The sequence below is a fragment of the Kitasatospora sp. NPDC051984 genome, from assembly GCF_044593455.1.
In the GTDB taxonomy this organism is placed as follows: Bacteria; Actinomycetota; Actinomycetes; order Streptomycetales; family Streptomycetaceae; genus Kitasatospora.
Map to the genome: position 1 here is coordinate 358683 of NZ_JBIUCB010000006.1, position 54958 is coordinate 413640.

A 54958-nucleotide genomic window follows, 5' to 3' on the forward strand; every position below is an offset into this window, starting at 1 on the left:
GAGGTGCTGGCCCCGTTGCTGGGCCGCACCGTCCAGGGGTACCTGACGGGCTGAGGGGAGGTCAGGCCTCGCCGCCGCCGAAGCGCTCGGTCCAGGTGGCCAGGTCCTCGTCGGTGATCTTGGCGAACAGGACCGGCGGGACGGTGAAGCCGGTGCCGGCCGGGACCAGCGAGAGCGAGCGGGCCTCGTCGGCGCTGATCCAGGTGCGGGTGTCGCCGTCCAGCGCGAAGGACTCGCGGATCGCCTTGGCCGCCGTCGGGATGAACGGCTCGGAGACCACCGAGTAGAGGTGGATCAGGTTGATCGCGGTGCGCAGGGTGCGGGCCGCGGCCTCCGGGTCGGTCTTGATCTGCGTCCAGGGGGCCGTCACGTCGAGGTAGGCGTTGCCGGCCGACCAGAGCGCGCGCAGCGCCTGCGCGGCCTTGCGGAAGTTGAGCGCGTCGAGCTGGGTCTCGTACTCGGCGAGCAGGTCGGCGATCTGCGCGCCGAGGGCCGTCTCGGTCTCGCTGTTCTCCGCACCGGCCGGGACCTCGTCGCCGAAGCGCTTGCGGCTGAAGGACAGCACGCGGTTGACGAAGTTGCCGAGGGTGTCGGCGAGGTCCTTGTTGACGGTGGCGGCGAACAGGTCCCAGGTGAAGCTGGAGTCGTCGGACTCCGGGGCGTTCGCCATCAGGTAGTAGCGCCAGTAGTCGGCGGGGAGCAGTTCGAGCGCGACGTCGGTGAAGATGCCGAGCTTCTGGCTGGTGGAGAACTTGCCGCCGTAGTAGGTCAGCCAGTTGAAGGCCTTGACGTAGTCGACCTTCTTCCACGGCTGGCGCGAGCCGAGGATGGTGGCGGGGAACATCACCGTGTGGAACGGGACGTTGTCCTTGGCCATGAACTCGGTGTAGCGGACGGTGTCGTCGGCCTCGTACCACCAGGAGCGCCAGTCGCCGCCGGTCGCGTCGGCCCACTCCTTGGTGGCGCCGATGTACTCGATCGGGGCGTCGAACCAGACGTAGAAGACCTTGCCCTCGGCGGCCAGCTCCGGCCAGACGTCGGCGGGGACGGGGACGCCCCATTCGAGGTCACGGGTGATGGCGCGGTCCTGCAGGCCCTCGGTGAGCCACTTGCGGGCGATCGAGGAGGCGAGCACCGGCCAGCTGTCGCCGTGCTCGGCGATCCAGGCCTCGACCTCGTCGGTCAGCTTGGACTGGAGCAGGAACAGGTGCTTGGTCTCCCGGACCTCCAGCTCGGCGCTGCCGCTGATCGCCGAACGGGGGTTCAGCAGGTCGGTCGGGTCGAGGACGCGGGTGCAGTTCTCGCACTGGTCGCCGCGGGCCTTGTCGTAGCCGCAGTGCGGGCAGGTGCCGACGATGTAGCGGTCGGGCAGGAAGCGGCCGTCGGCGATCGAGTAGACCTGGCGGATCGCCCGCTCCTCGATGAAGCCGTTGGCGTGCAGCTCGCGGGCGATCTCCTGGGTGATCTCCCGGTTCTGCGGCGAGGACGAGCGGCCGAACCAGTCGAAGGACAGCTGGAAGCCGTCGTAGATGGCCTTCTGCTGGTCGTGCGCCCGGGCGCAGAACTCGGCGACCGGCAGCCCGGCCTCCTGGGCGGCCAGTTCGGCCGGGGTGCCGTGCTCGTCGGTGGCGCAGATGTACAGCACCTCGTGGCCGCGCTGGCGCAGGTAGCGGGAGTACACGTCCGCCGGGAGCATCGACCCGACCATGTTGCCCAGGTGCTTGATCCCGTTGATGTAGGGAAGCGCGCTGGTGATCAACTGCCGAGTCATCCTGAGGAACTCCGATGCTCTCCGGCGGGCACGTGGCGGTGCCCGCGAGCGGGTGTCGAGGGCCGGTTCCGCGACGCGTTCTCAGCAGCCGCCCGGCCGCCGCAATCGTACCGAACCGGCCCGCTGCTGCCGTACCGCTTATCGGCGGGCTGTCAAGCCCCGCGGCGGGATCGTCTGACGGGGTGTCAGTGGCGGTCAGATGGCGTACGGCCAGGCGGTGACCATGTAGGCGCCGTACCAGCAGCCGAACAGCGCGGCGCCGCCCAGGACGGCCACCTGGGTGGAGCGGCGGGCCCGGGCGAGGGCGCTCGCGACGGGCAGCAGGAAGATCAGCGCGGGGGCCAGCAGGCGCGGCTTGCAGTGGTAGTAGTTGCTCTGCGCCAGCGTCAGCACCACCACCGTCGCGCCGTAGACCAGCAGCGGCGGCCAGGTGGTGCGGCGGACGGTCAGGGCGGTGGCCAGCAGGTGGGCGATCACCAGGACGGCTATCGAGACCGGGACCCAGCCCTCGCCGGTCTGCAGGGTGCGGACCAGGAACTCCCACAGCGAGGAACCCCAGTCCCACTGGGTGTTCCAGCCGGCCCGCTGGACGGTGAACCACGCGTCGGCGCTGCCCAGCCGGTCGGCGACCCACCACAGGTACAGCGGGGTACTGGTGCAGGCCAGCGCGGTGGCGGCCAGCGGGCGGCCGAGCACCCGGCGCTCGCGGTACATCTCCAGCAGGACGGCGACGCCGAGCGCGGCGATCACGGCGATACCGGCCGGGCGGGTCAGCCCGGCGAGGAAGGCGAACGCGCCGGCGGTGAGCCAGGCCCGGCGGTGCGCGGCGAGCAGCGTGGCGGCGGCGGTGGCCAGCAGCAGCGACTCGCTGTACGACATGAAGAACACCAGGGACATCGGCTGCGCCGCCGCCAGCAGCACCAGCACGACGGTGGCGGTGCGCCGGGTGTACAGCCGGCTGATCAGCTGGTGGATCAGCACCAGGGCGGCGAGCAGCGCCAGCTGGGCGGCGACGATGCCGGAGACGGCCCAGCTCAGGCCGGTCACCGCGTGCACGATGCGGACCAGCATCGGGAACAGCGGGAAGAACGCCAGGTTGTTGCCGGTCAGCTCGCCCTTGGGGGTGTACGTGTAGCTGTCCGGGTAGCCGTCGGTGGCTATCTCCAGGAAGTGCCGCCCGTCCCAGGAGGTCAGCCGGTCGGTCAGCGTGGTGCCGGGCCGGGTGATCATCAGGGCCAGCAGCGTCAGGTGCAGCGCCAGCGCGCCGGCGTACACCGCGACGGCCGGGCCGGCGGTGTGCCACAGCCGGGCCAGCGGGTCCGGGCGGGGCGGGTCGTCCGCCCGGCGCGGGCCCGGCACGGCGGGTATCGGCGGGTGGTCGGTCAGCGGGGTGCTGGGCATCGGGGGTCCTGGTCGGTCGGGGTTCACGGCTGCGCCGGGGTGTTGCTGGGCACGGGCGGCGGCGGCGGGGTGGTCAGGGAGGCGGTCGGCACCTGCGGGCCGGACGGGCCAAGTGTGGCGGAGGCGCTCGGGCCGGGGACGGCGGACGGGGTCGGCGTGGTGAGCGACGGGGCGTCGGCCGGGCCGACCGTGCGGGACGGGCGGCCGGGGGTGAGCGTGACGCCCACGGCGATCGCCAGGCAGGCGGTGACGGTGACGGTCGCGCCGACCCGGACCCGGCGGCGCCGGCGGCCGAGGGCGGCGATCCGCGGTGCGGGCGGGGCGGCGGTGCGGGCGGAGGCGGCGTCGGCGGCCGTCCGCAGCGCGCCGGCCAGGCGCGCGTCGATGGACGTCATCGGAGGTTCTCCTCGGCCTCGGAGGGGGTGTCGAGGTGCTGGGCGAGGGCGGCCCGGGCCCGGGACAGGTGGGCCTTGACGGTGCCCGGGGCCATGCCGGTCTCGGCGGCGATCCGGTCCAGCGGCAGGTCGCAGACGTAGTAGAGGGCGGCGCACAGGCGCTGGCGCTCGGACAGGCGGCGCAGCGCGGCGGTCAGGTCGACGGAGACCGGGTCCGGGCCGTCCACGTCGGCGGGTCGGCCGTGCCGCCGCCAGGCCCGGGCGGCGGTGCGGGTCCGCCGCCAGCGGCTGATCGCCAGGCGGCCCGCGACGGTGCGCACCCAGGCTTCGGGGGCGTGGTCGCGGTCAAGCGTACGGCGGTGGCCCCAGGCGCGAACGAAGGCCTCCTGGACCACGTCCTGCGCCTCGTGCAGGTCGCCGGTGACGACGTACAGCTGGCCGGTGAGCCGGCGGACCGAGTGGCTGTAGAACTCGGTGAACTCCTCCTCGGTCATCGGTCGGCTCCTCGGCAGATTTCGGTTGCTTACCTGTCGCTACGAACGGCGGGACGCTCCGGTTGACGTGGGTGACGCAGCTCACTGCGGCGGGTGTCCGCGGCCTTGACGGGCCTGGCGTGGCCGCGCAGAATTCACCACATGATGAATTCTTCGGCGGGGCCGGCCGACGACCCCGCGATCCGGATCACCGGACTCGTCGTCCGGCGCGGCGGCACCACCGTGCTGCCCGGCCTCGACCTCGACGTCCCCCGCGGCACCGTCACCGGCCTGCTCGGACCCAGCGGCTGCGGCAAGACCACCCTGCTGCGCGCCGTCGTCGGCGTACAGCGCACCGACGCCGGCGCCGTCACCGTGCTCGGCCGCCCCGCCGGCAGCGCCGCCCTGCGCGACCGGGTCGGCTACGTCACCCAGGCCCCGTCCGTCTACGGCGACCTGACCGTCGGCGAGAACCTCGACTACTTCGCCGCCATTCTGGGCGCCCCGCGCACCGACCCCGACCGGGTCATCGAACTGGTCGGGCTGGACGCCCACCGCCGCACCCCCGTCGCCCGGCTCTCCGGCGGCCAGCGCGCCCGCGTCTCGCTCGCCGCCGCACTGCTCGGCCACCCCGAACTGCTCGTGCTGGACGAACCCACCGTCGGCCTCGACCCCGTCCTGCGCCACGACCTCTGGCAACTGTTCGCCACCCTCGCCCGAGGCGGCGCCACCCTGCTGGTCTCCAGCCACGTGATGGACGAAGCCACCCGCTGCGACCGCCTGCTGCTGATGCGCGACGGCCGCCTGCTCGCCCACGACACCCCCGCCGCGCTGCTTGCCGCCACCGGCGCGGCCGACGTGGAGAGCGCCTTCCTCACCCTCGTGCAGCAGCCGCAGGAGACCGTCCGATGAGCGCCGCCACCCGCCGCACCCTGGCCACCGCCCGCCGCGTCCTCGCCCAACTGCGCCACGACCCGCGCACCATCGCCATGCTGCTGGCCGTCCCCTGCCTGCTGCTGGTGCTGCTCAAATACATGTACGACCGGCAGCCCGGCACCTTCGACCGGATCGGGCCCGAACTGCTCGGCGTCTTCCCGCTGATGGTGATGTTCCTGGTCACCTCGGTGGCCATGCTCCGCGAACGCACCACCGGCACCCTGGAACGCCTGCTCACCATGCCGCTCGGCAAGCTCGACCTGCTGCTCGGCTACGCCCTCGCCTTCGGCCTGGTCGCCCTGGTGCAGGCCGCCGTCGCCTCCGCCCTCACCATCGGCCTGCTCGGCCTGCACGTGGCCGGCCCGACCTGGCTGCTGTTCGCCGTCGCCCTCGCCGACGGGCTGCTCGGCATGGCCCTCGGCCTGCTGGTCTCCGCGTTCGCCGCCACCGAGTTCCAGGCCGTCCAGTTCCTGCCCGCCGTCCTGCTGCCCCAACTGCTGCTCTGCGGGCTGTTCGTCCCCCGCGACGACATGGCCCCCGCGCTGCGGGCGATCTCCGACGTCCTGCCGCTCTCCTACGCGGTCGACGCGATGGGCCGGATCACCACCCGCGGTGGCCTCGACGGCCCCGTGCTCGCCGACCTCGCGGTCGTCGCCGGCAGCGCACTGCTCGCACTCGCCCTCGGCGCGGCCACCCTGCGCCGCCGCACCGCCTGAACGCCGCAGGTCTGAACGCCCCAGGTCACGGGACGGATCATTCGTAACCGTCCCGTGCCCCCGCCACCATTGGGGACGGCCGTGCCCCTGGGGCAGAATCGACGCCATGACCGAATCCGACCGGACACCCGACCAGGGGTCCGCCGCCAACGGGCCCAAGTACGCCGACCGCGTCTACCGCTCCGTTCCCGGCGTCATCGCGGGCGTCATGCTGCTCGGAGTCGCCGCCTGGCTGATCGGCGACGCGATCGTCTCCGGCACCGGCGCCACCCCGTGGGTCGCACTCGCCGCCGCGCCCGTCTTCTGCTTCCCGGTGGCCGCCTACACCCTGCGGCCCATCGTGAAGGCGAACGACCAGCGACTGCTGGTCCGCAACCCGCTGCGCACCGTCGTCGCGCCGTGGGCCAGCGTGGAGGGCCTGAAGGCCGGCTACTCGGTCGAACTCTTCGCCGGCGGACGCAAGTTCCAGATCTGGGCGGTCCCCGTCTCGCTGCGCCAGCGCAAGAAGGCCAACCGCCGCGCCGCCAAGGCCGTGGCCGCGGGCGACCCGCACCTGCCCACCAGCGGAGTCAAGAAGAAGGCGCAGCGCCACGACCAGCTCGACCCCACCCGCGCCTGGTCCGACGCCGTCGTCACCTCCCTCCAGGAACAGGCCGACCGCCACGCCAACAACCCCGCCGCCACCGGCGAGGTCCAGGCCACCTGGTGCTGGTGGGTCATCGCCCCCACCCTCGCGGGCCTGGTCGCCCTGATCTCCGTCATCGCGGCGACCTGAGCCGCCCGGCAGACAGCAGCAGGGCCCCGGGGTTCTCCCCGGGGCCCTGCTGCTTTGCGAAGTCGACGGACGGTCAGACGAGGCCGGCCGCGAGCGCCAGGTCCTGCTTGATGGTGGCCAGCAGGGCGTGGGCCTGTTCGCGGGTGGCCGGGAGGACGTCGTGGGTGGCGACCGGGAGGACGACCTCCAGGTAGCACTTGAGCTTGGGCTCGGTGCCGGAGGGGCGGACCACGATGCGGGCCGAGGTGACGGTGGGGCCGCTGAGGTAGTAGCGGAGGCCGTCGGTGGGCGGGAGCTCGGGGGTGCCGGCGGTGAGGTCGTCGGCGTGGGTGACGGTGAGGCCGGCCAGTTCGACGGGGGGCTTGTCGCGGAGGGTGCGCATGGCGTCGGTGATGACGGTGAGGTCGTCGACGCGGACCGAGAGCTGGTCGGTGGCGTGCAGGCCGTGGGCGAGGGCCAGGTCGTCCAGCAGGTCGGTGAGGGTGCGGCCGTCGCGCTTCAGGCCGGCGGCGAGTTCGGTGATCTGGAGGGCGGCGGTGATGCCGTCCTTGTCGCGGACGCCGTCGGGGTCGACGCAGTAGCCGAGGGCCTCCTCGTAGCCGTAGCGGATGCCGTCGGCGCGGGAGATCCACTTGAAGCCGGTGAGGGTCTCCGCGTAGCCGAGGCCGGCCGCGGCGGCGATCTTGCCGAGCAGGGTGGAGGAGACGATGGTGGTGGCGAAGACGCCGCTCGCGCCCTTGGCGGCGAGGGCCGCGCCGAGCAGCGCGCCGACCTCGTCGCCGCGCAGCATCCGCCAGTCGCCGTCGTGGGTGGGGACGGCGACGGCGCAGCGGTCGGCGTCCGGGTCGTTGGCGATGACCAGGTCGGGGCGGGCCGCGCGGGCGGTGGCGAAGGCCAGGTCCATCGCGCCGGGCTCTTCCGGGTTGGGGAAGGCGACGGTGGGGAAGTCCGGGTCGGGCTCGGCCTGTTCGGCGACCACGGTGGGTGCCGGGAAGCCCGCCCGCTCGAACGCGGCGAGCAGCACGTCGCGGCCGACGCCGTGCAGCGGGGTGTAGACGGTGGTGAGCGAGCGGGGTCCGTCGGTGTCCAGGACGGAGACGGCGCGGGTCAGGTAGGCATCCAGAACATCGGAGCCGAGGATCTCCCAGCCCTCGGAGGCACGCGGCACGGAGGCGAGCGCGCCGAGCGCGTCGATCTCGGCGGCGATGTCGGCGTCGGCGGGCGGGACGATCTGCGAGCCGTCGCCCAGGTAGACCTTGTAGCCGTTGTCCTGCGGCGGGTTGTGGCTGGCGGTGACGACCACGCCGGCCGCCGCGCCCAGGTGCCGGATGGCGTACGCGAGGACGGGGGTGGGCAGCGGCCGGGGCAGCACCGCGGCGCGCAGGCCGGCGCCGACGACGACGGCGGCGGTGTCGAGGGCGAAGTCGTGCGACTTGTGGCGGGCGTCGTAGCCGATCACGATCAGGTCGCCGAGCGCGGGGTTGGCGCGGACGTACGCGGCGAGGCCGGCGGCGGCGCGGATGACCACGGCGCGGTTCATCCGCATCGGGCCGGCGCCGAGTTCGCCGCGCAGGCCGGCGGTGCCGAACTGGAGCCGCCCGTCGAAGCGTTCGGCCAGCCGCGACCAGGCGATCCGCTCCCCGGACTCGGCGCCCGGGCCCTCGGCGGCGGCCAGCAGCGCGGCCAGCTCCTCACGGGTCTGCGGGTCGGGGTCCTCGGCCAGCCAGGCCCGGGCCCGGTCGAGGAGGTCGGTGGTGGGTGCCTTCGGCATGCGGCCCGCTCCCTGTACGTGGGTGGAAGGAGTGTCAGTGCTGCGGCGAACTGAGCGACGGCGGCCACCGAACCCGTCGGTGGCCGCCGTCGTCCTGCGCCGATTCTCGGTCAGAGGTGCTGCGCCGCCCGGGAGTCGCCTCCCGGGCGGGGTGTCAGATGCGCTCCAGGACCTTCGCCAGCAGGGCGCCCATCCGCTCGGCGGAGGCCTTGCCGGCCTCCAGCACCTCGGCGTGGTTGAGCGGCTCGCCGGTGATGCCCGCGGCCAGGTTGGTGACCAGCGAGATGCCGAGCACCTCGGCGCCGGCCTCGCGGGCGGCGATGGCCTCCAGGGTGGTGGACATGCCGACCAGTTCGCCGCCGAGCACCCGGGCCATGTTGACCTCGGCCGGGGTCTCGTAGTGCGGGCCGCGGAACTGCACGTACACGGCCTCGTCCAGCGACGGGTCGACCTCGAGGCACAGGGCGCGCAGGCGCTTGGAGTACAGGTCGGTGAGGTCGACGAAGTTGGCGCCGACGATCGGGGAGTCCGCGGTCAGGTTGATGTGGTCGCTGATCAGCACGGGCTGGCCGGGCGTCCAGCCGTGGCGCAGGCCGCCGCAGCCGTTGGTCAGCACGATGGTCTTGCAGCCCGCCGCGGCGGCGGTGCGCACGCCGTGCACCACGGTGGCCACGCCGTGGCCCTCGTAGTAGTGGTTGCGGCCGAGGAAGACCAGCGCGCGGCGGTCGCCCTCGCCGGGCATCCGGACCGAGCGGACGGTGCCCGCGTGGCCGGCCACCGCGGGGGCGGGGAAGCCGGGCAGCTCGGTGACCGGGAACTCGGCGAGCGTCTCACCGAGGGCGTCGGCGGCCGGCACCCAGCCGGAGCCCATCACCAGGGCGACGTCGTGGCGTTCGGCGCCGGTGAGTTCGCGCAGCCGGTCGGCGGCTTCCCGGGCGGCGGCGTAGGGGTCGGCGGAGACGACCGTCTGAGGAGATGCGTTCACAAGGTCGAGGATAGGTCAAATCTGCCTACGCGCGTAGACAACTGGGCCGAGCCATGCCGGATCGTTACCCGGAATGTACGGAACGCCGCCATTCGTCCCCGCCGGCCCGGCCGGACTACGCCCGAACTCCCGTCCGGCGCAAGCGCGGAGACGTCGTCAGCAAGCGCGGAGACCTTGTCAGCAGGGGCGGCGGCGGAGGTCCAGCACGTAGTCGTCGGGAGCGCCGGCGCTCTCCGCGGCGTCCGCGATCAGACCGAGGTAGCGGGCCGCGGGCAGGCCGCCCTCGTAGTCGTTCAGCACGTACGTCCACACCGCGACCTCACCGTCCAGGGTCTGCGCGCGCAGCTTCACCTTGCGGTAGATGCCGAGCTGCACGCCCTCCCAGCGGTCCAGGCCTTCTTCGTCCATCGGGGCGATGTCGTAGAGCGTGACGAAGACCTGCTCCTTCTCGTCCTCCACCACGGTGGCAAGCGAGCCCTCCCAGCCCAGCTGCTCGCCGCCGAAGGTCAGCCGCCAGCCGGGCAGCCAGCCGGAGCCGCGCAGCGGGGAGTGCGGCGCGCGCCGGCTCATCTGCCGGGCGTCGAGGTTGGTGGCGTAGGCGGCATAGAGCGACATGACCGCCAGCCTACGGGAGCGGCCCGCCCGCGCAGGTCCGTCCGCAGCCTCGGCCCCATCTTCGGGAGCAAGGGTCAACAGCAACGGCCCCGGCGTGGAATCCGTTCCGGCGTGCGGGACAATGGAGCACGTGACTCGGATCGTGATCATCGGTGGCGGACCAGGCGGATACGAGGCGGCCCTCGTGGCAGCCCAGCTCGGCGCGGAGGTGACCGTCGTCGATCGCGACGGTCTGGGCGGATCGGCGGTGCTGACGGACTGCGTGCCGTCCAAGACGCTGATCGCCACCGCCGAGGTGATGACTACCTTCGACAGCTCGTACGAGGAACTCGGCATCCTGGTCGCGGACGGCACGCCGGACGCCGCCGACCCGGCCCGGGTGGTCGGGGTGGACCTCGGCAAGGTGAACCGACGGGTGAAGCGGCTGGCGATCGCCCAGTCGCACGACATCACCCAGGCCGTCACCCGGGCCGGCGTCACCGTGCTGCGCGGCCGCGGCCGGCTCGGCAGCGGCGGGCAGGCCATCGACGGCTCCCGCGAGGTGCTGGTCGACCACGCCGACGGCAGCGTCGAGGCGCTGCGGGCCGACGCGGTGCTGATCGCCACCGGCGTGCGCCCGCGCGAACTCCCCGACGCCCAGCCGGACGGCGAGCGGATCCTGGCCTGGACGCAGGTGTACGACCTGGAGGAGCTGCCGCGCGAGCTGATCGTGGTCGGCTCCGGCGTCACCGGCGCCGAGTTCGCCGGTGCCTACCAGGCGCTCGGCTCCAGCGTCACGCTGGTCTCCTCGCGCGACCGGGTGCTGCCCGGCGAGGACCCGGACGCCGCCGAGGTGCTGGAGGACGTCTTCCGCCGCCGCGGCATGAACGTGATGGGCCGTTCGCGTGCCGAGAGCGTCAAGCGGATCGGCGACCGGGTCGAGGTCACGCTGGCCGACGGCAAGGTGATCACCGGAACGCACTGTCTGATGGCGGTCGGCTCCATCCCCAACACCGCCGACCTGGGCCTGGAGGAGGCCGGCGTCGCGGTCAACGACTGGGGCCAGATCAAGGTGGACCGGGTCTCCCGCACCTCCGCCCCCGGCGTGTACGCGGCCGGCGACTGCACCGGCGTCTTCATGCTGGCCTCGGTGGCCGCCATGCAGGGCCGGATCGCCATGTACCACGCGCTCGGTGACGCGGTGCAGCCGCTGAACCTGAAGACCGTGGCGTCCAACGTGTTCACCGACCCGGAGATCGCCACCGTCGGCTACACCCACGCCGACGTGTCCTGCGGAAAGATGGACGCGGTCGAGATCAAGCTCCCGCTGCGCGGCAACCCGCGGGCCAAGATGCAGGGCATCCGGGACGGCTTCGTGAAGCTGTTCGCCCGCCCCGGCACCGGCATCGTGGTGGGCGGTGTGGTGGTCGCGCCGCGCGCCTCCGAGCTGATCCACTCCATCTCGCTGGCCGTGGACAACAACCTGACGGTCGAGCAGGTGGCCAACACTTTCACCGTCTACCCGTCGCTGTCCGGCTCCACCGCCGAGGCGGCGCGTCAGCTGCACATTCGCAAGCGCGAAGGCGCCGCTTCCTGACGTTCCACCGGCTCGTTCGGGCCGAGCCGGGCGCACGCCGCCCGGCTCACCCGCCCGGCGGAGCGCGCATTGTACGGTCGTGCGCCGCTCCCAGGTGAGCAAATCCAGTTACCAGGTGCAAACGCCTGAAAGCAGACGGTCACTCGGGTTACCGTCGGTTCTGTGTTTGCTGCAGAACGTCGCCAGTTGATCCTCGAGATGGTGCGCGCCAACGGAGCCGTGTCGCTCCGAGAGCTGGCCCGCGTCGTCCAGACCTCCGAAGTCACCGTCCGCCGGGACGTCCGGGCGCTGGAGGCCGAAGGGCTGCTCGACCGCCGCCACGGCGGCGCGGTGCTCCCCGGCGGCTTCAGCCGGGAGCCCGGCTATCCGCAGAAGACCCACCTCGCCGCCGCCGAGAAGAGCGCCATCGCCGATCTCGCCGCGGGCCTGGTCGAGGAGGGCGACGCCATCGTGGTCGGCGCCGGCACCACCACCCAGGAGCTGGCCCGCCGGCTCGCCCGGGTGCCGGGGCTGACGGTGGTCACCAACTCGCTGCTGGTCGCCCAGGCGCTGGCGCACGCCAACCGCGTGGAGGTGGTGATGACGGGCGGCACCCTGCGCGGATCCAATTACGCGCTGGTCGGCAGCGGCGCCGAACAGTCGCTGGCCGGGCTGCGGGTCACCAAGGCCTTCATCTCCGGCAGCGGACTGACCGCCGAACGCGGCCTGTCCACCGCCAACATGCTCTCCGCCAGCGTCGACCGGGCCCTGGTGCAGTCCGCCAACGAGGTGATCGTCCTCGCCGACCACACCAAGCTCGGCGCGGACAGCATGTTCCAGACCGTCGCCACGGACGGGATCACCCGGCTGGTCACCGACGAGCACACCGCCGCCGAGGACCCGACGGCCCGCGAACTCGACGCGCTCGCCGACTGTGGCGTGCAGATCTCCGTCGCCGCGCTCGGTCTGTCCGCCGAGACCTCGACGGCGCACCCGCAGCCGTCCTCGGCGGTGCCGCGCCGCCCCGTCCCGCCGGCCGGCCTGGCCCCCGGCACCCCGCTGCCCGGCCAGCGCCGTCCCGCCCCGCACGGCACACTGCCGGTCGCCCCGCGGCTCGCCGAGCGGATCCGCTGACCGCGCCCCGTTCCGCTCCGCCCGCCCCGCTTGTAGCGTCTGGCCTCATGGACGCATCGAGTGAACGGCTCGACCACACAACGGAGTTGACGGTCCGGGCGGCGCGGGGCGGGCGAGGCCCCGCGACCTGGGGCCAGCGGGCCATCCACACCGCGCTGGTCAAGCTGGGCCCCGACGCGCCGCGCTACAACCTGCGGCTGTCGGCGCCCGTCGAGCCCGGCCTGCCGCTGGAGACGGCGCTGCGCGCCTTCACCGAGCTGCTGCACCTGCACGACGCGCTGCGCACCCGGCTGGTCGAGCGGGACGGCGAGCTGGTGCAGGAGGTGGACGCGGACGGGGCGCTGCCGGTCGCCGTGCTGCACCGCTCCAGCGCCGAGCGGGCCGCCGGGGCGGCGGCGGAGCTGCTCGCGGAGTTCGCCGGCCGGCCGTTCGACCTGCCGCGCGAGTGGCCGGTGCGGCTCGGCCTGGTGCTGGTGGACGGCCTGGTCCGGCAGACCGTGCTGGTGCTGTCGCACACCGCCTCGGACGGCTGGGGGATGCGCCGCGCCGTCCGCGACCTGACGCTGCTGGCCGCCGGGCGGAGCGCCGACGAGCTGCGCGCCGAACGGGACTTCACGCAGCCGCTGGAAGAGGCCGCCGAGCAGGACTCGCCGCGCGGCCGCCGCCGGGACGCCGCCGCCCGCCGGTACTGGCGGGACAAGCTGAGCTCCGGCCCGCGCACCCAACTCCCGCGCCCGGACGGCGAACCGGACCCGGAGCGGCGCTTCCCGTTCGCGGTGCTGCGCTCCCCGGAGCTGGCTTCCGCGCTGCCGCGGGCCGCGGCCCGGCTGCGGACCAGCGACGCCACGGTGCTGCTGGCCGCCGCCGCGACCGAACTGGGGCGGCTGGGCGGGCAGCGCGAGGTGCTGTTCCAGGTGGTGGTCGGCAACCGGTTCACCGCGCAGTCCGCCGAGGCCGTCACGACGCTCGCCCAGGAGGGCCTGTTCCATCTCCCGGAGCTGGCCGGGGAGTTCGACGAGACGGTCCGCCGCTGCCAGGGCCCGGCGCTCAGCGCCTACCGCCACTCCGGGTACCACAAGCCGCAGTTGGACGCCGACCTGGACGAACTGCGGGCCGCCGAACAGGACTTGGCCGACCACTCGGTGATCTGGAACGACACCCGGGACCCACTGGCCGCCCTGATGCCCGGCGGGGTCGGCGAAGTCCCTCTGGTGGAACGGGAGTTGAGCTTCCCGGACACGTTCCCGGCCCGCCCCGGGGTGTCCGTCGCGGTGGACGTGGTCGCCGCGCCCGGCGCGATCGAGCTGCTGATGGTCGCCGACAGCGCGCTGCTGGAGCGCGCGCAGATGGCGCAGTTCCTGTGCGGCGTCGAGCAGTTGGTGCTGGAGGCGGCCGGATAGGCCGAAGGGCGGCGGGAGTTCACGAACTCCCGCCGCCCTTCCTGGACGGATCAGACGTCCTTGATCTCGCAGAGCGCGGCGCCACTGGAGACCGACTGGCCGACCTCGGCCTTCAGGCCGACCACGGTGCCGGCCTTGTGGGCGTTCAGCGGCTGCTCCATCTTCATCGCCTCCAGGACCACGATCAGCTCGCCCTCGGCGACGACCTGGCCCTCCTCGACGGCGACCTTGACGATGGTGCCCTGCATCGGCGAGGCCAGGGTGTCGCCGGAGACCGCGGAGGCGGCCTTCTTGGCGCCCACCCGGCGCTTCGCCTTGCCCGCCGCGGCACCCGCGGCCGGGGCCGAGGCGACGCCCAGCGAGGACGGCAGCGACACCTCGATGCGCTTGCCGCCGACCTCGACCACCACGGTCTCCCGGCCCTCGGGCTCCTCGCCGTCGCCGCCGGCGCCCGCGAACGCCGGGATGGTGTTGTCGAACTCGGTCTCGATCCAGCGGGTGAAGACCGTGAACGGGCCCTCGGAGCCGTGCACCTCGGGGGCGAAGGCGGGGTCGGTGACCACGGCCTGGTGGAACGGGATGGCGGTGGCCATGCCCTCCACCTTGAACTCCTCCAGGGCGCGCTTGGCGCGCTGAAGGGCCTGCTTGCGGTCGGTGCCGGTGACGATCAGCTTGGCCAGCAGCGAGTCCCAGGCGGGGCCGATGACCGAGCCGGACTCGACGCCGGCGTCCAGGCGCACGCCCGGGCCGGACGGCGGGGCGAACAGCGTGACGGTGCCGGGCGCGGGCAGGAAGTTGCGACCCGGGTCCTCGCCGTTGATCCGGAACTCGAAGGAGTGACCGCGGACCTCCGGGTCGTCGTAGCCGAGCTCCTCGCCGTCGGCGATCCGGAACATCTCGCGGACCAGGTCCAGGCCGGTGACCTCCTCGGACACCGGGTGCTCGACCTGGAGGCGGGTGTTGACCTCCAGGAAGGAGATCAGACCGTCCTGAGAGACCAGGAACTCGCAGGTGCCGGCGCCGACGTAACCCGCCTCACGCAGGATCGCCTTCGACGCCCGGTACAACTCGGCGTTCTGCTCCGCCGTCAGGAACGGCGCGGGCGCCTCCTCGACCAGCTTCTGGTGGCGACGCTGCAACGAGCAGTCACGAGTGGAGACCACCACCACGTTGCCATGCCGGTCGGCCAGACACTGGGTCTCGACATGCCGCGGCTTGTCCAGGTACTGCTCGACGAAGCACTCACCGCGGCCGAACGCGGCCACCGCCTCACGCACCGCCGACTCGTACAGCTCCGGAATCTCCTCCAGCGTACGGGCCACCTTCAGACCACGACCGCCGCCACCGAACGCCGCCTTGATCGCGACCGGCAGACCATGCTCGGACGCGAACGCGACCACCTCCTCGGCACCCGACACCGGGTCGGCGGTACCGGCCACCAGCGGGGCACCGGCGCGCTGCGCCACGTGCCGGGCGGTGACCTTGTCACCGAGGTCGCGGATCGCCTGCGGCGGCGGGCCGATCCAGGTCAGGCCGGCGTCGAGGACGGCCTGGGCGAAGTCGGCGTTCTCGGACAGGAAGCCGTAGCCGGGGTGGATCGCGTCCGCGCCCGAATCGGCGGCCGCCTTCAGGACCTTCGCGATGTCCAGGTAACTGCTCGCGGGGGTGTCGCCGCCCAGCGCGTACGCCTCGTCGGCCGCCCGCACGTGCAGCGCGTCCCGGTCCGGCTCGGCATACACGGCGACACTCGCGATACCGGCATCCCGGCACGCCCGGGCGACGCGGACAGCGATTTCGCCGCGATTGGCGATGAGCACCTTGCGCACTGTGGCTCCCTTCTCGAACCTCGTCGAGTCTATGGATTGAAGGGCGCTACCGGCGAGTAGTCCCTGGTGGTGAGCGTGCTCACACGCTCGGGTTTCCCGACTTCCTTGCGGACGACGGCGATTGGCGACGCACCGCAGGTCGCGGGGCGCGCGGGTCGCTCGGGAAACACGGTGGACCGGGTGGCCTCAGCCACGCCGGAGCATGGTTCAAGCGGCCGCCGGCTGCGGCGGGGCGGTCGCCTCGGCGGTCACGTCCGCCTCGAACTCGACCACGTCCGGGCCGTACGCCCGGGCGTTGACCACCCGCAGCACCACCGCGAACGCCCCGTCCGGGCCGTGCCGGCGGGCCAGCGAGCGGTGGTGGGCGGCCAGGTAGCGCACCGCCGCGTGGTTGGAGACCGCGGTCTGACCGGCGATCAGGAACACCGGCCGACTGCCCGGCCGCAGGTGTATTCGGGCCAGCAGCACGTACGCCGTCCCGCCCGGCTGCTCGGCGGGCGTCCGGAAGGCGAACTCCCGCTCCCCGATCAGCAGCGTGCGGACCGGATGCCCGGCACCGTCCGGCGGGGCGACGAACACCGCGCCGGGCAGCCAGGACGCCAGGTGCGCACCGGTCCGCGTGTTGCTCTCCGGCCCGCCCACGCAGAACTCGGTCTTGTCGCCCAGCCCCTGACGCACCTCGTCGTGCGAGGTCAGCACGGACCGGGCCCCGCACTCGCGGACCAGCGCAGCCACTTCCATCAGCGCGTACACGTCGTCACGGGCCACGCTGTGCGGATCGGACGAGGAGGCCTGCCGATTGGCGACCAGCAGCGCCTCGCCGCCGGACTGCAGCCCGAAGAACGCGCGCTCCCGCTCCAGCCGGCGGCGCCGGCGCACCGTCTGCGCCAGCCAGCCCAGGCCGGCGCTGATCGCCGAAGCGACCAGTCCCAGCACGACGTTGAGCACCCCATCGGTCATGTTCCGCTCCTCAACGCCCCTTTCCGGTCCGGCTCGCCAGCCTAACGGCGGCCCACCGGCCCCGGGGGTGGAACTGTGCAACAGATGTACGCCCCCGGTTCTGTCCGATTCCGCACCTTGCGAACCGGAATCCGGTCACTCTCTTCGCGGGCCGACATAACGGAATGGTTCAGACCATTGACCGGGTTCGGGGGCCGTCCCTAGCGTCGCAGCCACCATCACATATCCGAATAATTCACGGGGGAATCGTGAAGCGCTCCATGCTGCCCGTCGCACTCGCCGCGACCGCCCTGGTGCTCACCGCCTGTTCCAGCAGCGGCAGTTCGACCAAAGCAGCGGCCACCCCGGAGCCCACCGCCGCGACCTACGGGTGCCTGACGAAGGCGCAGGCGGCAAAGGGTTCCTTCGCCCTCGACGCGGGCACCGCGGGCGGCACCGAGCTGGACGCCTACTACCAGGACTCGGACGCCGGCGGGGCGAAGACCGCGCTGATCCTCTCCCACCAGCTGAGCGGCTCGCTGTGCGAATGGGCGCCGGTGTTCGGCGAGTTCACCAAGGCCGGGTATGCCGTGATGGCCTTCACCGGCGAGGGCGACGTCACCGAGGGCATCAAGGCCGCCGCCAACCGCCTCAAGGAGAAGGGCGTCACCAGCATCGCCCTGATCGGCGCCTCCAAGGGCGCCGCCGCCTCCCTGGTCGCCGCCAAACTGGACAGCCCGCTGCCGATCAAGGCCGTGGTCTCGCTCAGCTCGCCCGACGTGTACAGCCAGTTCAACGCGGCGCTCGCGGTCAAGTCGGTGAAGATCCCGACCTACTTCGCCGCCGAGGAACTGGACGCCCCCTTCAACGCCAACGCCAAGGCGCTGTACGAGGCCTCGGTGGCCGAGGACAAGCAGCTGAAGCTCTACCCCGGCGGCAACCACGGCGCCCCGCTGCTCAAGGACGGCGCACTGCCCGACGTCCAGGCCTACCTGGCCAAGCACGCGCCCGCGGCGGGCTGAGCGGTTCTGTTCAGACCCAGAGGTCGGTGATCCGGACGTCCAGCTCGGCGAGCAGGCGGCGCAGCAGCGGCAGCGACAGGCCGATCACATTCCCGGGGTCGCCGTCGATCCCCTCCACGAACGGTGCGGAGCGGCCGTCCAGGGTGAACGCCCCGGCCACGTGCAGCGGTTCGCCGGAGGCGACGTAGGCGGCGACCTCGGCGTCGTCCGGGGTGCCGAACCGGACGGTGGTGGACGCCGTCGCCTGCGCCTGCCGGCCGGTGGCGGTGTCGATCACGCAGTGGCCGGTGCGCAGCACGCCCGCGCGACCGCGCATCGAGCGCCAGCGCTCGATCGCCTCGGCGGCGTCGGCGGGCTTGCCGAGCGCCTGGCCGTCCAGCTCCAGCACCGAGTCGCAGCCGATCACGATCGGCGGCTCACCCGGCTCGGCGGCCAGCTCGCCGGCGATCTTCCCGGCCTTCGCCACCGCGAGCACCAGCGCGAGCTCGCCGGGCGTCGGCGCGGACAGCGCGTCCTCGTCCACCCCGCTCACCCGCACCTGCGGATCCAGGCCCGCCTGCCGCAGCAGGCCCAGCCGGGCGGGGGAGGCGGACGCGAGAACGAGCGGGCGGCGAGCGGTCATGCCTTCAGCCTAACCGTGCCGGGCCAGCACCAGCGCCGCCGCGATCATGGCCAGCGCCGCCAGCACCACCGCCGTGCGGCGCAGCCTGCGCTGCACCTCGCGGGCCTCGGGCGACGGCTCGTCGCGGGGGTCTTTCCAGAGCATTCGATCAGCCTGCAACGTGTGTGCGGCGCGGCGCCTGAGTATCCGTACTCAGTCCTGGGACGGGTGATGGTTCGGACGCATGCTTGACGCGGAGCTCCGCGACCCCTGCAATGGAGCAGCTGACTTGTCCGGTTCATGATCGGCGCCGTGCGGGGCGCCGAACTCCCCCCACGAACCGGCAGCAGGTCGGCTCCAGGTCAGGGCACGCACAGCAGACCACCCCACTGGTTCAGGCTGAGGAGTCCCATGTCCGACCTCGTCACCACCGCAAGAGCCGCCACCGACGCGGCCCGCCCGCACTTCGTCGCGCTCTACCGGGTCGTCACCGCCCTGCTGTTCGCCTGCCACGGCGCCGCCTCACTGTTCGGCGTCCTCGGCGGGGCACACGGCGGCGGCACCATCCCCGCCGGCACCTGGCCCGGCTGGTACGCCGCCGTCATCCAGCTCGCCTGCGGCGCGCTCGTCCTGCTCGGCATCGGCACCCGGGCCGCCGCGCTCATTGCCTCCGGGTCGATGGCGTACGCGTACTTCACCGTGCACCAGGAGAACGCGCTGTTCCCGCTGCAGAACGGCGGCGAGCCGGCCGTGCTGTTCTGCTGGGCGTTCCTGCTCATTGCTGCCGTTGGCCCGGGCAGCTTCGCGTTGGGTAACCGGCTCACGCGCTGACAGAGCACCAACAGGGGCGCGGGGAACTGCGCGACAAGCGCTCACCGGTCCGCAAGGTCGCGATCAAAGGCAAGTCATTGCCCGCGTCGCGATCTTGCGGCTGGGGTCTTCCGCTTCGCGCAGTTCCCCGCGCCCCTGTTGGTGCTCTCCCTGGTTTCGCACCCGCTCGCGCCCCCGGTTGTGCTCTCCCTGGTTCCGCACCCGGTCAGGACGGCGGTGGGGAGCACGGCCCCGAGAGGGCCACCGCCACCAGCGCGCGGAGGGCCGGGGCGACCTGGCCGAGTGGGAGCGTGCTCTCGTCGGCGAACAGTTCGAGCAGCCAGCCGCCCGCAGGGTTCGCGCCGCCCGCGGCGACCATCGCGCGGTAGCCGGAGACCACCATCACGGCCTCCTCGGAGGGGTCGTTGCCCGGTGCGCCGACCCGCAGGGCGAACGATCCGCCGGTGACGGCGCGGCCGGTGAGTGGGTAGTGCCGCAGGTCGAACACCGCGTCCGGGGCTTCGATCTGGGCCCGCTGGGTGCGGGCCCGGGCCGATGCGGGGCCGCCCGTCATCCGGTACACGGCGTGCCGGGCGGTGCGCATCAGTGGTGAGCCCGGTGGCACGTACGACACCCACCAGCCGACGGCGTTGAGCAGTCGTGACGCGGTTTCCGCGACCACCGACAGACGCCCCAGCGTGTCGGCCGGATGCGTCACCGCGCCCTGTACGCCGCCCTGGTCCAGCGCCGCCAGTGCTGCCGCCAGGAGCTGTCCCGGGTCGGCGCTGTGTGCCGAGCCGCGGAACCGTCGCCGTTCGCCGTTGGGCCGTCCGGTCGGCGCGCGGCGGCTGTCCGCCAGCTGTACCACCGGGTCCGGGGTGAACCCCGGCCCCTGGGCCCGCCCGGCCACCACGGGGTGCGCCGCCCGGGCGGCCTTCGCCCGGTACTGGGCGGCGTCGGCCAGCCGGAACAGGCGGTCCGCCGTGGTCACCGGGCCGATCGAGTCCCCGGTCGAGGCGATCCCGCAGGCGACGCCCTCGCCGTCCGTCAACTCCAGTGCGCGGGTGCACAGTTCCTCCGCGACCGCGACCACCTCGTCCGCGGACTGGCCCTCCGTGAGCAGGCAGAACTCGTCCCCGCCGAGTCGCGCCGCGAGGCTGCCGGGCAGCTTCGCCGCCGACAGCGACAGCTGGTGCGCGAACCGCTCCAGCAGCCGGTCGCCCATCTCGTGGCCCAACTGGTCGTTGACCCGCTTCAGCCCGTTGACGTCGCACACCACCAGCGACACCACCGCGCCGTCCCGGGCGTGCGCCTTCAACGCCTCCTCCAGCCGGGCATCCACCGCGCGACGGTTCGCCAGGCCGGTCAGCGCGTCCGTGAACGCCAGCCGGCGCAAGTCGGCGACCCGTTCGGTCTGCGCGAGGCCCGCCGCGATCTGCGCGGCCAGCAGGGTCGCGTACTCGGCGTCGGCATCGGTGAACACCGGCATCCCGATCCCGCGCGCCAGGTACAGCTCGCCCCACGCCTGGCCGTGCAGCACGATCGGCGCGACCAGGCAGCTGCCCCGGCCCCGCCGCCGCAGGCCTGCGGCGCGCGAGCGGCAGAACGCGCCGGAGGCCGGGAGCGGGTGCCCGGCGTGCGGACCGAGATCCTCCGCCGTCTGCACCCAGGCGCGGGGGAGTCGGCCGGTGGTCCAGTGCTCCTCCAGGTACGTCACGATCTCCGGGAAGTCCGCGACCGGATACGACTCGTCCTCGGGCAGCTCCTCCTCGCCCGGCGCGAGCTCCCCGTGGTTGACCAGCACCCGCAACCGGCCCGACTCGCGGTCCCACACCGAGACCGCCGCCATCGTCGCCCCCAACGCGGACGTCGCCCGGGCCGCCGCCGCGCTCACCGCTTCCAGCGGCGTCATCGCCCCCGCCATCGCCTGCGCGAGCTCCACCACCGCCTGCAACCGCGAGTCCGGCGCAACCTGATCGCTCATCGCCGCCACATTCCCTCCCACGGGCCGTTTCGTCCAGCCTATGGCGGTATGGGTGGATTTGGGGCGAAGCGAGCGCAGGCAGGTGCGCACCCAGGGGTGCGGGGCGACCCGATCAGAACATCAAGATCCGGAGGCGGGCGTGCGGGTCAGCAGCCAGGGCTCGACCAGGCCGAGGCCGCGGACCGGGCGGCGCCACATGGGCTGGAGGTGGAAGCGGTGGCCGGGGGCAGGGGTGCCGTCCGGGAGTGTCGCGGAGCCGTTGTGTTCCAGCGCCGTGGCGAGTTCGCCGTCGACCAGGACGGCGTCCTTGGGGGCGATGGAGGTGAGGCGGGAGGCCAGGTTGACGGTGGTGCCGAAGACGTCGCCCATGCGGGAGGTGACGGTGCCGAAGGCCATGCCGACGCGGAGGGCGGGCATGTTGTCCTCCTTGGCGAGGGTCTCGACCAGGGAGAGGGCGATCTCGGCGACGGTGGCGGGGTCCTCGGAGACGAAGAGGATCTCGTCGCCGAGGGTCTTGACGACGCGTCCGCCCTGGCCGGCGATCAGGTCGGAGCAGGTGTTCTCGAAGCCTTCGACGAGTTCGCCGAGTTCCTCTTCCTCCAGGCGGCGGGAGAGCCGGGTGAAGCCGACCAGGTCGGCGAAGGCGACGGCGAGGCGGCCGGAGGTGGTCTCGGTGTCCTCGGCGGCCTGGACGACGCGGCCGGTGACGGCGGCGAGTTGGCGGCGCCAGACGTACACCAGGAACTGTTCGAGCTCGGGGAGGAGCAGTTCGACCAGGGGGTAGGCGACGTCGGAGCGGGTGAGGCCGGGTTCGACGGGCTGGGTGAGGTTGTCGAGGAAGGTGTCCATCTGCCAGCCGGCGAGTCGCGCGGTGGTCTGGCCGGTGGAGCGGGCGACCTGGATCGCCATCGGCTCGCTGAGCAGCCCGGACTCGATCAGGCCGGCCAGGCGGCGCAGCGCGATCACGTCGTTGTCGTTGAGGGCGCGGGACTGGCCGATGTCGGGGAAGCCCATGGCGCGCCAGAAGCGGGTGGCGAGGTCCATCGGGACTTCGGCGGCGCGCGCGGCCTGGTACGGGGTGTACTTGCGCGGCGCGTCGAGGATCAGCCGCTCGAGGTCGGTCGCGACGGTGGTCTCGTCCGTCCCGTCGTACGCGTCGGCGGGAGTGCCGCCGTTGCCGGAGCCCGTGGTGGCGCCGCCGTTGTCTGTCACCGGTCCGTCCCCGTGCGTTCGCGCACTTGTGTCTTGCCGTCCTCGGGGTTCGGCTACGCGACCACCGCAGGGGTAGTGGCGAGCCTCACACCGCTGCCAGGTGGAATGTTCGCACGGAATCGCGTAATCCGGGGCATCCGCCCGGCAGCGGACCCGAGGGTCCCGCTGGGTGAGACCGGGCCGGTGGGGGCCGGTCAGTTCTGCGGGCGGACGTGCACCACGTCGCCCGCGGCGACGGCGTGCCGGGTGCCGTCGGCGGTGCGGACCACGAGCCGGCCGTCGCCGTCGACGGCCACCGCGTCGCCCAGCAGCTCGCGCTCGCCGGGGAGTTGGACCTTCACCGGCCGGTTGAGAGTGGTGCAGCGGGCGGTGTACGCGGGCAGCAGTCCGCTGGCGTGCGGGTCGCCGGCGGCGGCCGTCCACTCGCCGTACAGTTCGGCGAACTCGCGCAGCAGGGCGCGCAGCAGGGTCGCCCGGTCGGTGGTCCCGGCGCCCGCGAGGGCGAGCGAGGTGGCGGTGGGGACGGGCAGTTCGGCCTGCCGCAGCGTGACGTTGAGGCCGAGGCCGGCGACGACGGCGCCGCCGGAGAGTTCGGTGAGGATGCCGCCGAGCTTGCGTTCCTGGCCGTCGACCTCGGCCTGCAGGTCGTTGGGCCACTTCAGGCCGGTGCGGACGTCGGCGATCCGGTCGAGGGTGGCGGAGACGGCGGTGCCGATCAGGATCGGCAGCCAGCCGTAGCGTTCCATCGGCACGCCCTGCGGGCGCAGCAGCACCGACAGGAACAGCCCGGAGCGGGGCGGCGCCGTCCAGCGGCGGTCGAGCCGGCCGCGGGCGGCGCTCTGCGATTCGGCGACCAGGATCGCGCCCTCGGGCGCGCCGTCCTTGGCGCGGGCGGCCAGGTCGGAGTTGGTGGAGCCGGTATCGCTCACCACATCGAGTGAGGTCCACAGCGCGCCCGGGCGCAGCAGGTCGAGCCGCAGCGCCGCCTCGTCGAGCGGGGGACGGTCCAGGTCGGTCCACGGGGACGGGCCGCCGTGGCCGAAGCCGCGCAGTCCGGAACGACGGGGCCGGGGGCTCTCGGGAGTGCTCACCCCAGCCACCCTAGAGGTACGGCCAACAGCCGCACGCCGCATCATCGTCCCGCAAACCGGGCAGTGGCACGATGTGTCGATGGCCATAGCCGCGGACGCCCCCGCGCTGGCTACGCTACGCAACGGTAGACCGCAGCGCCGCCCTGCCCGTAACCCTCCACGCCCCGGGCCGGCGGCCGAGGACGCAGGGAGAGCCACCGCAATGGCCGAGGCACCGCACGACCCGCACACCACCGCCGGAAAGCTCGCCGACCTGCGCCGGCGGATCGACGAGGCGGTGCACTCCGGTTCCGCCGCGGCGGTCGAGAAGCAGCACGCGAAGGGCAAGCTGACGGCCCGCGAGCGGATCCTGGAACTGCTGGACGAGGACTCGTTCGTGGAGTTCGACGAGTTCGCCCGGCACCGCTCGACCAACTTCGGCCAGGAGAAGAACCGGCCGTACGGCGACGGCGTGGTCACCGGCTACGGCACCGTGGACGGGCGCCAGATCGCGGTGTTCGCCCAGGACTTCACGGTGTTCGGCGGCTCGCTGGGCGAGGTGTTCGGCGAGAAGATCGTCAAGGTGATGGACTTCGCGCTGAAGACCGGCTGCCCGATGATCGGCATCAACGACTCCGGCGGCGCCCGGATCCAGGAGGGCGTGGTCTCGCTCGGCCTGTACGGCGAGATCTTCCGCCGCAACGTGCACGCCTCGGGCGTGATCCCGCAGATCTCGCTGATCATGGGCCCGTGCGCGGGCGGCGCGGTGTACTCGCCGGCGGTCACCGACTTCGTGGTGATGGCCGACAAGACCTCGCACATGTTCATCACCGGCCCCGACGTGATCAAGACCGTCACCGGCGAGACCGTGGACATGGAGGAGCTGGGCGGCGCCCGCACCCACAACACCAAGTCCGGCAACGCGCACTACCTGGCCGCCGACGAGAAGGAGGCCATCGAGTACGTCAAGAGCCTCCTGTCGTACCTGCCCTCCAACAACCTGAGCGACCCGCCGGCCTACCCCGAGCAGGCCGACCTCACGATCACCGAGCAGGACCTCGAACTCGACACCATCGTCCCGGACTCGGCGAACCAGCCGTACGACATCCGGCACGTGATCGAGCGGGTGCTGGACGACGGGGACTTCCTGGAGGTCCAGCCGCTGTACGCGGGCAACATCGTGGTCGGCTTCGGCCGGGTCGAGGGCCACCCGGTGGGCGTGGTCGGCAACCAGCCGATGGACCTGGCCGGCTGCCTGGACATCGCCGCCAGCGAGAAGGCCGCCCGCTTCGTGCGCACCTGCGACGCGTTCAACATCCCGGTGCTGACCTTCGTCGACGTGCCCGGCTTCCTGCCCGGCACCGGCCAGGAGTGGGACGGCATCATCCGCCGCGGCGCGAAGCTGATCTTCGCCTACGCGGAGGCCACCGTCCCGCTGATCACCGTGATCACCCGCAAGGCGTTCGGCGGCGCGTACGACGTGATGGGCTCCAAGCACCTGGGCGCCGACCTCAACCTGGCCTGGCCGACCGCGCAGATCGCCGTGATGGGCGCGCAGGGCGCGGTCAACATCCTGCACCGGCGGGAGATCGCCGCCGCCGAGGCGGAGGGCCGGGGCGAGGAGCGCCGGGCCGAGCTGCTCGCCTCCTACGAGGACACCCTGCTCAACCCGTACCTGGCCGCCGAGCGCGGCTACGTCGACGCGGTCATCGCGCCCAGCGAGACCCGCAAGCACATCGTCCGCGGGCTGCGGGCGCTGCGCGGCAAGCGGGAGGCGCTGCCGCCGAAGAAGCACGGCAACATCCCGCTGTAGCAGAAGGGTTCACCCCGCGACATGACTCCCATTCAGGTGCTGCACGGGCAGCCGACCCCCGAGGAGCTGGCCACCGTCCTGGCGGTGGTCCAAGCCCGGGCCGCCGCCGGGGCCGCGTCGGCCTCCGCGAGCGGCCCGGCCAGCGCGTGGACCAGCCGCACTCCCCGTCCCGTCCCCGCGCACGGGCCGCACGCCTGGCGCACCAGCTTCTGGCCCCGCTGATCATGGCCGGATCGCCGACGCTCAGTCGGCGATCCGGTCCGCGCGGGTGTAGACGTTCGCGGTGCGGCCGCGCAGGAAGCCGACCAGGGTGAGGCCGAGCTCCTCGGCCAGGTCGACGGCGAGCGAGGACGGCGCGGAGACCGCCGCCAGCAGCGGCAGGCCGGCCAGCGCGGCCTTCTGGGTCAGTTCGAAGGAGGCCCGGCCGGAGACCAGCAGGACGTGCCCGCGCAGCGGGAGCAGGCCTTCGCGCAGCGCCCAGCCGACCACCTTGTCCACCGCGTTGTGCCGGCCGACGTCCTCGCGCGCGCACAGCAGGGTGCCGTCGGCGGCGAACAGCGCGGCGGCGTGCAGGCCGCCGGTGGAGTCGAAGGTGCGCTGGGCGGCGCGCAGCCGTTCCGGCAGGGCGTAGAGCACCTCAGGGTCGAGCCGCAGCGGGTCCACGGAGACGTCCCAGCGGCTGCGGGTGCGCACGGCGTCCACGGTGTCGCGTCCGCACAGGCCGCAGGCGCTGGTGGTCAGCAGGTTGCGGTGCGCGGACAGTGCGGGGCGGGCGCCGCGGACGGCCGCGTCGACCACGTTGTAGGTGTTGGCGCCGTCCTCGTCGGTGCCCGCGCAGTAGCGCAGCGCGGCGAGCTCCTCGGTGGCGCCGACCAGGCCCTCGCCGACCAGGAAGCCCGCCACCAGGTCGAAGTCGTGGCCGGGGGTGCGCATGGTGACGGTCAGCGCCTCGCCGCCGATCCGGATCTCCAGCGGCTCCTCCGCCGCCAGACTGTCGGGTCGCGCCCCGCGCTCCCCGCCGTCCAGCCGCACCACTCGCCGCCGTACCGTTGCCCGCGCCATCCGTGTCGCACCTCCGCGGGCCAGTCAACCATCCGGGGACGCGGCGCCGGTTGCTTGTCATATCCGCATTCACCTGATGAGAATGTGCATATGGATATGCACAGTGTCGTCGTCCAGGTCGGCAAGGCCGACGTCAGCGCCCATGATGTCCTCGCCGTCGCCCGGGGCGGGGCCAGGGTGGAGATCGGGCCGGACGCGCTCGCCGAGATGGCCGCCGCGCGGGCCCGGATCGACGCCCTCGCCGCCGAACCCCGCCCGGTGTACGGGGTCTCCACCGGCTTCGGCGCGCTGGCGGTGCGCCACATCAGCCCCGAACTGCGGGCCCAGCTCCAGCGCTCGCTGGTGCGCTCGCACGCCGCCGGCATGGGCCCGCTGGTGGAGACCGAGGTGGTCCGGGCGCTGATGTTCCTGCGGATGAAGACGCTGGCCTCCGGCCGCACCGGCGTCCGCCCGCTGGTCGCCCAGACCATGGCCGCCCTGCTGAACGCCGGAATCACCCCTGCGGTACGGGAGTTCGGCTCGCTCGGCTGCTCCGGCGACCTCGCCCCGCTCTCGCACTGCGCACTCGTCCTGATGGGCGAGGGCACCGCGTTCGGCCCCGACGGCGTCGAGAAGGACGCCGCCGAACTGCTCGCCGCCGCCGGCATCGAACCCGTCGAACTGCTGGAGAAGGAGGGCCTGGCCCTCATCAACGGCACCGACGGCATGCTCGGCATGCTGGTGATGGCCCTCGCCGACCTCCAGCGCCTGTACACCACCGCCGACATCACCGCCGCGATGACGCTGGAGGCGCTGCTCGGCACCGACAAGGTGCTCGCCCCCGAACTGCACGCCCCGATCCGCCCGCACCCCGGCCAGGCCGCCGCCGCCGCCAACATGCTGGCCGTGCTGCGCGGTTCCGGCCTCACCGGCCACCACCAGGACGACGCGCCGCGGGTCCAGGACGCCTACTCGATCCGCTGCGCCCCGCAGGTGGCCGGCGCCGGCCGCGACACCCTGGCGCACGCCGCGCTGGTCGCCGACCGCGAACTCGCCGCGTCCGTCGACAACCCGGTGGTGCTGCCCGACGGCCGGGTCGAGTCCAACGGCAACTTCCACGGCGCGCCCGTCGCCTACGTGCTGGACTTCCTGGCGATCGCCGCCGCGGACCTCGCCTCGATCTCCGAGCGCCGCACCGACCGGCTGCTCGACAAGGCCCGCTCGCACGGCCTGCCCGCGTTCCTCGCCGACGACCCAGGCGTGGACTCCGGTCTGATGATCGCCCAGTACACCCAGGCCGCGCTGGTCAGCGAGAACAAGCGGCTCGCGGTGCCCGCCTCGGTGGACTCCATCCCGTCCTCGGCGATGCAGGAGGACCACGTCTCGATGGGCTGGTCCGCGGCCCGCAAGCTGCGCCAGGCGGTGGCCAACCTCGGCCGCGTGCTGGCCGTCGAACTCGTCGCCTCCGCACGGGCGTTGGAGATACGGGAACAGGCCGCCGAGGAGACCGGGGTGCTCGCCCCGGCGACCGCCGCCGCGGTCGCCGCCGCCCGCGCGGCCGGCGTCGGCGGGCCCGGCCGGGACCGCTTCCTCTCCCCGGACCTGGAGGCCGCCGCCGAGCTGGTCGCCTCCGGCACACTGATCGGGGCCGTGGAGCAGGTGACCGGCCCGCTCGCCTAAGGGCCTGTCCGGCCCTAAGGGCACGACACAGGACGGGCGCGCCGGACTACTGTCCGAACGCGCCCGTCCCGCTTGGCGAAACGCCATTGCCCACCTGTCGGGACTGCGCCACAGTCGTCCCACCGCCGAAGCCACCGGCGAACGTCCAACCGAATGTGGAGGTACCCGAACATGCCCGCCCTTGACGAGACCGGAACGACCACCGGGCCCTCCGCCCGGCTGCTCCAGCTCTTCGAGGGCCACCGGCTGACCCCCACTCAGCGGCGGATCGCCCACTCACTGGTCCGGCACGCCACCGAGGCGCCGTTCCTGTCCAGCGTCGAGGTCGCCGAACTCGCCGGCGTCAGCCAGCCGTCCGTCACCCGGTTCGCCGTCGCGCTCGGCTACGACGGCTACCCGGCGCTGCGCAAGCAGCTGCGCGAACTCGGCGTCGGCGAGGCCGCCGCCCCCGAGAGCCACCACGACGTGGTCCGCAACGAGCACCAGCAGGCCGTGCTCGCCGAGATCGAACACCTGCGGAACCTGGCCGAGTTGCTCGCCGACCCCGCGCCGATCGTCCGCGCCGCCCGGATCCTGGCCGCCTCCCGCCCACTGCCGGTGCTCGGCCTGCGCGCCGCCTCCGCCCAGGCCGGCGGCTTCTCCTACTTCGCCGCCAAGGTCCACCCAGACATCCGGCTGATCGACGAGGGCGGCTCGATGCTCGCCGACCGCCTCGAACAGGCCGTCGCCGCCGGAGCCACCGCCCTGCTCTGCTTCGCGCTGCCCCGCTACCCGCGCGAACTGATGGACGCCCTCACCGTCGCCCGCGAGTGCGGACTGACCGTCCTGACCGTCGCCGACTCCGCGTTCGCCCCCGTCGCCAAACTCTCCGACGTGATGCTGCCCGCCGCCGTCGGCACCGGCCTGGTCTTCGACACCGCCTGCGCCCCGATGATGCTCGGCCGGGTCCTGCTCCAGGCGATGTGCGACGAGATCCCCGGCGCGGAGGCCCGGCTGGAAGCCATCGAACAGTCGGCGACGGCCCGTCAACTGTTCCTGGAATGACACCGCCTGTTCCCCCAATGACACCCCTGCACCGGGTTGACGACCGGCCGTGAACGGGCATCTTCCCGGTAGGGACTCGACAGGGACGAAGACAGCTTTGGACGGGGGAAGTCCAATGCCACCACCGATCCACCAGATGAGACTCACCGGACGGCTCGGCTCCGGCGCCGACGAATGGTCCTGCCCGCAGTGCGGCCGCCGCATCGCGCTGCGCCGCCCGCCGCACCCCGAACTCACCGTGCTCGACCCGGGCGACGAGGAAGCCATCCACATCGGCGTCCTCGAACCCGGCGACCCGGCCGCCGACGAGGCCGCCGCCCGCTACGGCGTCGGCCCCGTCCAGTACATCCCGCGCCCACCGTCCCGCCCCGGCGAGAACGACGAGACCCGCCCCGACGAGCCGACGCCCCAGCCGGACGCCGAGGACCGCCGCTGGCTCGCCGAGATCGGCATCGACTGGGGCGGCGACGAAGCGGCCTGACGACGCAATGGCTACTTCGGCGCGGAGAAGAGCCGAAGTGCCAGCGCGGTGCGGAGTTCGCTCGCGGTCTCGGCGATTCGCCGGTGCGCTGCGATCTTCTCGGTGACGGCGGACATGATTTCGGCGGCCTCCCGTTGTTCGTCCAACCCGGGGAGCGGAACCGGGAGGTCGGCAAGGTCACGGCTGGTGATGCTCGGAATGCCGCTCCCGCGGTGGACCCGCCGCAGGATCCAGTCCTGAGCTGCCGGACTGCTCAGGTAGTGCGCCAGGTACGTGGGATCGACGCCGGACCCGGGCCGGATCCGGAACAGGGTGTCGCTGTGCAGCCAGTCGACCTGATGCGGCGTCACCGCAGCGCACGCACCCGGGCGCCCGGTCCGGACGCACAGGATGTCGCCGGCCGCCAGCCGGTAGCGGGCGAGCCCGGCCGCGTCGGCGTCGGGGACACGGAGGCCGGGTTCCTCGGAGAGCTCGCCGCCGTTGACGTCGGGCGGGCGCAGCACCGGAATCCCGCCGACCGTCCCGTCCGGGTGCGGCGTCTGCCGTCTTGCGAATCCCGGCTGGAGTTCGGCGAGATCTGCGAGGCGGACCCAAGCCGGACCGGTCATCGCATCCATCCCTTCAGGGCTTCGGTGAGTCTTCGATCGGCCAGCGCGGCTCGGTGCTCAAGGTCGCTGAGTCGTTGCCGGATCTCATCGACTTCGGCCGACGGCTGTCGGGGGCTGGGGTCCAGATACCTGGCCGGCACCAACTGGTAGTCGGCGGAGCGGAGTTCGTCGGTGGTGGGGCATGCGCTGATCTCGCTGAGCGCGCCGTCGGTGTGCCACGCGAGGTAGGCCGCCGCGATGGCGGTCACGGCGGGTGCGGCCAAGCGGCGGCCCCTGGGCGTACGCGTGCCGAGCTCCGTGGCGTCGATCATCAGCACGCCGCGCCGTTCGGCCCGGTGTGGCGGGCGCAGGATCCAGATCATCACCGGAATCGAGGTGGCGGCGAACAGCCCGCCCGGCAGCGAGACGAGACATTCGATCGCGCCGGACTCCACCAGCGCGGCCCTGATGTCCCGCTCTCGACCCGAGCGGAAGGCCGCGCCGTGAGGCATGACGACGGCTCCCCGCCCGCCGTCGGCGAGCGACAGGACCACGTGCTGGATCCATGCCAGATCGAGGTTGTGGGCGGGGGGCGGCCCGAACGGCCAGCGGCGGTCGGTGACGTAGGTGGACGCAGGAGCCTTCATGCTGAACGGTGGATTCGCGAGCACCAGGTCGTACCGGCCAGGCGCGGCCGGTTCGGGGAACCCGGGCCGGAGGTCCACCGTGGCCCGCACCGAATGAACGGCCAGGTTGAGGCTGCTCGACCTGGCGTTATCGGCCCGCATGGTCGTGCCGCGGACGGTCGCGCCGGGCGCGAGCATCGGGGCTGCGTCGACCAGTAGTTCGCCGGATCGGCAGTAGGGGTCGTAGAGGCTGCCAGGCCTAGCCCCTTGGGAGAGGACGGCGAGCATCGCTGCGCGTACCGAAGGGGGAGTGAGGATGTCCGCGGCGCGAGGGCCCTGGCGGGTGGCCGCGGCGTCCAGCAGGGCGTCGTAGGCGGCGGCCACCTCCTGCGGAGGCGAAAGCCGGTCGATGATCCGGATCGCCTCGCCCAGCGCGATCCCGGAACTTTGATCGCGCAGGAGAGGGTGCCGGTGCGGATCACCGCCGGCTTCGGCGATCTTCCGTGCGACGGTGGAGACGGCCGGCGGAAACTCCAGGGCGATGTCCTGCCACTCCGTGGGCCTTGTGCGCAGCAGCAGCAGTTCCTGGAGCAGCGCCTGATGGTCGGGGTTCCATCCGCTGCCGAGGAGCGAGGCCCCGGCCTTGCCCAGCAGCTCGTCCACGACCCGCCGGACCTTGCCGGGGTCGATCGGGGCGCGCCCGAGGACGGTGGCGAACCGGTCGCCGTACGTGGTGCCGTGCGTCTCACCGGGCCGGAGGCCGTTGCGGGGGACGACCCGGCGGGAGAGCCACGTGTGGATCTCCCCGGCGTGGAACAGTTCCTCGTCCCCGACCCGGACCGGCTCGGGGTAGTCGGGGTGTCGGCGCTGCCAGTTCGTGACTGCGGGGCGCTCGACTCCGGCCCGGGTGGCGATCTCCGAGCGGGACAGCAGCTCGCCGTTCCAGGTACCGGCGTTCATGTCGCCTCCTTGGCGTTCAGAGGGTGATCAGAGTCGCCGGTTCAGAACCGGGGCGGGCGCCGGCCCGCGCACGCCTGCGCGCGCATGCGCAGGATCTCGGGAACCCGGTCCATCGCCCGGGACTCGGCCGCCATGGCCGGGCTGAGGTACTCGAGCAGCTCGTAGATCTTCGCGTGATCGGCCTCCAACCGCCGGTGGTGGATCGGTTCGTGGTGCCCGATCCGGTTGCGGAACAGCCGCATCGACTCGAAGTTCCGGTGGAGTTCTCGGCGCGGCCCGGAGTAGTGCGGAAAGGCGCGGTGAAGGATCGGGACCCACAGGCGTCGGTCGTAGCAGTCGCCGGCACTGAGCAGAGAGACCCAGAAGCCGAAGGAGAGCTCGGCCATCACACCATCGGCGGTGAGGACGCGGTCTCGTCGGCGCTCGCGCTTGCGCCGGGCGTCTTCGACCAGCTTCCGGCCGTGGTCGTCGAGCGCTGCGACCGCCCACCAGTCGGCGCGACCGAAAGCGGTCGTCAACCGGTCGTGGAGCGCGTTGCGCAGCGTGAGTTCCAGACAGTGCAGAGGCCCGAGGAAGGCGCCGGAGACCTCGGCGTTCCACCAGTAGAGCAGTCGTGCGGAGACCTTGTCCCGCTCGGCGGCCGCCCGGTAGGGTGCGAGCCGCTGTTCCGAGAGCGCCTCGCACATCCAGCCCGGCAGTGCGTCCGTCACGTCCGTGTCTCCTCCGGTCCGATTCCTGTTGCGGCTCCGTTGCCGGCTGCTACCCTGGCCAGGTAAGCCCCGGGTCCGCCTCTGCTGAGCATGCCGCCCGGGGCACTGTCATGTCCGGGCAGCGCTCGGCCGTGGGCGGCCCGACGCTGTGGTGGCGACCCGCAGCGGCTGACGCTCCATCAGTTCACCGCGACTGTAGGGCAGTACGTCCCTGCGCTGCAAGCGCATTGCCGTGCGCTCAAATCCGTTAACCCCTGTTCGTGGCGGCGGCAATCGTCGACCCGAAGGCGCAGACTGGAAGCGGCGCACCGTTCGGGTGCGGTGGCGGGTGATGGTCATGTATTGGCACCACGGGTACTACCACCACGGCGGTTGGTCGTGGGTGCTGCCCGGGATCACGTTCATGCTGTTCGGGCTGCTGGTGATCGTCGTGCTGGCCGCGCTGTGGCGGGCGTCCTCGACGCGGCGGACGGGCGGGCGGTCGGACGGGCCGCAGTGGGGGAGCCCGCCGCAGAGCCCGCCGCAGAGCCAGGTCCCGGAGGCGGAGCGGCTGTTGGCCGAACGGCTGGCCAGGGGCGAGATCGAGGTGGAGGAGTACCGGCACCGGCTGGCGGCCCTGCGGGGCGAGAACAGCCCGCCGAGTGGGCCGGGGGATCAGCCGGGGGATCAGGGGAAGAGCTGAAACGGGTGCCGACGCGGGCGCTCGAAACTCTGGTCAGCCCGATGTTGTTTGGATATATTCACTCTGCTTGATCGTGAATGAATCCATCCGCAAGGAGGCTGGTCCATGGCAGAGCAGGCGAGCGGCCCGCGCGAGGTTCGCGCGGCGCGGGGCACCGGGCTGAGCACGCAGGGCTGGCAGCAGGAAGCCGCCCTGCGGATGCTGATGAACAACCTCGACCCGGAGGTCGCCGAGCACCCGTCCAAGCTGGTGGTCTACGGCGGCACCGGAAAGGCCGCCCGCGACTGGCGTTCCTTCGACGCCATGGTGAAGACCCTGCAGGGCCTCAAGCAGGACGAGACCATGCTGGTCCAGTCGGGCCGGCCGGTCGGCGTCATGCAGACCCACGAGTGGGCGCCCCGGGTGCTGATCGCCAACTCCAACCTGGTCGGCGACTGGGCGAACTGGGAGGAGTTCCGCCGCCTGGAGTCGCTCGGCCTCACCATGTACGGCCAGATGACCGCCGGTTCGTGGATCTACATCGGCACCCAGGGCATCCTCCAGGGCACCTACGAGACCTTCGCGGCCGTCGCCAACAAGCGCTTCGGCGGGACGCTGGAAGGCACCATCACCCTCACCGCCGGCCTCGGCGGCATGGGCGGCGCCCAGCCGCTCGCCGTCACCATGAACGGCGGCGTGGCGATCTGCATCGACTGCGACCCGTCCCGGATCTCCCGCCGGATCGAGCACCGCTACCTCGACGTCGAGGCATCGAGCCTCGACCACGCGCTGCAGCTCGCCACCGAGGCCCGCGACAAGCGGCAGCCGCTCTCCATCGGCCTGCTCGGCAACGCCGCCGACCTGCTGCCGCAGCTGCTCGCGATGGACGCCCCGATCGACATCGTCACCGACCAGACCAGCGCCCACGACCCGCTGGCCTACCTGCCGACCGGCGTCGACTTCGAGGACATGGCGACCTACGCGGCCGAGAAGCCCGCCGAGTTCACCCAGCGTGCCCGCGAGTCGATGGCCCGGCACGTGGAGGCCATGGTCGGCTTCCAGGACCGCGGCGCGGAGGTCTTCGACTACGGCAACTCGATCCGCGGCGAAGCCCAGCTCGCCGGTTACGACCGGGCGTTCGCGTTCCCCGGCTTCGTCCCCGCGTACATCCGGCCGCTGTTCTGCGAGGGCAAGGGCCCGTTCCGCTGGGCCGCGCTGTCCGGCGACCCGAAGGACATCCACAAGACCGACAAGGCCGTCCTCGACCTGTTCCCGGAGAACGAGTCGCTGCACCGCTGGATCAAGATGGCCCAGGAGAAGGTGCACTTCCAGGGCCTGCCCGCGCGGATCTGCTGGCTCGGCTACGGCGAACGCGACAAGGCCGGCGAACGGTTCAACGACATGGTGGCGTCCGGCGAGCTGTCCGCCCCGATCGTGATCGGCCGCGACCACCTGGACTGCGGCTCCGTCGCCTCCCCCTACCGGGAGACCGAGGCGATGCTCGACGGCTCCGACGCGATCGCCGACTGGCCGCTGCTCAACGCCATGGTCAACGTCGCCTCCGGCGCGTCCTGGGTGTCCATCCACCACGGCGGCGGCGTCGGCATCGGCCGCTCCATCCACGCCGGTCAGGTCACCGTCGCCGACGGCACCGCGCTGGCCGGCGAGAAGATCCGCCGCGTCCTCACCAACGACCCCGGCATGGGCGTCATCCGGCACGTGGACGCCGGCTACGACCGGGCCTCGGAAGTTGCTCAGGAGCGGGGCGTCCGCGTCCCGATGGCCGAGCTGTGACCGAGGGCTTCGACGCGATGTGGGCGGAGCTGCTCCCCGTGGGCCGCTCCGCCTCCTCCGGCGGCTACCGCCGGTACGCCTGGAACTCCGCCGACGCCGAATGCCGGTCCTGGTTCGAGGAGCAGGCCCGCGCCCGCGGCCTGCACTACGAGATGGACCGCAACGGCAACCAGTGGGCCTGGCTCGGCGACCCGACCGCCGGGAACGCCGTCGTCACCGGCTCGCACCTGGACTCCGTCCCCGACGGCGGCGCCTACGACGGCCCGCTCGGCGTGATCTCCTCGTTCGCCGCACTCGACGAACTCCGCTCGCGCGGCACCGAGTTGACCCGCCCGCTGGCGATCACCAACTTCGGCGACGAGGAGGGCGCCCGGTTCGGCGTCGCCTGCGTGGGCAGCCGGCTCGCCACCGGCGTCCTCGACCGGGACGCCGCCTACCGGCTGCGCGACGCCGACGGAGTGTGGCTGCCCGACGCGATGCTCAAGGCCGGCCACGACCCGGCGCAGATCGGCCCCGACCCCGAACTGCTCGGCCGGATCGGCGCGTTCGTCGAACTCCACATCGAACAGGGCCGGTGGCTGACGGACGAACAGCCGGTCGGCGTGGCCAGCGCGATCTGGCCGCACGGCCGTTGGCGGTTCGACTTCCACGGCGAGGCCAACCACGCCGGCACCACCCGGCTCGCCGACCGCCGCGACCCGATGCTCACCTACGCCACCACCGTCCTCGGCGCCCGCAAGAAGGCCCGCCTCGCCGGGGCGCTCGCCACCTTCGGCAAGGTCGCCGTCGAACCCAACGGCACCAACGCCATCGCCTCACTCGTCCGCGGCTGGCTCGACTCGCGGGCAGCCGACGAGGCGACGCTCGGTGAACTCGTCGACGCCATCGAGAAGTTGGCGGTCGAACGCGGCGAACGCGACGGCGTCCGGGTCACCCTCACCCGCGAATCCTTCACCCCCGTCGTCGACTTCGACGGCCCGCTCCGCGACCACCTGGCCGGGCTGCTGCACGCCCCCGTGCTGCCCACCGGAGCGGGACACGACGCCGGAATCCTGGCGTCCACCGTCCCGACCGCCATGCTGTTCGTACGGAACCCCACCGGCGTCTCGCACTCCCCGGCCGAACACGCCGAGCAGGCCGACTGCCACGCGGGCGTCGCCGCCCTCGCCGACGTACTGGAGGACCTCGCATGCCGCCCGTCGTGACGTACTGGGCCGAACACGCCTGGCTGCCGCACGCCGACGGCCACGCGGTCCGACGCGACGTACTGATCGCCGTCGGCCCCGGCGGGCGGATCGCCAAGGTCACCCCCGAGAGCGGGCCCTGCCCCGCCGGGGCGGTCCGGCTGGCCGGACTCGCCCTGCCCGGGCAGGCGAACGCGCACTCGCACGCCTTCCACCGGGCACTGCGGTCCAGCGTGCAGGTCGGATCGGGGACGTTCTGGACCTGGCGCGACACCATGTACCGGGTCGCCTCCGCGCTCGACCCCGACACCTACCTGGCGCTCGCCACCGCCACCTACGCCGAGATGGCGCTGGCCGGCATCACCGCCGTCGGCGAGTTCCACTACCTGCACCACGCGCCCGGCGGCGTCCGGTACGACAACCCGAACGCGATGGGCGAGGCGCTGATCGAGGCCGCGCAACGGGCCGGCATCCGGATCACCCTGCTCGACACCTGCTACCTGTCCTCCGGCTTCGGCGCCGAACCCACCGAGACCCAACTCCGGTTCTCCGACGGCGACGCCGACGCCTGGGCTTCCCGGGTCTCGTCGCTGACCGGCGCGGAACACGCCCGGATCGGCGCCGCGGTGCACTCCGTGCGGGCCGTCCCCGCCGAACAGCTCGGCACCGTCGCGCACTTCTCCGCGATGCGAAAGGCCCCGCTGCACGTCCACCTCTCCGAACAGACCGCCGAGAACGACGCCTGCCTCGCCGCGCACGGCGTCACCCCCACCCGGCTGCTCGCCGACCACGGCGTCCTCGGACCGCGCACCTCGGCCGTCCACGCGACGCACCTGACCGAGGAGGACATCCGCCTCCTCTCCGACAGCACCACCACCATCTGCATGTGCCCCACCACCGAACGGGACCTCGCCGACGGCATCGGCCCCGCCAAGCGGCTGGCCGCCGCGGGCTGCCCGATCAGCCTCGGCTCCGACAGCCACGCCGTCATCGACCCGTTCGAAGAGGCCCGCGCGCTGGAACTCGACGAACGGCTGCGCACCCGGACCCGTGGTCACTGGACGGCGAACGCGCTGCTCCGGGCCGGCACGGCGGACGGGCACGCCTCGCTGGGCTGGTCCGAGGCCGGGCGGCTGGAGGCGGGCGCGCTGGCCGACTTCTGCGTGGTCGCGCTGGACAGTGTGCGGACGGCGGGCGCGCCCCCGGAACTGGGTGCGGAGATCGCGGTGTTCGCGGCGAGTGCGGCGGACGTGCGGCACCTGGTGGTGGGCGGGCGGCACATCGTCAAGGACGGGGTGCACCAGCTTGTGCCGGACGTTGCCGGGGAGCTGGCCGACGCTGTGGACGCACTGCGGTAACGAAACCCCCTGAGGCGCGACCTCACCGACGTTCACCTTCCGCCTCGCGCAGTTCCCCGCGCCCCTGACGGGGCGCGGGGGTTGAGTGGGGCCGGAACACCACTTGAGGACAACGACCTTCATGAGTCTGCTGATCAACAACATCGGTTCACTGGTGACCAACGACCCGGAGCTCGGGGACAGGCCGCTCGGGCTGCTGGCCGACGCCGCCGTGGTCATCGAGGGCGATCGGGTGGTGTGGGTGGGTCGGACCGGCGATGCCCCCGCCGCGGACGAGAGCTTCGACGCCGCCGGGCGGGCGTTGCTGCCCGGGTTCGTGGACAGTCACTCGCACCTGGTGTTCGCCGGGGACCGCACCGCGGAGTTCAACGCGCGGATGTCGGGCCGTCCGTACTCGGCCGGGGGGATCCGGACCACGGTGGCGGCGACCAGGGCCGCGTCCGATGCCGAGCTGAACGCGAACCTGACCCGCTACCTGTCGGAGATGTTGCGGCAGGGCACCACGACGGTGGAGGTGAAGTCGGGGTACGGGCTGAGCACCGTCGACGAGGCGCGGTCGCTCCGGATCGCGGCGGGGCACACGCAGGAGACGACGTACCTCGGGGCGCACGTGGTGGGCCCCGAGTTCGCGGAGGACCCGGCGGGGTACGTCGAGCTGGTGACGGGGGAGATGCTGGAGGCGTGCGCCCCGTTCGCGCGGTGGGTGGACGTGTTCTGCGAGCGCGGGGCGTTCGACGGCGACCAGGCGCGGGCGGTGCTGACGGCGGGGATGGCGAAGGGGCTGCGGCCGCGGATCCACGCCAACCAGCTGAGCTTCGGCCCGGGCGTGCAGCTCGCGGTGGAGCTGGGCGCGGCGTCCGCCGACCACTGCACGCACCTGACCGACCAGGACGTGGCGGCGCTGGCCGACGGCGACACGGTGGCCACCCTGCTGCCGGGCGCGGAGTTCTCCACCCGGGCGCCCTACCCGGACGCCCGGCGGCTGCTGGACGCCGGGGTGCGGGTCGCGCTGTCCACGGACTGCAACCCGGGCTCCAGCTTCACCAGCTCGATGCCGTTCTGCCTGGCCGTCGCGGTGCGCGAGATGGGCATGACCCCCGACGAGGCGGTGCACGCCGCCACCGCGGGCGGGGCGCTGGCGCTGCGCCGCACCGACGTGGGCCGGGTCTCCCCGGGTGCCCGGGCGGACCTGCTGCTGCTGGACGCGCCGTCGCACGTGCACCTTGCGTACCGTCCGGGCGTCCCGTTGACCGCCGCCGTCTGGCAGGGCGGGGTCCGGAAGGTTTAGCCGGCGGCTCCAAGGGCGGTGGCCGCCGCGAGGCGGGTCGCCGGGTGTCAGCGGCGGGGACGCTTCTTCGCCGCCGGCTCGTCCAGGTCCAGGGTGGTGAGTGCCGTGGACGCGGGGATCCCGGTGCCGGCCGAGGCCGCCAGCCGCGTCCTGACCTCGCGAGGGGTACGGGGCCGCCAGCCGGGGCCGTCGCAGCAGGACGAGTGGAAGGTGACTCCGGCGTTCAGCAGCGCGGTGAGCGCGCGCCAGCCGGCGGTGTCGCGGCGGGCCGGCACGGCGAGGTCGTGGCCTGCGTCGATCAGCTCGCCCCGGCACCGCGGGCAGTGGTGCACTCGCCGAGGCTCCGACCTCTTCTTGCAGGAGGCCCGGCAGGCCAGGCAGACGAAGTGCCGGCTCGAACTGATTCGACGGAAGCACATCTGCGCATCGTAGGGTTCCGCCGCCGCGGGCGGAACACCGAATCGCCCCCCAGCTCCCAAGGGCTGGGGGGCGATCCGACAGCGATCGGCCGGACAGGCCTAGCGAACGTCGCCCATCAGCTTGCCGACCCGGCCGCGGGCGGCGAACAGGCCGACGCCGGCGGCGATGGCCAGCAGGCCCTGGGCGGCGAAGTACCAGGTGGAGCCGACCACGCTGTCGCCCAGCGCCAGCTGGGCCACGGCGGCCACGCAGTCGCCGGCGGTGACCGCGAGGAACCAGATGCCCATCATCTGGCTGGCGTACTTGGCGGGCGCCAGCTTGGTGGTGACGGACAGGCCGACGGGGGAGAGGGTGAGCTCGCCGGTGGTCTGGATCAGGTAGACCATGGCCAGCCACAGCGGGGTGACCTTGGCGCCGCCGCCGGCCGCCGCCATCGCCAGCATCATCACCAGGAACGACACGCCGATCATCAGCAGGCCGAAGGCGAACTTGGAGGTGGTGGAGGGGTTGCGGTTGCGGCGGGCGGCGGCGTTCCACAGCCAGGCGAACACCGGGGCGAGCGCCATGATGTACAGCGGGTTCAGCGACTGGAACCAGCTGGACGGGAACGAGAAGCCGAACAGGCTGCCGGCGGTGTTGCGGTCGGCGAACACGCTGAGCGTCGAACCGGACTGGTCGTAGATCATCCAGAACACCGCGGCGGCGGCGAAGAACCACAGGTAGCCGCTCATCCGCGAGCGCTCCTGGCCGGTCAGGTCGGGGTCGCGGCGGATCCGGCTGAAGACCAGGACGGGGACGGCGATGCCGGCCAGCGAGAGCGGCCAGATCGCCCAGGCGACGCTGAAGTTGCCGGTGCCGACGACCACGCCGTAGAACACCGCGGCGGCGGCCAGCCACAGGCCGGCCTTGCGCAGCACGTTGCGGCGCTCGTCGGGGGTGATCGGGGCGCTGACCACGTTGGAGCGCGGGCTGAGGTGGCGGGTGCCCAGCAGGTACTGGATCAGGCCGAGGGCCATGCCGACGCCGGCCATCGCGAAGCCCAGGTGCCAGTTGATCTTCTGGCCGACGGTGCCGATGGCCAGCGGCGCGAGGAAGGCACCGAGGTTGATGCCCATGTAGAAGATCGTGAAGCCGCCGTCCCGGCGCGGGTCGTTGGGCCCGTCGTAGAGGTGGCCGACCATGGTCGAGATGTTGGCCTTCAGCAGGCCGGAGCCGACCGCGATGAAGACCAGGCCGGCGAAGAACGACGCCGAGGCGGGCACGGCGAGCAGGAAGTGGCCGACCATGATGATCGCGCCGCCGAGGGCGACGGTGCGCCTGGCGCCGAGCAGCCGGTCGGCGATCCAGCCGCCGGGCAGCGCGAGCAGGTAGACCATCGCGTTGTACACGGAGTAGACCGCGGTGGCGGTGGCGACCTGCATCTCCAGGCCGCCGTCGGCCGCCTTGGCGGACATGTAGACCACCAGCAGAGCGCGCATGCCGTAGAAGCTGAAGCGCTCCCACGTCTCCGTCATGAAGAGGGTGGCGAGGCCGCGGGGGTGGCCGAGGAAGGTCCGTCCGTTACCGGGGGAGGTCCCTACCTCTGACTCCAGGGTGCTCGAAGCCATGCTGTTTCCTTGCCTGTCTTGCTCGGGTTCTCCACCACTGTAAGTCGCGAGTTCGGTTGACTGCGGAGCGTGAATGGTATTCAGAAGGTAAAGCGGAGTGTCATTGCACTGCGCCTTTCGATGCTCAGGCAGGAGAATTGCCTGCGATGACAAGGCTCGTGCGAAGAATGTCCATGTAAGCGCAGTTGTTGCGGAAGATGCCCGCAAACGCAAATCGATCACGCCCTGTGACAGTGTTCACAGCGGTCAAGTAGGGCGCGTCACAACCCCCGAAGACCCCCTGATCAGGCGTGCCCGAGCGGTCTACCATCGCCCCTATGACCTGTGTGCTGCTGGCCGAGGACGACCCGGCAATCTCCGAACCGCTGGCCCGCGCCCTGCGCCGCGAGGGCTACGAGGTGCTCGTCCGCGAGGACGGACCGGCCGCCCTGGGCGCCGGCCTCAGCGAGGACGTCGACCTGATCGTGCTGGACCTCGGGCTTCCCGAGATGGACGGCCTGGAGGTGTGCCGGCGGCTGCGTGCCGACGGCAAGAGCTTCCCGGTCCTGGTGCTCACCGCCCGCGCGGACGAGGTGGACACCGTCGTCGGCCTGGACGCCGGCGCCGACGACTACGTCACCAAGCCGTTCCGGCTGGCCGAACTGCTCGCCCGGGTCCGCGCCCTGCTCCGGCGCGGCAACGTCGACCAGCTCACCACCGGCGCGCACGGCGTGAAGATCGACATCGAGTCGCACCGCGCCTGGCTCGGCGAGGAGGAACTCACCCTCTCCGCCAAGGAGTTCGAGCTGCTGCGGGTGCTGGTGCGGGACGCCGGACGAGTGGTCACCCGCGAGGAGATCATGCGCCAGGTCTGGGACACCACCTGGTGGACCTCCACCAAGACCCTGGACATGCACATCTCCTGGCTGCGCAAGAAGCTCGGCGACGACGCCGCCAACCCGCGCTACATCGCCACCGTGCGCGGCGTCGGCTTCCGTTTCGAGAAGAACTGAAGGTCCACCCGGCGTGAAGCGCAGGATGATCAACTCACTGCTGGGCGTCGTCCTGGTGGTGGTCGCGGTGTTCTGCGTGCCGCTGGCCCTGATCGAGAAGCAGTCCATCACCAACGCCGCCAACGACCGGGTGGACGCGGTGTCGGTCCGGGTGCTCGGTCTGGTGGAGAGCCGGCTCGTCGCCAACGAGCCGGTCACCGGTGAGAAGTTCGCCGCCGTGGTGACCGAGAACTTCTACGTCACCGTGGACATCCCCGGACAGCCGCAGATCGTCCTCGGCCGCCCGGTCGAGGGGCCGGCGCTGACCGCCACCGAGTCCGGGGCCAGCGGTGAGACCGTCACCGTCGCGCAGTCCCGCGCCGCGCTCGACCACGAGATCGGCAACATGCTGCTGCTGCTCGGCGTGGTCGCGCTGCTGGCCGTGCAGGCCGCCGTGGCGCTCGCCGTCTGGCAGGCCAAGCGGCTGGCCCGCCCGCTCACCGACCTCGCCGAGACCGCCGAACGGCTCGGCTCCGGCGACCCCCGGCCGCAGGGCCGCCGCTACGGCGTGCCCGAACTCGACCGGATCGCCGAGGTGCTGGACACCAGCGCGGAACGCATCGCGCGGATGCTCACCGCCGAACGCCGGCTCGCCGCCGACGCCTCCCACCAGCTGCGCACCCCGCTCACCGCGCTCTCCATGCGGCTGGAGGAGATCACCGCGCTCGCCGAGGACCCGGACACCGTCCGCGAGGAGGCCACCATCGGCCTCCAGCAGGTCGAACGGCTCACCGACGTGGTGCAGCGGCTGCTCACCAACCAGCGCGACCCCAACAGCCCCACCGCGGTGAGCTTCTGCCTGGACGAGGTCATCAAGCAGCAGGTCGAGGAGTGGGCCCCGACGCTGCGCGACAGCGGACGCCGGCTGGTCGTCGAGGGCCTGCGTGACGTCGAGGTGATCGGCACCCCCGGCACCGTCTCCCAGGTGCTGGCCACCCTGATCGAGAACTCGCTGATGCACGGTGCCGGCACCATCACCCTGCGGGCCCGCCGCTCCGGCAGCTCGGTGGTCGCCGAGGTGCAGGACGAGGGGCCGGGCGTCCCCAGGGAACTCGGCAACCGGGTCTTCGAACGGGCCGTCAGCGGCCGCAACTCCACCGGGATCGGACTGGCCGTCGCCCGCGACCTCGCGGAAGCCGACGGCGGCCGCCTCGAACTGCTGTCGCTGCGGCCGCCGGTGTTCGCACTGTTCCTCGCCTACGCGGGCGAGTGACACGAGGTCAGTTGGCCAGCGAGCGGCTGTCCTCGGCGGCCAGCAGCAGCTCGGCCTCCTGCACCACCTCGGGGTCCTCCAGCTCCGGCATCGCCTTGAACACCCAGGTGCGGTAGGAGACGAAGCGGAACACGGTGCCCGCGGCCAGGCCGAGCACGTTCTTCGCGATCACCTGGCTGAAGTGCGACTGGAAGCCGAGCACGTGCACCGAGAATGCCAGGATGCCGTTCTCGATCAGCAGGCCGATGCCGCTGAACAGCAGGAACAGCGTGATCTCCCGCTTGCGGGAGGCGGCGTCGCGGTCCTTGTAGAGCCAGAAGCGATAGCCCAGATAGTTGGTGCCGATCGCCACCGCGCCGGAGATCACACCGGCCGCCGAGTAGATCAGGCCGCTGGCCTGGAGACAGGCGGTGAAGACCACCAGGTTCACCAGGAAACCGACGCCGCCGATCACGGCGAAGCCGACCGCCTCCAGCGACAGACCGCGCAGTCGCTGGGACAACGAAGGACGCGATTCTGTGGTGCTCGTCATCCGGGCGGCTCCGTATGCTTCACATGATCGGATAAGTAGTGGTGTCGTCGATCCGGCCCACCAGGCTACCCGCCCCTTCCGAGTGCTCCGTACCACGCCCGGTGCGTACGCCCCACCCGCACGCCGGTGTTGGGGCTTTGACCGGCCCAGATATCCTGGAGCGCGTGACTGTAGCGGGCAATGCGAACTTTCCAGTGGTCGGAGTCATCGGCGGCGGGCAGCTCGCCCGCATGATGCACCAGGCGGGTATACCGCTGGGCATCCGCTTCAAACTCCTCGCCGACACCCCCCAGGAGTCGGCCGCGCAGGTGGTCGGTACCACCGTGCTCGGCGACTACCGCGACCTCGACGTGCTGCGGGCCTTCGCCGCCGACTGCGACGTCATCACCTTCGACCACGAGCACGTGCCCACCGAGCACCTGCGTGCCCTGCAGGCCGAGGGCGTCGCCGTCCGCCCCGGGCCGGACGCGCTGGTCAACGCCCAGGACAAGGGCGTCATGCGGGCCAAGCTCGACTCCATCGGCGTCCCCTGCCCCCGGCACCGGATCGTCGCCGACCCGGCCGACGTCACCGCGTTCGCCGCGGAGGGCGTGGGCTACCCCGTCGTCCTGAAGACCGTGCGCGGCGGCTACGACGGCAAGGGCGTCTGGGTCGTCAAGGACGAGGCCGAGGCCGCGGCCCCGTTCCTGGCCGGCGTGCCCGTGCTCGCCGAGGAGAAGGTCGACTTCGTCCGCGAACTCGCCGCCAACGTGGTGCGCTCGCCCAGCGGCCAGGCCGTCGCCTACCCAGTGGTCGAGTCGGTGCAGGAGAACGGCATCTGCGCCGAAGTCACCGCCCCCGCACCCGGCCTGGACCCGGCGCTCTCCGACGAGGCCCAGCAGCTCGCCCTCCGGATCGCCGGCGAACTCGACATCACCGGCCACCTCGCGGTCGAACTCTTCCAGACCCGCGACGGCCGCATCCTGGTCAACGAACTCGCCATGCGCCCGCACAACTCCGGCCACTGGACCCAGGACGGCGCCGTCACCTCCCAGTTCGAGAACCACCTCCGGGCCGTCCTCGACCTCCCCCTCGGAGACCCCCGCCCCCGCGCCAAGTGGACCGTCATGGTCAACGTCCTCGGCGGCGACTACCCCGACATGTACCACGCCTTCCTGCACTGCATGGCCCGCGACCCCGGCCTCAAGATCCACATGTACGGAAAGGACGTGAAGCCCGGCCGCAAGGTCGGCCACGTCAACGTCTTCGGGGACGACCTCGAAGACGTCCGCGAGCGCGCCCGCCACGCGGCCGCCTACCTGCGAGGAACGATCACCGATTGACCTTCCCCTCCTCCTCGGAGGGGGTCCCTCAGCCTCGCGACCGAGCCGCCGCGCGTGAGCGCGGCGGTGGGACGACTTCCTGCTTCATCGACGACTGCCCGCCCGGAGTGCTCCGTTGAGGTCTTACGCCGTCTCCACAGGCTGCTGCCGCCAGCCCGGCGGCCAGGATGTTGCGTGCCGCGTTGATGTCCCGGTCGTGGACCGCGCCGCAGCCGCACTCCCAGTCGCGGACGGTCAGGGGCATGGTGTCGCGGATGGTTCCGCACGCGCCGCACAGCTTGGAGCTGGGGAACCACCGGTCGACGGTGATCAGCTCACGGCCGTACCAGACGCACTTGTACGTCAATATGGCCCGCAACTCGCTCCAGGAACAGTCCGCGACAGCGCGGGACAGCTTCCGGTTCCTGAGCAGACTGCGGACCGTCAGGTCCTCGATCACGACCGCTTGGTTCTCGCGGACGAGCCGAGTGGTGAGCTTGTGCAGGTGGTCCCGGCGCCGGTCGGCGATTCGCGCGTGGACGCGGGCGACCTTGCGCCGGGCCTTCTCCCAGTTCGCCGATCCCTGAGCTTTGCGCGCGAGGGCTCGCTGGGCCCTGGCCAGGCGTTCCCGGTCGGCACGTTCGTGCTTCGGGTTGGGGATCTTCTCGCCGGTGGAGAGCGTCACCAGGGAAGTGACGCCGACATCGAGCCCCACAGCCGAGTCCAGCACGGGCAGTGGCCGGATGCCCGGGTCGTCGCACAGCATCGACACGAACCACCGTCCCGCCGCGTCCCGCGAGACGGTCACCGTGGACGGGGTGGCGCCCCCGGGCAGTGGCCGCGACCAGACGATGTCGAGCGGTTCGGCCATCTTTGCCAGTGTCAGCAGTCCGTCCCGGTAGCGGAATGCGGAGCGGGTGTACTCGGCGCTGTCACGGGATCGCTTCTTCGATTTGAATCGGGGGTGTTTCGCCCGCCTCTGCCAGAAGTTGGTGAACGCTGTCTGCAAGTGCCGCAGGGCCTGCTGCAAGGGCACGGAGGAGACCTCGGCGAGGAACGACAGCTCCTCGGTCCGTTTCCACGCCGTCAGCATCGCCGACGTCGCGCCGTAGCCCACCCGCTCGCCGCGTGCCGTCCAGGCCTCGGAACGGGCCGCCAGCGCCCGGTTGTAGACGAGGCGCACGCATCCGAACGTGCGCAACAGCTCGGCCGCCTGCGCATCGGTCGGGCGGAAGCGGAACCTGAAGGCCCGCTTGACGTGAACGGCACTCACAGCCCACACGCTAGAACCTGCCACTGACACTGCGTCGGATGGCGACTTTGCTCCCGGCCGAAACCGGGGCATCCATGAAAGGATTGTCATGACTCAGTCCCCCCTTGTCGGCATCGTGATGGGCTCCGACTCCGACTGGCCCGTGATGGAGGCCGCCGCGCAGGCGCTCGACGAGTTCGAGGTGCCGTACGAGGTGGACGTGGTGTCCGCGCACCGGATGCCGCGCGAGATGGTCGCGTACGGGGAGCAGGCGCACGGGCGCGGGCTGAAGGCGATCATCGCCGGGGCCGGCGGCGCGGCGCACCTGCCGGGGATGCTGGCGTCGGTGACGCCGCTGCCGGTGATCGGGGTGCCGGTGCCGCTGCGGTACCTGGACGGGATGGACAGCCTGCTGTCGATCGTGCAGATGCCGGCCGGCGTGCCGGTGGCGACGGTCTCGGTGGCGGGGGCGCGCAACGCGGGCCTGCTCGCGGTGCGGATGCTGGCCGCGTTCGACGCCGAACTGGCGGAGAAGATGGTCGAGTTCCAGGCCGAGCTGAACAGCCAGGCGACCGAGAAGGGGCGCAAGCTTCGGGCCAAGGTCGCGGGGAACGAGTCCTTCGGCTTCGGCAAGTAGTAGAACGGGGGGATGACTCCCGAACTGATCGACCGTGCAAGGGCCGTCCTCCGCACCACCCCCGTGGTGGACGGCCACAACGACCTGCCGTGGGCGATGCGCGCCCAGGTCGGCTACGACCTCGACGCCATCGACCTGACGGCCGATCAGAGCCACCGGCTGCACACCGACTTCGGCCGCCTGCGGGCGGGCGGGGTCGGTGCCCAGTTCTGGTCGGTGTTCGTGCCCGCCGAGCTGTCCGGCGACAGCGCGGTCAGCGCGACGCTGGAGCAGATCGACTTCGTCCGGACGATGACCGAGCGGTACCCCGAGCACCTGCGGCTCGCGCTGACCGCCGACGACCTGGAGAGCGCCCGCGAGGCGGGCCTGATCGCCTCGCTGATGGGCGCCGAGGGCGGACACTCCGTCAACTCCTCGCTGGCCACCCTGCGGGCGCTGTACGAGCTCGGTGTGCGGTACCTGACGCTCACCCACAACTCCAACGTGCCGTGGGCGGACTCCGCCACCGACGAGCCGGTGCACGGCGGCCTCACCAAGTTCGGCGAGGAGGTCGTCCGGGAGATGAACCGGCTCGGCATGCTGGTCGACCTCTCGCACGTCTCCGCCGACACCATGCGCGACGCGCTGCGGGTCTCCGAGGCCCCGGTGGTCTTCTCGCACTCCTCCTCCCGCGCGATCTGCGACCACCCGCGCAACATCCCCGACGACGTGCTCGCCGCGCTGCCCGGCAACGGCGGCGTCGCGATGGCCACCTTCGTGCCGATGTTCGTGCTGGCCGACGCCATCGAGTGGACGTACGCCGCCGACGCCAACATGACCGCGAACGGGTTCAGCCCGTTCGACAACTCCCCGGAGGCGATGGCCGTGCAGCAGGCCTTCGCGGCCGAGCGCCCGCGCCCGATCGCCACCGCCGCCGACGTGGCCGACCACCTCGACCACATGCGCGAGGTGGCGGGCATCGACCACATCGGCATCGGCGGCGACTTCGACGGCACCCCGTTCCTGCCGTCCGGCCTGGACGACGTGGCCGGCTACCCGGTGCTGATCGCCGAACTCCTGCGCCGCAGCTGGTCCGAGGCCGACCTCGCCAAGCTCACCTGGCACAACGCCGTCCGGACGCTGCGCGAGGCCGAGACGGTGGCCCGCCGCCTGCGGTCCGAGCGCGGGCCGTCGATCGCCACCCGGGAGCAGCTGGACGGCGCATGAACGACCGGCTTGACCCTGCCCCTGGGGCAGGCCCGACGCTGACCGGCGTGGAGGAAGAACGGCTGCTCAGCACGGGTGAGTTCGCCCGCCGGGGCCTGCTGTCGCCGAAGGCGCTGCGGCTGTACGACCGGCAGGGCCTGCTCCCGCCGGACGTGGTCGACCCGGTCACCGGCTACCGGTACTACCGGGCCGGCCGGCTGCGCACCGCGCGGCTGATCGTCCGGCTGCGCGGCCTGGACATGCCGCTCGCCACGGTCGCCGAGGTGCTCGCCCTGCCGAGCGCCGAGGCGGCCGGGCGGGTCGCCGCGTACTGGGCGGCCGTCGAACGGCGCACCGCTTCGCAGCGGGCGCTGGCCGAACACCTCCGCATCCAACTCAGCGGACTGGAAGGAATCGACGAGATGTACCGGATCGAACAGCGCGAGGTGCCGGACCAGCTGGTGCTCACCGAGCAGCGCCGGGCCCGGCCGGAGGAGCTGGACGAGTTCATCGGCGGCGCCACCAGCAGGCTGACGAAGGCGGCCGAGGGGCTCGGCGGCACGGTCGCCGCTCCGTTCGTGATCTACCACGGGGAGGTCAACGAGGACGCCGACGGCCCGGTCGAGGTCTGCGTGCCGATCGACCCGGCCCGGGCCGGCGAGGTCACCGTCCCGCACCGGGTCGAGCCCGCGCACCGTGAGGCGTACACCCGGATCACCAAGGCACAGGTGGACTTCCCGCAGATCCTCACCGCCTACGACGCGGTGTGCGGGTGGATCGAGTCGGCGGACACCGAGCGGACCGGGCCGGGCCGGGAGGTCTACTTCACCGACTTCACGGCCGCCGCCCCGGACGAGCCGGTCTGCGACATCGCCTTCCCCGTCCGGGCGGTCTGACCCGGCGTCACAGCCGGGGCAGCTCGATCGCCGGGCAGCGGTTCATCACCATGTCCAGCCCGGCGGCCCGGGTACGGCCGTAGGCGGCCTCGTCGACCACCCCGAGCTGGAACCAGACGGCCTTGGCGCCCTTCGCCACCGCCTGGTCGGCGACCTCGCCGGCCAGCTCGGAGTTGACGAACACGTCCACCACGTCGACCGGGAACGGGATCTCGGCGAGCGAGGCGTAGCCCTGCTCGCCGAGCACCGTCTCGGCCTTCGGGTGCACCGGCACGACCCGCTTGCCGGCCCGCCGCAGCACCTGCGCCACCCCGTACGCGGCGCGCGCGGTGTTGGTGGACAGGCCGACCACCGCCCAGGTGTCGCCGCTGGAGGTGAGGATCTTCCGGACGGTGGCGTCGTCTCCGTAGCTCATGCCGGTGAGAACCCGCCGCCCCGCGCGGTCATTCCGCGAACGGCCGGCCCATCGCCCGGTACGTCCAGCCGGCGGCCCGCCAGGCGTCGCCGTCCAGCACGTTGCGGCCGTCCAGCAGGCGGCGCTCGGCGACCAGGGCGCCGACCTCGGCCGGGTCCAGCTCGCGGAACTCCTGCCACTCGGTGAGGTGCAGCACCACGTGCGCACCCTGGACGGCCTCCAGCGCGGACGCCGCGTACGACAGGCTGGGGAACATCTTGCGGGCGTTGTCCATGGCCTTCGGGTCGTAGACCGTCACCTGGGCGCCCTGGAGCTGGATCTGGCCGGCCACGTTCAGGGCCGGCGAGTCCCGGATGTCGTCCGAGTTCGGCTTGAACGCCGCGCCCAGCACCGCCACCCGGCGGCCCAGGAAGCCGCCGCCGCACTGCTCGCGGGCCAGCTCCACCATCCGGGAGCGGCGCCGCATGTTGATCGAGTCGACCTCGCGCAGGAAGGTCAGCGCCTGGTCGGCGCCCAGCTCCCCGGCCCGGGCCATGAACGCCCGGATGTCCTTGGGCAGGCAGCCGCCGCCGAAGCCCAGCCCGGCGTTCAGGAACTTGCCGCCGATCCGCGCGTCGTAGGAGAGCGCCTTGGACAGCTGCACCACGTCGGCGCCGGCGCTCTCGCAGACCTCGGCCATCGCGTTTATGAACGAGATCTTGGTGGCCAGGAAGGAGTTCGCGGCGGCCTTCACCAGCTCCGCGGTCGCGAAGTCGGTCACCACGAACGGCACGCCGTCCGCGATCGGGCCCGCGTACACCTCGCGCAGCAGCTGCTCGGCGCGCTCGCCGCGCACGCCCACCACCAGGCGGTCCGGGTGCAGGGTGTCGCCGACGGCGTAGCCCTCGCGCAGGAACTCCGGGTTCCAGGCCAGCTCGACCTGCTCGCCGGCCGGGGCCAGCGCGGCCAGCCGCTCCGCCAGCCGGTTCGCCGAGCCCACCGGCACGGTGGACTTGCCGACCACCAGGGCCGGCCGGTCCAGGTGCGGGGCGAGCGAGTCGACCGCGGCGTTCACGTAGCTCATGTCGGCCGCGAACTCGCCCTTGCGCTGCGGCGTGTTGACGCAGATGAAGTGCACGTCGCCGAAGGCCGCGACCTCTTCCCAGGAGTCGGTGAACCGCAGCCGCCCGGTCGAGCCCTCGTGGCCCTCCACGTGCTTCAGCAGCAGTTCCGACAGCCCGGGCTCGAACATCGGCACCCGGCCCGCGGCCAGCGACGCCAGCTTCTCCCGGTCGATGTCCAGCCCGAGGACCTCGAAACCGAGCTCGGCCATGCACGCGGCATGCGTGGCGCCCAGGTAGCCGGTACCGATCACCGTGATGCGCGGAGCCACGGGCGTTCCCTTCCGTTCGGGCCGTTCCAGGCAGTGCGACGGCCGCACGCACAGATGGTATCGGTACCGCTACCACCTGCGGGATCCGCCGATTTCACGGTTTCCCCCCGAAAGTCTGTACGGAAGGTTCACAATGCGCGCATGACTGCCGAAGAGCGGCCCGACGGGGCCGACGAGGACCAGGGGTTACTCAGCATCTTCGACCGCGACGACGAGCGGGACCCTTCGAGTGAGGAGAGCGAGGGCGGGAAGGCGCCGCGCCGCCGCCGGGGCCGCCGGCTGCTGCTGTGGACCCTCGTCGTGCTGCTGGTGCTGTTCGGCACCGGCTTCGGCGCCCTGGTGTGGACCGCCGACCACTACGCGTCCTCGGTGGCCCGGATCCCGAACGCCTTCCCGACCGGCACTGCCGCGCAGCCCACCGCCGTCCCGCACACCGGCCAGACCTTCCTGCTGGTCGGCCTGGACGCCCGCTCCGACCAGCCCACCACCGGCAAGGACGCCAAGGCCCCCGCCTGGCAGCTGGGCGCCCAGCGCAGCGACACCATGATGCTGATGCACATCTCCGCCGACCGGAAGTCCGTCTCCGTGGTGTCCATCCCGCGCGACACCTGGGTGCCCGTCCCCGGCCACGGCAAGGCGAAGATCAACGCCGCGTACTCCTGGGGCGGCCCCGCGCTGATGGTGCAGACCGTCCAGGACCTCACCCACATCCGGATCGACCACATCGCGGTGATCGACTGGAACGGCTTCCGGGCCCTCACCGACGCCGTCGGCGGCGTCGACATCACCATCCCGCGCACCATCGAGGCCAAGGGCGACGCCCGCGAATGGCTGGCCGGCACCCACCACATGGACGGCGCCGAGGCCCTGCTCTACGTCCGCGAACGCCACGGCCTGCCGAACGGCGACCTCGACCGCACCAAGCGCCAGCAGAACTTCCTGCGTTCGCTGATGCTCCGCACCATGAACTCCGGCACCCTCTCCAGCCCCGGCAAACTCACCGGCCTGCTCGGCACCGTCGGCGACGTGGTCTCCGTCGACGACCGGCTCAGCAACAGCGACCTCTACGACCTCGCCTGGAGCCTGCGCGCGGTCCGCCCCGACGGCGTCCACTTCATGAACGCCCCCTTCGGCGGCTTCGACTCCATCGACGGCCAGTCCGTCGTCCTGATGGACGACGGCGCCGCCGGCCTGCTCTGGGACGCGATGCGCGGCGACCGGATGGACGAGTACCTCACCGAGCACCGCACCAGCGGCGACACCCTCGGCGACAAGGTCGACTGACGTCGGCGTGCGCGCCTACGATGGGCATTACTCAACGGTAACTATCGCAAGGGGCAGAGCAGATGGCGGGTAACTCCGGAGCGGACTTCGACCTCTACCGGCTGAGCGAGGAGCACGACATGCTCCGCGAGGCGGTGCGCTCGCTGGCGGAGGCGAAGATCGCCCCGTTCGCGGCGGCGGTGGACGAGGAGGGGCGGTTCCCTTCGGAGGCCCTCGAGGCGCTGCAGGCGAACGACCTGCACGCGGTGCACGTGCCGGAGGAGTACGGCGGCGCGGGTGCGGACGCGCTGGCGACGGTGATCGTGATCGAGGAGGTGGCGCGGGTGTGCGCCTCCTCGTCGCTGATTCCGGCGGTGAACAAGCTGGGTTCGCTGCCGGTGCAGCTGTCCGGTTCGGAGGAGCTGAAGGCCAAGTACCTGGGGGCGCTGGCCCGCGGTGAGGGCATGTTCTCGTACTGCCTGTCGGAGCCGGAGGCGGGTTCGGACGCGGCCGGCATGAAGACCCGGGCGGTGCGGGACGGTGACTTCTGGGTGCTCAACGGTGTGAAGCGGTGGATCACCAACGCGGGCGTCTCGGAGTTCTACACGGTGATGGCCGTGACCGACCCCTCGCTGCGGTCGAAGGGCATCTCGGCGTTCGTGGTGGAGAAGGGCGACGAGGGTGTGTCGTTCGGCGCGCCGGAGAAGAAGCTCGGCATCAAGGGTTCGCCGACGCGTGAGGTGTACTTCGACAACGTGCGGATCCCGGCGGACCGGATGATCGGCGCGGAGGGCACGGGTTTCGCGACGGCGATGCGGACGCTGGACCACACCCGGGTGACGATCGCCGCGCAGGCGCTGGGCATCGCGCAGGGCGCGCTGGACTACGCGAAGGGCTACGTGAAGGAGCGCAAGCAGTTCGGGAAGGCGATCGCGGAGTTCCAGGGCGTCCAGTTCATGCTGGCGGACATGGCGATGAAGCTGGAGGCGGCGCGGCAGCTGACGTACGCGGCGGCGGCGAAGTCGCAGCGCGGTGACGGCGATCTGACGTTCTTCGGGGCGTCGGCGAAGTGCTTCGCTTCCGACGTGGCGATGGAGGTCACCACGGACGCGGTGCAGCTGCTGGGCGGGTACGGGTACACGCGGGACTACCCGGTGGAGCGGATGATGCGCGACGCGAAGATCACCCAGATCTACGAGGGCACCAACCAGGTCCAGCGCATCGTCATGGCCCGTAACCTGCCGTAGCAGGCGAGAACCACCAGGGGCGTTGGGAGCTGCGAGGGTGCGAAACCGGGGGCGCTGGGGGTCCCCCCAGCGAAGCGAGGGGGCGGAACTGCGCGAAGCGGAAGGTGCCCGTCGGCAAGATCGCGACGTAGGGCAATGACTTGCACTTGATCGCGACCTAGCTGGCGTGCGCTCCTTGCCCGCGCAGTTCCGCCCCCTCGCTTCGCCGGGGGGACCCCCAGCGCCCCCGGTTGTGCTCTCCCTGGTTTGGCGCCCTCATCCCCAACCGCCGGGCCGGGGCGCCGGCCCAAATTTCGTTGGGCCCAGTGGAACGCGTGAGCACCGCGTTCGCGCCGATGACGGTTCCGGCGCCGACCGTGAGGACGCCCGACTTGCAGACGATCTTCGCGCCGGCGCAGACCACCACCCCGTCCTCAAGGACGACCCGTCGCATCGCGGATTCCTCCTGCGGGACCCACGGGTCGGCGCGGCCGATGGTGACGCCGTTGTAGAGGGTGACGTTCGCGCCGAGGGTGGTGAAGGGGTGCAGGACGGTGCCGAAGCCGCGGTGGTAGACGAGCAGGCCGGGGCCGATCTCGGCGGCGGCGGGGACCTCCACGCCGTAGAGGGCCAGGGCTTCCTGGACCAGGCGGCCGAACAGCCGGCTTCGGCGGCGGTAGATGAGGGAGGTCACCAGGGACATGGCGGACATTGTTCCGGCGAGCTGCCTGACGAAGCGTCAATGACGCGCCGGAGGGCGGGAGTTCGAAAACCCCCGCCCTTCGGTGGTGGTCACTTCGTGTCGGGAACCGCGGTGTCGTTCTTCATCGCGTCGAAGACGGCCTTGGACTTCGTCGGGTCCCACTTGACGGCGGATTCGCCGGTGGGGGTGCGGAAGTCGGGGTTGCCGATCGGGACGGTGATGGTCTGGCCGGCGCCGCCGGTGACGCCCTTCATGGCGAGGAACATCGAGCCGAGGTCGGTGAGGCCGGCGTCGTTGTCGACGATCAGGGTGTCGAGGCCGGCGGAGGCCAGCGGGTAGAACGTGAAGGGGTTGAGCAGGGTGCCGGGGGAGGCGGCCTGCTTGGCGAGGGCGCCGAGGAACTTCTGCTGGTTCCGCATCCGGCCGAGGTCCTGGTCGGCCATCTGGTGCCGCTGGCGGACGAAGGCGAGGGCCTGCTTGCCGGTCAGGGTCTGGGTGCCGGCCTGGAGGTCGAGGCCGGAGTCCTTGTCCTTGATCGGCTGGTCGATGGTCATCTCGACGCCGCCGACGGCGTCGACCAGGCCGACGAATCCGGCGAAGCCGATCTCCGCGTAGTGGTCGATCCGCAGGCCGGTGTTGGTCTCGACGGTCTGCACCAGGAGCCGGCCGCCGCCGTTCGCGAAGGAGGCGTTGATCTTGTGGGTGCTGGCGGCTATGGACTTTCCGCTGCCGGAGGTGTCCTGGTGGGCGGGTATCTGCACCCAGGAGTCGCGCGGGATCGACATCAGGGTGTTTCCGTGGTCGCCGATGTGCAGGATCATCATCGAGTCGCTGCGCTTGCCCTCGGCGGAGCCGGTGTGGAGGTTGTCCTCCTGGGCGTCGGTGAGGCCCTCGCGGCTGTCCGAGCCCACGATGAGCCAGTTCGTTCCCTTGCCGGCCGCCGGGCGGCCCGGGTAGTCGGCGAGCACGTTTTCGTGCCGGAGCTTGCCGTCGGCCCAGAAGTAGGTGCCGATCCCGGTGGTGAGCAGCGCCAGGACCAGTCCGAGCGCCGAGTATCCGATGATCTTCTTGCGCGAGCGGCGCGGCCGGGCCGGCTGCGGGGCGCCGTCGCCCCGCGGATTCGGCTCCGGCTCGTACGGGGGCTGCCCGTACGGCGGTTGGCCACCGTACGGAGGCTGTCCGCCAGGGCCGCCAGGGCCGCCAGGGCCGCCGGGGCCGCCAGGCCCGCCCGGGTTGCTGGGCCCGCCGTACGGGGGCTGGTCGGGGCGGGAGAGCGGGACGCCCGTG

General features: G+C 72.2%; 52 protein-coding genes and 1 pseudogene (2 of these 53 only partly in view). 27 read left to right on the plus strand and 26 right to left on the minus strand.

Annotation, left to right across the window (positions count from 1 at the left end; genetic code table 11):
* Window positions 1–54, plus strand: partial view of a TetR family transcriptional regulator gene (locus tag ACIHEI_RS15340; protein ID WP_396606968.1) — the end only. 471 nt of this gene lie to the left of the window's left edge; only the last 54 of its 525 coding nucleotides appear in the window; its start codon lies off the left edge, out of view; the stop codon is at window positions 52–54.
* A gap of 7 nt (window positions 55–61) precedes the next feature.
* On the opposite strand, the gene metG is transcribed toward ACIHEI_RS15340, so the two are convergent.
* From metG to ACIHEI_RS15360, 4 genes are all read right to left on the minus strand, one after another.
* The gene (gene metG, locus ACIHEI_RS15345; protein WP_396606914.1) at window positions 62–1771 is read right to left on the minus strand and encodes a methionine--tRNA ligase; all 1710 of its coding nucleotides are present in this window, start codon (window positions 1769–1771) and stop codon (window positions 62–64) included.
* Between the two features lie 195 nt (window positions 1772–1966).
* Window positions 1967–3172 carry a mannosyltransferase family protein gene (locus ACIHEI_RS15350; RefSeq protein WP_396606915.1) on the minus strand — a complete coding sequence of 402 codons (1206 nt, stop codon included), beginning with the start codon at window positions 3170–3172 and terminating at the stop codon, window positions 1967–1969.
* Window positions 3173–3195: 23 nt separating this feature from the next.
* Complete coding sequence (locus tag ACIHEI_RS15355) at window positions 3196–3567, minus strand: hypothetical protein (RefSeq protein ID WP_396606916.1); 372 nt, start codon at window positions 3565–3567, stop codon at window positions 3196–3198.
* Window positions 3564–4061 (minus strand): SigE family RNA polymerase sigma factor, encoded by a 498-nt coding sequence (locus ACIHEI_RS15360; RefSeq protein WP_396606917.1) that lies wholly within the window; start codon window positions 4059–4061, stop codon window positions 3564–3566. The genes ACIHEI_RS15355 and ACIHEI_RS15360 overlap by 4 nt, the downstream gene beginning before the upstream one ends.
* A 141-nt stretch (window positions 4062–4202) precedes the next feature.
* Here ACIHEI_RS15360 and ACIHEI_RS15365 point away from each other — a divergent pair, with 141 nt between their 5' ends.
* From ACIHEI_RS15365 to ACIHEI_RS15375, 3 genes are all read left to right on the plus strand, one after another.
* The gene (locus ACIHEI_RS15365; RefSeq protein ID WP_396606918.1) at window positions 4203–4952 is read left to right on the plus strand and encodes an ABC transporter ATP-binding protein; all 750 of its coding nucleotides are present in this window, start codon (window positions 4203–4205) and stop codon (window positions 4950–4952) included.
* Window positions 4949–5692: an ABC transporter permease gene (locus ACIHEI_RS15370; RefSeq protein ID WP_387644793.1), complete on the plus strand. Its 744-nt coding sequence runs from the start codon at window positions 4949–4951 to the stop codon at window positions 5690–5692. Before ACIHEI_RS15365 ends, ACIHEI_RS15370 begins: the two co-directional genes overlap by 4 nt.
* Window positions 5693–5798: 106 nt before the next feature.
* Entirely contained in the window at window positions 5799–6467 is a 669-nt protein-coding gene (locus ACIHEI_RS15375) for a PH domain-containing protein (RefSeq protein ID WP_396606919.1), read from the plus strand.
* A gap of 73 nt (window positions 6468–6540) precedes the next feature.
* Here ACIHEI_RS15375 and ACIHEI_RS15380 read toward each other — a convergent pair whose 3' ends face one another.
* The 3 genes from ACIHEI_RS15380 to ACIHEI_RS15390 all read right to left on the minus strand — a co-directional run bounded on the left by ACIHEI_RS15380 (window position 6541) and on the right by ACIHEI_RS15390 (window position 9838).
* Window positions 6541–8238 (minus strand): phospho-sugar mutase, encoded by a 1698-nt coding sequence (locus ACIHEI_RS15380; protein ID WP_396606920.1) that lies wholly within the window; start codon window positions 8236–8238, stop codon window positions 6541–6543.
* Between the two features lie 154 nt (window positions 8239–8392).
* Window positions 8393–9223, minus strand: coding sequence for a purine-nucleoside phosphorylase (locus ACIHEI_RS15385; protein ID WP_396606921.1), 831 nt, complete (start codon window positions 9221–9223; stop codon window positions 8393–8395).
* Between the two features lie 177 nt (window positions 9224–9400).
* A complete protein-coding gene (locus tag ACIHEI_RS15390; protein WP_387644804.1) occupies window positions 9401–9838 on the minus strand; it encodes a gamma-glutamylcyclotransferase in 438 nt (145 codons plus the stop codon).
* Window positions 9839–9959: 121 nt separating this feature from the next.
* On the opposite strand from ACIHEI_RS15390, the gene ACIHEI_RS15395 reads away from it, so the two are divergent.
* The 3 genes from ACIHEI_RS15395 (at window position 9960) to ACIHEI_RS15405 (ending at window position 13927) form a co-directional block, all read left to right on the plus strand.
* Complete coding sequence (locus tag ACIHEI_RS15395; RefSeq protein ID WP_396606922.1) at window positions 9960–11414, plus strand: NAD(P)H-quinone dehydrogenase; 1455 nt, start codon at window positions 9960–9962, stop codon at window positions 11412–11414.
* Window positions 11415–11612: 198 nt separating this feature from the next.
* Window positions 11613–12527 (plus strand): DeoR/GlpR family DNA-binding transcription regulator, encoded by a 915-nt coding sequence (locus ACIHEI_RS15400; RefSeq protein WP_396606969.1) that lies wholly within the window; start codon window positions 11613–11615, stop codon window positions 12525–12527.
* 47 nt (window positions 12528–12574) lie between these two features.
* On the plus strand, window positions 12575–13927 hold the full coding sequence (locus ACIHEI_RS15405; protein WP_396606923.1) for a condensation domain-containing protein: 1353 nt from the start codon (window positions 12575–12577) through the stop codon (window positions 13925–13927).
* A gap of 50 nt (window positions 13928–13977) precedes the next feature.
* On the opposite strand, the gene ACIHEI_RS15410 is transcribed toward ACIHEI_RS15405, so the two are convergent.
* Together ACIHEI_RS15410 and ACIHEI_RS15415 are read right to left on the minus strand one after the other, a co-directional pair.
* Window positions 13978–15753, minus strand: coding sequence for an acetyl/propionyl/methylcrotonyl-CoA carboxylase subunit alpha (locus ACIHEI_RS15410; protein ID WP_392954675.1), 1776 nt, complete (start codon window positions 15751–15753; stop codon window positions 13978–13980).
* A gap of 207 nt (window positions 15754–15960) precedes the next feature.
* A complete protein-coding gene (locus tag ACIHEI_RS15415; RefSeq protein ID WP_396606924.1) occupies window positions 15961–16713 on the minus strand; it encodes a hypothetical protein in 753 nt (250 codons plus the stop codon).
* Between the two features lie 248 nt (window positions 16714–16961).
* Here ACIHEI_RS15415 and ACIHEI_RS15420 point away from each other — a divergent pair, with 248 nt between their 5' ends.
* Window positions 16962–17714 carry an alpha/beta hydrolase family protein gene (locus tag ACIHEI_RS15420; protein ID WP_396606925.1) on the plus strand — a complete coding sequence of 251 codons (753 nt, stop codon included), beginning with the start codon at window positions 16962–16964 and terminating at the stop codon, window positions 17712–17714.
* Window positions 17715–17724: 10 nt separating this feature from the next.
* Here ACIHEI_RS15420 and ACIHEI_RS15425 read toward each other — a convergent pair whose 3' ends face one another.
* Window positions 17725–18336 carry a Maf family protein gene (locus tag ACIHEI_RS15425; RefSeq protein WP_387644819.1) on the minus strand — a complete coding sequence of 204 codons (612 nt, stop codon included), beginning with the start codon at window positions 18334–18336 and terminating at the stop codon, window positions 17725–17727.
* 9 nt (window positions 18337–18345) lie between these two features.
* Entirely contained in the window at window positions 18346–18480 is a 135-nt protein-coding gene (gene mmpB / locus ACIHEI_RS15430; protein ID WP_396606926.1) for a morphogenic membrane protein MmpB, read from the minus strand.
* A gap of 246 nt (window positions 18481–18726) precedes the next feature.
* Here mmpB and ACIHEI_RS15435 point away from each other — a divergent pair, with 246 nt between their 5' ends.
* Window positions 18727–19146 carry a DoxX family protein gene (locus ACIHEI_RS15435; protein WP_396606927.1) on the plus strand — a complete coding sequence of 140 codons (420 nt, stop codon included), beginning with the start codon at window positions 18727–18729 and terminating at the stop codon, window positions 19144–19146.
* 775 nt (window positions 19147–19921) lie between these two features.
* Here ACIHEI_RS15435 and ACIHEI_RS15440 read toward each other — a convergent pair.
* From ACIHEI_RS15440 to ACIHEI_RS15450, 3 genes and pseudogenes are all read right to left on the minus strand, one after another.
* Window positions 19922–21109: pseudogene (locus ACIHEI_RS15440) on the minus strand (diguanylate cyclase domain-containing protein); the annotation flags it as partial.
* A gap of 120 nt (window positions 21110–21229) precedes the next feature.
* Window positions 21230–22321: an adenylate/guanylate cyclase domain-containing protein gene (locus ACIHEI_RS15445; protein WP_396606928.1), complete on the minus strand. Its 1092-nt coding sequence runs from the start codon at window positions 22319–22321 to the stop codon at window positions 21230–21232.
* 194 nt (window positions 22322–22515) lie between these two features.
* Complete coding sequence (locus tag ACIHEI_RS15450; RefSeq protein ID WP_396606929.1) at window positions 22516–23412, minus strand: biotin--[acetyl-CoA-carboxylase] ligase; 897 nt, start codon at window positions 23410–23412, stop codon at window positions 22516–22518.
* 202 nt (window positions 23413–23614) lie between these two features.
* Here ACIHEI_RS15450 and ACIHEI_RS15455 point away from each other — a divergent pair, with 202 nt between their 5' ends.
* Both ACIHEI_RS15455 and ACIHEI_RS15460 read left to right on the plus strand, forming a co-directional pair.
* Window positions 23615–25204 (plus strand): acyl-CoA carboxylase subunit beta, encoded by a 1590-nt coding sequence (locus tag ACIHEI_RS15455; protein ID WP_387644835.1) that lies wholly within the window; start codon window positions 23615–23617, stop codon window positions 25202–25204.
* A gap of 21 nt (window positions 25205–25225) precedes the next feature.
* Window positions 25226–25426, plus strand: coding sequence for an acyl-CoA carboxylase subunit epsilon (locus ACIHEI_RS15460; RefSeq protein ID WP_396606930.1), 201 nt, complete (start codon window positions 25226–25228; stop codon window positions 25424–25426).
* Between the two features lie 21 nt (window positions 25427–25447).
* On the opposite strand, the gene fdhD is transcribed toward ACIHEI_RS15460, so the two are convergent.
* Window positions 25448–26266 (minus strand): formate dehydrogenase accessory sulfurtransferase FdhD, encoded by an 819-nt coding sequence (gene fdhD / locus ACIHEI_RS15465; RefSeq protein ID WP_396606931.1) that lies wholly within the window; start codon window positions 26264–26266, stop codon window positions 25448–25450.
* 96 nt (window positions 26267–26362) lie between these two features.
* On the opposite strand from fdhD, the gene hutH reads away from it, so the two are divergent.
* The 3 genes from hutH to ACIHEI_RS15480 all read left to right on the plus strand — a co-directional run bounded on the left by hutH (window position 26363) and on the right by ACIHEI_RS15480 (window position 29450).
* Entirely contained in the window at window positions 26363–27925 is a 1563-nt protein-coding gene (gene hutH, locus ACIHEI_RS15470; RefSeq protein ID WP_396606970.1) for a histidine ammonia-lyase, read from the plus strand.
* Between the two features lie 171 nt (window positions 27926–28096).
* Window positions 28097–28969 (plus strand): MurR/RpiR family transcriptional regulator, encoded by an 873-nt coding sequence (locus ACIHEI_RS15475; RefSeq protein ID WP_387644843.1) that lies wholly within the window; start codon window positions 28097–28099, stop codon window positions 28967–28969.
* A 136-nt stretch (window positions 28970–29105) separates the two neighbouring features.
* Window positions 29106–29450 (plus strand): hypothetical protein, encoded by a 345-nt coding sequence (locus tag ACIHEI_RS15480; protein ID WP_392954654.1) that lies wholly within the window; start codon window positions 29106–29108, stop codon window positions 29448–29450.
* 11 nt (window positions 29451–29461) lie between these two features.
* Here ACIHEI_RS15480 and ACIHEI_RS15485 read toward each other — a convergent pair whose 3' ends face one another.
* From ACIHEI_RS15485 to ACIHEI_RS15495, 3 genes are read right to left on the minus strand one after another with little or no spacing between them, the layout of a single operon-like run.
* Window positions 29462–30058 (minus strand): restriction endonuclease subunit S, encoded by a 597-nt coding sequence (locus tag ACIHEI_RS15485; protein WP_396606932.1) that lies wholly within the window; start codon window positions 30056–30058, stop codon window positions 29462–29464.
* Window positions 30055–31623 carry an N-6 DNA methylase gene (locus ACIHEI_RS15490; protein WP_396606933.1) on the minus strand — a complete coding sequence of 523 codons (1569 nt, stop codon included), beginning with the start codon at window positions 31621–31623 and terminating at the stop codon, window positions 30055–30057. The genes ACIHEI_RS15485 and ACIHEI_RS15490 overlap by 4 nt, the downstream gene beginning before the upstream one ends.
* A gap of 41 nt (window positions 31624–31664) precedes the next feature.
* Window positions 31665–32333, minus strand: a complete 669-nt coding sequence (locus tag ACIHEI_RS15495; protein WP_396606934.1) for a hypothetical protein — start codon at window positions 32331–32333, stop codon at window positions 31665–31667.
* Window positions 32334–32670: 337 nt separating this feature from the next.
* Between ACIHEI_RS15495 and ACIHEI_RS15500 the strand changes: the two genes are divergently transcribed.
* The 5 genes from ACIHEI_RS15500 (at window position 32671) to hutI (ending at window position 38618) form a co-directional block, all read left to right on the plus strand.
* A complete protein-coding gene (locus ACIHEI_RS15500; RefSeq protein WP_392954650.1) occupies window positions 32671–33015 on the plus strand; it encodes an SHOCT domain-containing protein in 345 nt (114 codons plus the stop codon).
* Window positions 33016–33120: 105 nt separating this feature from the next.
* On the plus strand, window positions 33121–34788 hold the full coding sequence (hutU, locus tag ACIHEI_RS15505) for a urocanate hydratase (protein WP_396606935.1): 1668 nt from the start codon (window positions 33121–33123) through the stop codon (window positions 34786–34788).
* Window positions 34789–34805: 17 nt separating this feature from the next.
* Window positions 34806–35993 (plus strand): allantoate amidohydrolase, encoded by a 1188-nt coding sequence (locus tag ACIHEI_RS15510; protein ID WP_392954755.1) that lies wholly within the window; start codon window positions 34806–34808, stop codon window positions 35991–35993.
* On the plus strand, window positions 35978–37330 hold the full coding sequence (locus ACIHEI_RS15515; RefSeq protein ID WP_396606936.1) for a formimidoylglutamate deiminase: 1353 nt from the start codon (window positions 35978–35980) through the stop codon (window positions 37328–37330). The genes ACIHEI_RS15510 and ACIHEI_RS15515 overlap by 16 nt, the downstream gene beginning before the upstream one ends.
* A gap of 121 nt (window positions 37331–37451) precedes the next feature.
* The gene (hutI, locus tag ACIHEI_RS15520; protein ID WP_396606937.1) at window positions 37452–38618 is read left to right on the plus strand and encodes an imidazolonepropionase; all 1167 of its coding nucleotides are present in this window, start codon (window positions 37452–37454) and stop codon (window positions 38616–38618) included.
* A 47-nt stretch (window positions 38619–38665) separates the two neighbouring features.
* Here hutI and ACIHEI_RS15525 read toward each other — a convergent pair whose 3' ends face one another.
* Together ACIHEI_RS15525 and ACIHEI_RS15530 are read right to left on the minus strand one after the other, a co-directional pair.
* Window positions 38666–39037, minus strand: a complete 372-nt coding sequence (locus tag ACIHEI_RS15525) for a hypothetical protein (RefSeq protein ID WP_387644862.1) — start codon at window positions 39035–39037, stop codon at window positions 38666–38668.
* 99 nt (window positions 39038–39136) lie between these two features.
* Window positions 39137–40645, minus strand: a complete 1509-nt coding sequence (locus tag ACIHEI_RS15530) for a peptide MFS transporter (protein WP_396606938.1) — start codon at window positions 40643–40645, stop codon at window positions 39137–39139.
* Between the two features lie 317 nt (window positions 40646–40962).
* Between ACIHEI_RS15530 and ACIHEI_RS15535 the strand changes: the two genes are divergently transcribed.
* On the plus strand, window positions 40963–41637 hold the full coding sequence (locus ACIHEI_RS15535; RefSeq protein WP_014136090.1) for a response regulator transcription factor: 675 nt from the start codon (window positions 40963–40965) through the stop codon (window positions 41635–41637).
* Between the two features lie 13 nt (window positions 41638–41650).
* Complete coding sequence (locus ACIHEI_RS15540) at window positions 41651–42889, plus strand: ATP-binding protein (protein ID WP_387644867.1); 1239 nt, start codon at window positions 41651–41653, stop codon at window positions 42887–42889.
* Window positions 42890–42896: 7 nt separating this feature from the next.
* Here ACIHEI_RS15540 and ACIHEI_RS15545 read toward each other — a convergent pair whose 3' ends face one another.
* On the minus strand, window positions 42897–43421 hold the full coding sequence (locus ACIHEI_RS15545) for a GtrA family protein (RefSeq protein ID WP_392954637.1): 525 nt from the start codon (window positions 43419–43421) through the stop codon (window positions 42897–42899).
* A 164-nt stretch (window positions 43422–43585) separates the two neighbouring features.
* On the opposite strand from ACIHEI_RS15545, the gene ACIHEI_RS15550 reads away from it, so the two are divergent.
* Window positions 43586–44743, plus strand: coding sequence for a 5-(carboxyamino)imidazole ribonucleotide synthase (locus tag ACIHEI_RS15550; RefSeq protein ID WP_396606939.1), 1158 nt, complete (start codon window positions 43586–43588; stop codon window positions 44741–44743).
* Window positions 44744–44771: 28 nt separating this feature from the next.
* On the opposite strand, the gene ACIHEI_RS15555 is transcribed toward ACIHEI_RS15550, so the two are convergent.
* Window positions 44772–45995: an RNA-guided endonuclease InsQ/TnpB family protein gene (locus ACIHEI_RS15555; RefSeq protein ID WP_396606940.1), complete on the minus strand. Its 1224-nt coding sequence runs from the start codon at window positions 45993–45995 to the stop codon at window positions 44772–44774.
* 88 nt (window positions 45996–46083) lie between these two features.
* On the opposite strand from ACIHEI_RS15555, the gene purE reads away from it, so the two are divergent.
* From purE to ACIHEI_RS15570, 3 genes are read left to right on the plus strand one after another with little or no spacing between them, the layout of a single operon-like run.
* Complete coding sequence (gene purE, locus ACIHEI_RS15560; RefSeq protein ID WP_392954631.1) at window positions 46084–46611, plus strand: 5-(carboxyamino)imidazole ribonucleotide mutase; 528 nt, start codon at window positions 46084–46086, stop codon at window positions 46609–46611.
* A 12-nt stretch (window positions 46612–46623) separates the two neighbouring features.
* Window positions 46624–47817 (plus strand): dipeptidase, encoded by a 1194-nt coding sequence (locus ACIHEI_RS15565; RefSeq protein ID WP_396606941.1) that lies wholly within the window; start codon window positions 46624–46626, stop codon window positions 47815–47817.
* Between the two features lie 47 nt (window positions 47818–47864).
* Window positions 47865–48692: a MerR family transcriptional regulator gene (locus tag ACIHEI_RS15570; protein WP_396606942.1), complete on the plus strand. Its 828-nt coding sequence runs from the start codon at window positions 47865–47867 to the stop codon at window positions 48690–48692.
* 7 nt (window positions 48693–48699) lie between these two features.
* Here the strand turns inward: ACIHEI_RS15570 and ACIHEI_RS15575 are convergent, their stop codons facing one another.
* Complete coding sequence (locus ACIHEI_RS15575; RefSeq protein WP_387867107.1) at window positions 48700–49107, minus strand: CoA-binding protein; 408 nt, start codon at window positions 49105–49107, stop codon at window positions 48700–48702.
* Window positions 49108–49135: 28 nt separating this feature from the next.
* Window positions 49136–50479: a UDP-glucose dehydrogenase family protein gene (locus ACIHEI_RS15580; protein ID WP_392954625.1), complete on the minus strand. Its 1344-nt coding sequence runs from the start codon at window positions 50477–50479 to the stop codon at window positions 49136–49138.
* 141 nt (window positions 50480–50620) lie between these two features.
* On the opposite strand from ACIHEI_RS15580, the gene ACIHEI_RS15585 reads away from it, so the two are divergent.
* Both ACIHEI_RS15585 and ACIHEI_RS15590 read left to right on the plus strand, forming a co-directional pair.
* Window positions 50621–51763, plus strand: coding sequence for an LCP family protein (locus ACIHEI_RS15585; protein ID WP_392954623.1), 1143 nt, complete (start codon window positions 50621–50623; stop codon window positions 51761–51763).
* 62 nt (window positions 51764–51825) lie between these two features.
* Window positions 51826–52989: an acyl-CoA dehydrogenase family protein gene (locus ACIHEI_RS15590; RefSeq protein WP_387644891.1), complete on the plus strand. Its 1164-nt coding sequence runs from the start codon at window positions 51826–51828 to the stop codon at window positions 52987–52989.
* Window positions 52990–53146: 157 nt separating this feature from the next.
* Here the strand turns inward: ACIHEI_RS15590 and ACIHEI_RS15595 are convergent, their stop codons facing one another.
* Both ACIHEI_RS15595 and ACIHEI_RS15600 read right to left on the minus strand, forming a co-directional pair.
* Window positions 53147–53671 (minus strand): serine O-acetyltransferase, encoded by a 525-nt coding sequence (locus ACIHEI_RS15595; RefSeq protein WP_396606943.1) that lies wholly within the window; start codon window positions 53669–53671, stop codon window positions 53147–53149.
* A gap of 89 nt (window positions 53672–53760) precedes the next feature.
* Window positions 53761–54958, minus strand: partial view of an LCP family protein gene (locus ACIHEI_RS15600; RefSeq protein ID WP_396606944.1) — the 3' portion only. Its footprint extends 116 nt past the window's final position; the window shows 1198 of its 1314 coding nt (coding positions 117–1314); its start codon lies beyond the right edge, outside the window; the stop codon is at window positions 53761–53763.

What these genes read in the sequence shown, in the direction of transcription:
- metG (WP_396606914.1), bottom strand. Translation starts at nt 1,771, where the DNA reads ATGACTCGGCAGTTGATCACCAGCGCGCTTCCCTACATCAACGGGATC.
- ACIHEI_RS15350 (WP_396606915.1), bottom strand. Translation starts at nt 3,172, where the DNA reads ATGCCCAGCACCCCGCTGACCGACCACCCGCCGATACCCGCCGTGCCG.
- ACIHEI_RS15355 (WP_396606916.1), bottom strand. Translation starts at nt 3,567, where the DNA reads ATGACGTCCATCGACGCGCGCCTGGCCGGCGCGCTGCGGACGGCCGCC.
- ACIHEI_RS15360 (WP_396606917.1), bottom strand. Translation starts at nt 4,061, where the DNA reads ATGACCGAGGAGGAGTTCACCGAGTTCTACAGCCACTCGGTCCGCCGG.
- ACIHEI_RS15365 (WP_396606918.1), top strand. Translation starts at nt 4,203, where the DNA reads ATGATGAATTCTTCGGCGGGGCCGGCCGACGACCCCGCGATCCGGATC.
- ACIHEI_RS15370 (WP_387644793.1), top strand. Translation starts at nt 4,949, where the DNA reads ATGAGCGCCGCCACCCGCCGCACCCTGGCCACCGCCCGCCGCGTCCTC.
- ACIHEI_RS15375 (WP_396606919.1), top strand. Translation starts at nt 5,799, where the DNA reads ATGACCGAATCCGACCGGACACCCGACCAGGGGTCCGCCGCCAACGGG.
- ACIHEI_RS15380 (WP_396606920.1), bottom strand. Translation starts at nt 8,238, where the DNA reads ATGCCGAAGGCACCCACCACCGACCTCCTCGACCGGGCCCGGGCCTGG.
- ACIHEI_RS15390 (WP_387644804.1), bottom strand. Translation starts at nt 9,838, where the DNA reads ATGTCGCTCTATGCCGCCTACGCCACCAACCTCGACGCCCGGCAGATG.
- ACIHEI_RS15395 (WP_396606922.1), top strand. Translation starts at nt 9,960, where the DNA reads ATGGAGCACGTGACTCGGATCGTGATCATCGGTGGCGGACCAGGCGGA.
- ACIHEI_RS15400 (WP_396606969.1), top strand. Translation starts at nt 11,613, where the DNA reads ATGGTGCGCGCCAACGGAGCCGTGTCGCTCCGAGAGCTGGCCCGCGTC.
- ACIHEI_RS15405 (WP_396606923.1), top strand. Translation starts at nt 12,575, where the DNA reads ATGGACGCATCGAGTGAACGGCTCGACCACACAACGGAGTTGACGGTC.
- ACIHEI_RS15415 (WP_396606924.1), bottom strand. Translation starts at nt 16,713, where the DNA reads ATGACCGATGGGGTGCTCAACGTCGTGCTGGGACTGGTCGCTTCGGCG.
- ACIHEI_RS15425 (WP_387644819.1), bottom strand. Translation starts at nt 18,336, where the DNA reads ATGACCGCTCGCCGCCCGCTCGTTCTCGCGTCCGCCTCCCCCGCCCGG.
- mmpB (WP_396606926.1), bottom strand. Translation starts at nt 18,480, where the DNA reads ATGCTCTGGAAAGACCCCCGCGACGAGCCGTCGCCCGAGGCCCGCGAG.
- ACIHEI_RS15435 (WP_396606927.1), top strand. Translation starts at nt 18,727, where the DNA reads ATGTCCGACCTCGTCACCACCGCAAGAGCCGCCACCGACGCGGCCCGC.
- ACIHEI_RS15455 (WP_387644835.1), top strand. Translation starts at nt 23,615, where the DNA reads ATGGCCGAGGCACCGCACGACCCGCACACCACCGCCGGAAAGCTCGCC.
- ACIHEI_RS15460 (WP_396606930.1), top strand. Translation starts at nt 25,226, where the DNA reads ATGACTCCCATTCAGGTGCTGCACGGGCAGCCGACCCCCGAGGAGCTG.
- fdhD (WP_396606931.1), bottom strand. Translation starts at nt 26,266, where the DNA reads ATGGCGCGGGCAACGGTACGGCGGCGAGTGGTGCGGCTGGACGGCGGG.
- hutH (WP_396606970.1), top strand. Translation starts at nt 26,363, where the DNA reads ATGCACAGTGTCGTCGTCCAGGTCGGCAAGGCCGACGTCAGCGCCCAT.
- ACIHEI_RS15475 (WP_387644843.1), top strand. Translation starts at nt 28,097, where the DNA reads ATGCCCGCCCTTGACGAGACCGGAACGACCACCGGGCCCTCCGCCCGG.
- ACIHEI_RS15480 (WP_392954654.1), top strand. Translation starts at nt 29,106, where the DNA reads ATGAGACTCACCGGACGGCTCGGCTCCGGCGCCGACGAATGGTCCTGC.
- ACIHEI_RS15485 (WP_396606932.1), bottom strand. Translation starts at nt 30,058, where the DNA reads ATGACCGGTCCGGCTTGGGTCCGCCTCGCAGATCTCGCCGAACTCCAG.
- ACIHEI_RS15490 (WP_396606933.1), bottom strand. Translation starts at nt 31,623, where the DNA reads ATGAACGCCGGTACCTGGAACGGCGAGCTGCTGTCCCGCTCGGAGATC.
- ACIHEI_RS15500 (WP_392954650.1), top strand. Translation starts at nt 32,671, where the DNA reads ATGTATTGGCACCACGGGTACTACCACCACGGCGGTTGGTCGTGGGTG.
- hutU (WP_396606935.1), top strand. Translation starts at nt 33,121, where the DNA reads ATGGCAGAGCAGGCGAGCGGCCCGCGCGAGGTTCGCGCGGCGCGGGGC.
- ACIHEI_RS15510 (WP_392954755.1), top strand. Translation starts at nt 34,806, where the DNA reads ATGTGGGCGGAGCTGCTCCCCGTGGGCCGCTCCGCCTCCTCCGGCGGC.
- ACIHEI_RS15515 (WP_396606936.1), top strand. Translation starts at nt 35,978, where the DNA reads ATGCCGCCCGTCGTGACGTACTGGGCCGAACACGCCTGGCTGCCGCAC.
- hutI (WP_396606937.1), top strand. Translation starts at nt 37,452, where the DNA reads ATGAGTCTGCTGATCAACAACATCGGTTCACTGGTGACCAACGACCCG.
- ACIHEI_RS15525 (WP_387644862.1), bottom strand. Translation starts at nt 39,037, where the DNA reads ATGTGCTTCCGTCGAATCAGTTCGAGCCGGCACTTCGTCTGCCTGGCC.
- ACIHEI_RS15530 (WP_396606938.1), bottom strand. Translation starts at nt 40,645, where the DNA reads ATGGCTTCGAGCACCCTGGAGTCAGAGGTAGGGACCTCCCCCGGTAAC.
- ACIHEI_RS15535 (WP_014136090.1), top strand. Translation starts at nt 40,963, where the DNA reads ATGACCTGTGTGCTGCTGGCCGAGGACGACCCGGCAATCTCCGAACCG.
- ACIHEI_RS15545 (WP_392954637.1), bottom strand. Translation starts at nt 43,421, where the DNA reads ATGACGAGCACCACAGAATCGCGTCCTTCGTTGTCCCAGCGACTGCGC.
- purE (WP_392954631.1), top strand. Translation starts at nt 46,084, where the DNA reads ATGACTCAGTCCCCCCTTGTCGGCATCGTGATGGGCTCCGACTCCGAC.
- ACIHEI_RS15565 (WP_396606941.1), top strand. Translation starts at nt 46,624, where the DNA reads ATGACTCCCGAACTGATCGACCGTGCAAGGGCCGTCCTCCGCACCACC.
- ACIHEI_RS15575 (WP_387867107.1), bottom strand. Translation starts at nt 49,107, where the DNA reads ATGAGCTACGGAGACGACGCCACCGTCCGGAAGATCCTCACCTCCAGC.
- ACIHEI_RS15585 (WP_392954623.1), top strand. Translation starts at nt 50,621, where the DNA reads ATGACTGCCGAAGAGCGGCCCGACGGGGCCGACGAGGACCAGGGGTTA.
- ACIHEI_RS15590 (WP_387644891.1), top strand. Translation starts at nt 51,826, where the DNA reads ATGGCGGGTAACTCCGGAGCGGACTTCGACCTCTACCGGCTGAGCGAG.
- ACIHEI_RS15595 (WP_396606943.1), bottom strand. Translation starts at nt 53,671, where the DNA reads ATGTCCCTGGTGACCTCCCTCATCTACCGCCGCCGAAGCCGGCTGTTC.